This window comes from Komagataeibacter sp. FXV3 (genome assembly GCF_015155755.1).
In the GTDB taxonomy this organism is placed as follows: Bacteria; Pseudomonadota; Alphaproteobacteria; order Acetobacterales; family Acetobacteraceae; genus Komagataeibacter.
The window spans coordinates 1-57,671 of record NZ_VWPI01000007.1; the positions used below are offsets into that span (position 1 = coordinate 1).

Below are 57,671 nucleotides of genomic sequence, written 5' to 3' on the forward strand. Positions count from 1 at the left end.
ATACACTTGCGTATGGGGGTGTTATGTTTCTAAAAGCAGGTGTTTCATGATGAACATAGACTGTTCACGTATGATGAATTCAGAATGCGATATCAGGTGGATGTGGAGTATATTTTGATAAATTCATAATATATAAAGGGAATATTGAAACGATGTGGATACGAATTGACGAGATTCGTCCTGTTTTCAGATATTGATATAAGATGCGGGAATATACTGTTGTTTTTATGACACAGGGGCGGATGTTATCGTAATGACGGCACATACAGACCATATCCGCAGTGACGCTACTGCCAATATCATCTGCGCATGGCATGCCGCCGCCAGTCCGGCCTGAAACAGGACATGTCGGAGAGAAGGTAATCCCCCCATTTTTAGTGGGACGTTGAATGAGAATTCAGGCAACTGTTTTTAGTTTCTGGGCGGGGGCTAACCCGCGGTTCCCCATGTTGGGTCTGTCATGGTTATATGTCCAGAGCCATTGTGTTGCGACCTCCTGTAAGTCCTGAATGCCTTCAAACAGATACTACTCCAGCCATTTCTGCCGGACAGTTCTGTTGTAGCGTTCAATATAGGCGTTCTGCGGCGGATTGCCCGGTTGCGTATCCATAACCTGTTCCAGACAGCCCCCCCCCGACAGGCCAGCGCAATGCTGACTCCATGATGCGACACGGCCTGTGCGGCCAGTTCCCGGCACAGGTCAGGAACCGGGACGCCGCCCTCAGCCTGGCGGATCACACCCATGATCTGGGCGTCAGTAAAGCGATCACTTTTCATCAGAATCTCCTCATCCTTACGCTGAGAAAATTCTCATTCAAAAGTCACTCTTTTTATGGGGGGATTACCTCTCGCAACCACTCGCGATGACTTCCACGGTGCGTCACGTCAGTGCAAGCCATTCTGATTGATAAAGATGATCCTACCCAATGCCCGGTAGTCGTATACCGGATCCTACCATGGTTTTTGGGAAAGCAAGACCGCAGGTGGGACTTCCATCCATACGGTATTTAATTCAGGGCGCTGGCATAACAAAAATAAACAGTAATAAAGTTTCTTAACAAATACTTAGATTGGTCAATGCATATAAAATATAAAAATGATAATCATTTTCATAATATAAATTTCCTTTTGTAGGTGTGGTGTTCAGGTTCACGTCAGGTTTCTCTGTTATCGGTAGAAAGTCATCGTCGTGATGGCAGAAATTTATGTATAACGGGGAACAGGCGCTATATTATGCAGAAGATATTGCAGGGTGGTCTGTATATAGCCTGTATTTTCTTTCTGATGGTATCGCCTGCCTGGGCAGAAAGGGGGACAGAAGGCATATGCATGACAGTTCATCAGGGCATTCGCCTGCATGTGGACGGTATGTATGGTGGTTATCCCCATTCCGTACTGCGCGATGCAGTGCTGCAGGGCGTGGCGTGTCCGTCTGATGAGGCTGAACTGCATGCGTTCACGCTGATTGCGGACCCGTCACCGCATCTGCGTATTACCGTTACGAGGCCCATGGGGCAGGGGCAGCAGGGGGTGATTTCCGCCCGACTGTTCTTTAACGGGCATTTTGTCATTGGGGAACGTATGTCCCTTTCCCCCCTGGCGCGTTCCCAGTCTCCTTTTTCAGTGACATCTGACATCAACCTCATGATGGCGCGGCTGTGGAGCGATCTTGCCGAACGGATCAGCCACGGTGGTCCCGTCATCCCATGATGGCCTGAAGCATGAACCACACCATGCATCCCATCCTGTCAGCCGCCATGGCCTGCGCCGTGGCGTGGGTGGCATCCGCCGGGGCTCAGGCTCAGGCTCAGGCTCCCCAGTCCGGCCCATCCTTCCATGAAGCGGTCGCAATGGCGTGGGCTATTGATCCCGTCCGTACCGAACTGCAGGTCGGCCATCATGCCGCCCGTGCCCGCGCCAGTGCCGCAGGCTCATGGTTTGCCGGTGGCCCGACCCTGTCGGGGGAATACATGGATGATCATATGATAGGCAGTAATGAGGGCTACACAACGTATCAGGGCGGTGTGTCAGTGCCGCTGTGGCTGCCAGGGCAGGGTAGCGCCACGCAACAGGTCGCAAGCGCGGAAGCCGCGTCGATTGATGAACAGCTCAATGTCGAACACATGGCGCTGTCCATCCGGGTGCTTGATGCCGCTGCCGCTGCCCTCATCGCCCGTACCCGGATGGATGTGGCCCATATTCTGTATGATGCGACAGCGCGCATGGCTACCAGCGCCGCGCGTGCGGTGCATGGTGGCGAACTGGCCGCGACCGATGGGCAGATGGCGCAGGCCGCGATGGAGAACGCCCGCAATGAGCTGGCGCTGGCGCAGGAAGAGGCTGAAAATACCGCCACCGCGCTGGAGGTGCTTCTGGGGCGTCCGCTCGTGCCTGATCTGGCGCGTTATGGGGCGGGAGATGTCACACACGCCCGCTTCATCGCGCCGGGTGACATGGAAAATAATGACCCTCGCCTCAGGGTGGCGCACCGCAATGTCGAAGCCGCCGAGGCCAACATGAAGCTGGCGCGCCGTTCTTTCATGCCTAATCCGGAAATTGGTGTGGATGCCATCCATGAAAAGCAGTACGGCAGCCCGTGGGATGATCGCGTGGGACTGAATTTCAGCATTCCCTTGCCTAGCGAGGTCCGTAATACCCCCATCATGTCCGAAGCACGCAACCGGCTGGCTGCGGCCACCAGCCAGGAAACACAGGCGCGGCGCATGGTGCATCTGGAAATGACGCGGGTGCGTGAACGTCTGATCGCGGCCACTACGGCGCGGCAGGCCTCCCGCATCGCCGCCGACAGTATGGAAAAGCGTGCCACGGCACAGGAACACGCATGGCGCGTGGGCGAGGCCAGCCTGGATACGGCACTTGCCGCCCGGCAGGCGGCGGCCGGCAGCCAGATGGCCAGCGCGCGGGCCGATGTGGAATGGCATGTCGCCACCATCCGCATGCTGATCGCAACTGGCATTGTGCCATGAGGCACATTGCCTTTGCGCTGCTGCTTGTGGGGGCCGGTTGTCTTCCGGCCCGGGCGGAGGAAGGAACGCTGCCCCCTGTCGTGAAGCTGGATGCGGCGGCTGTTGCCAATGAAGGCGTGAGCGTCGCCAGAGCCATGCCCGGCACGGTTACGCCCGTACTGCCGACCGTAAGCTGGGTCATGCCTGATACGACGCGGGTCGTGCATATCCACCCGGCGGGTAGCGGCAAGGTGCTGGCAGTTCTTGTCCAGCCGGGCACTTCCGTGCGGCGGGGGCAGGCGCTTGTGCGCTATCAGGATCATTCCCTGCACGTTGCACGCCTGCAGGCGGTCCAGATGCGTGCGGCGCTCACGGCTGCCATTGCGGCCCGGACCGATGCGGCAGGCGCGGTGCGGCGGGCAAGGACGCTGGCAGGCGAGAGCATATCCATGGCCGAACTGCGCCGCAGGCAGGATGTGCTGGCGCAGGCGGACGCCACCATGCGGGCGCGACAGGCGGATGTAGACACGTTGGGCCACCGCTTTGCTGAGGAGTTCAATTCCTCATCGGAACAGGACAGCCAGAGTGCGGAAGATGAAACCTCCACCCTGATTTCCCCGGTCGATGGCATGGTGCAGATGATCAGTACGTCGGTGGCGGGCGACGTGGATCCGAGCATGGACGTGGCCACCGTGGCCGACCTGTCGCGTGTCTGGATCGTATCGGATATCGCGCCCGATCAGGCAGCACGGATCGCACCGGGTGGCCAGCAGGTGACACAGGCAGCCGGCGGCCCGCTGATATCACGCATCGATACGGTGGATGGCATGGCCAGTCCGCTGACCGGACTGGTCCGGGTCATAAGCAGTGTTTCCAACCCCACCGGCGCGCTGGTGCCCGGCATGGTGCTGGACGCAACACTGGCGCAGCGTGACAGCGTGGCGGGCATTGTCGTGCCGTCCGAAGCCATCCAGCGCATTGGCGGGCGTAGCGTCGTGTTCGTGCGGGTGGACCAGACCGATTACCGGCCCGTGGTGGTTGATGTGGCGCTGGATAACGGGCGGCTGGCGGTGCTGGGTTCCGGCCTGAAGGCAGGTGAGGCAGTGGTTGGCCATGGCAGCTTCGCCCTGCGTTCTGTCATTGGTCTGGCCGGAATGGATGCCGACTGATGGTGCAGGCCTACCTTGCCACGCTGATCCGTGCGCGCATGCTGGTGCTGGGCGGGCTTGGCCTGCTGCTGGCAGCGGGCATCATGGCGGTGCCGGGCCTGCCGGTGGAGGCAGTGCCGGATATTTCACCACGGCAGGTCCTCGTCTCGGTCGTGGCCCCCGGCCTTGCGACGGAGGAAGTGGAAAAACTCATCACTTTTCCCGTAGAGGCCAGCATGACTGGCATTCCCGGCATGACCGACCTGCGCTCCGTCTCCCGTGGCGGGGTATCGGTGGTGTATGTGCAGTTTGCCGACGGGACCGACATCAACCTGGACCGCACCCGCGTCAATGAACGGATCCAGCAGGCACGCGCCGCCATATCCGTGCCCGGCATCACGGTCAGCATGGGACCGTTGGCCACCGGCATGGGGGAGATCATGCAGTTCCAGATCCGGGGCGCCGGGCGCTCGCTCATGGATCTCAACCGCATCATGAACTGGACCGTGGTGCCGCAGATGCGCCTTGTGCCCGGCGTGGTGGATGTCAACGTCAATGGCGGGGCGGAAGAAACCTATGAGGTCACGCTGGACCCGGCAAGGCTGATTGGCAGCAATCTTTCGGTAGGCGAGGTTTATCGCGCGGTGGACGCAGGCAACGCCGCATCCGGCGGCGGGTGGATCACTCACCATGCCGAACAGCAGGGTGTGGTCGGGCGCGGGCTGGTGGGAAGCCTTGCGGATTTTGGCAATATCGCCGTGCGCACCAACGCCGATGGTTCGGCGGTGCGGCTGCGCGACCTTGGCCACGTTACCACGGGTGCCCGCACCCGGCTGGGAGCGGTAACGCGTGACGGACAGGGCGAGATCGTGATTGGCGTGGTGATGATGGAAAGCGGGGCCAGTTCCAACGCCACCCTTGCCGCGATAGACCATGCCCTGCCGGGTATCAGGCAGGCGCTACCCAATGGTGTCACGCTGGAACCCTATTACACCCGCGCCACCCTGACCGAACAGACCATCGCCACCGTGCGTGACAACCTCCTGATGGGGGCGGTGCTGGTGGTCGGTGTGCTGGTGGTGGTGATAGGAAGCTGGCAGGCCGCCCTTGTCATTGCCTCGGTCATTCCGGTCGCCCTTGTCTGCGCCATGGCGGGGATGCGGCAGTTCGGCATTTCCGCCAACCTGCTCAGCCTTGGCGCGATCGACTTCGGCATGATCGTGGATGGCACGCTGGTCGTGATCGAACATCTCCTGTCGCGGCAGGAGGAAGAACCGGACGCTGAATTCATCCCGCTGGTCATCTCGTCCGTGCAGCAGGTCATGCGCCCGGTGGGGTTTGCCATACTGGTCATCATCATGGTCTACCTGCCCATCCTGACCTTGCAGGGGATAGAGGGGCACATGTTCCGTCCCATGGCACAGACGGTCATCATGGCGCTGCTGGCGTCGCTTGCATACTGTTTCATCTGCGTGCCGGTTCTGGCGGTGCTGGCGCTGGGGGGCGTGCGGCCTGCGGGGGATACGCGGCTGATCACCACTCTGCGCCGCCCCTATACCCATATGATGACATGGGGGGAGGCCCATCCACGCATCCTGCTCGGCGGCACGCTGGCAGTGCTGGCTGTGTCGGCGGTCCTTGCCACACGGCTGGGTGGCGAGTTTATTCCCCAGCTTGATGAAGGCGCGCTGGCGGTCACCACCACGCGGCTACCCTCCGCCTCGCTCGACACCGTGCTGGCGTCGGTCACGAAGCAGGAACAGATCCTGCGCCGCTTCCCTGAAGTGCGTTTAGTAGTCAGCAATACCGGCACATCCGCCATTCCGACCGACCCGATGGGCGTGAACGAGACCGACAGCTTCATCTTCCTCAATCCGCCCTCCACATGGAAGACCGCCCGCACGCAGGCGGGGCTTGTGGCCGCGATGGATGACACCCTGCGCCGCGAACTGCCTGACGCGCTGTATTCGTGGAGCCAGCCGGTGCAGATGCGCATGGACGACCTGCTGTCCGGCGTGCGCACGCAGATCGCGGTATCGATCTTTGGCAATGACCTGGCCACGCTGGCCGATCTGGGCGACCGGGTGGTGGCGGTGATGTCTGCCGTCAGGGGGGCGGCAGATGTGGCAGCGGCGGGGGATGGCACCGTGCCGCTGATCGTGGCCGATATCGATCGCATGCAGGCTGCCAGCCGCAATGTGGCGGTGCAGGACATTCTGGATACGGTGGAGGCGGTTGGCGGGCATATCTGCACAAGGCCGGTAATCGTTGACAATGCCATCATCGGCACGCAGGTGCGTCTTGACCCTCGCACTGTTACATCTGCCGTCGCGGTCGGCGCGTTGCAGGTCCGGCGCATGGACGGGCAGGGAAATGTCCTGCTGTCACAGGTGGCGCATGTGCATGAAGTTGATGGCCCGCCGCGTATAAGCCGTGACCGGGTTCGCCGGCGCATGGTGGTGCAGGCCAATGTGCGCGGGCGTGATCTCGCGTCATTCGTGGCTGAGGCACAGGCCCGTGTGGCACGGGATGTGAAACTGCCCGCAGGTTATACCATGCAGTGGGATGGGCAGTTTCGTAACCTGCAGTCGGCGGTGCAGCGGCTGGAAATCGTGCTGCCGATTGCCCTTGGCCTGATCTTTGCGCTGCTGGTTGTGGCGTTTGGCGCGGTCAGGCCCGCGCTGCTGGTATTCATTAACCTACCGGTGGCAGCAACCGGCGGCATCGTGGCGCTGACCGTGCGGGGCATGCCGTTCAGCATTTCGGCGGGGATCGGCTTCATCGCGCTGTTTGGCGTGGCGATCCTGAACGGCGTGGTGCTGGTCAGTGAAATCGCGGCCCTGCGGGCACGGGGCATGGCCGTGGCGCAGGCGGCCTTTGCGGCTGCGCAATCCCGCTTCCGTCCCGTCATGGCCACGGCCCTTGTCGCCAGCCTTGGCTTTTTTCCCATGGCATTTTCTGAAAGCGCAGGCGCGGAAGTCGAGCGCCCGCTGGCCAGCGTGGTGATTGGCGGGCTGGTCACGTCCACGCTGCTGACCCTGCTGGTGCTGCCATCGCTTTATGCCCGGATGATGCGAGAAAAGGATCAGGACTGATGCGTATCCTTATTGTGGAAGATGAACAGGACCTGGGAGCGGCGGTGCAGGAACGCGTGCGGCTGGAGGGACATGCCGTGGACTGGTTCACGACGCTGGAGGATGCGCGCGCGGCCATGGCGACGGTGGATTATGATTTCATGCTGCTTGATCTTGGTCTACCGGATGGGAACGGGCGCAACCTGCTGCGTGACATCCGCCGGACACCATCGAATATCGCCATTCTCATCACCACGGCGGAAGACCAGATCAGCGACCGTATCGCAGGCCTGTCCGACGGGGCGGATGATTATATCGTCAAGCCCTATGACCTGAATGAACTCGTGGCCCGTATCGCTGCCGTTGCGCGGCGCTATGCGGTCCCCCGCAGGCGGCCCCATTACCACATTGGCGAGATTACGATTGACCGGGAAAGCCGCTCGGTATCACGCAATGGGCGGTTGCTGGATCTGACCGCACGTGAATGGGCCATTATGGAGTTGCTGTCGCGCAATCCCGGCCGGATCTATTCACGCCCGCAGATTGACACGGCCCTGTATGCGCTGGACCAGGATGTGGATAGCAACACGGTTGAGGTTTTCATAAGCCGCCTGCGCAAGAAGGTGGGTAATAAGGTTATCAGGACTGTCCGTGGTCGTGGTTACTGTCTGACCGATGGTGAAACCGTATGAAGAACTGGAGCCTTGCCACCCGGATTGTCAGTGGTGTCCTGAGCATCGTGACGCTCAGCCTGCTGGCCCTCAGTCTTGCCGTCGCGGGGTTCACTCGCTACGAAATAACTGAACGGCTGGACAACTCCCTGCAGGAAGTTTCCGAACGGCTGCAGGCCACCATCGCGACACAGCCCCATGGATCGCGCGATACTGTTGCGTGGGTACCCGATGTCGGGCCACGCACACTTGCCTATCAGGTGGTCGATCAGTCAGGGCATGTCGTGTTGCGCTCACAGAATGCGCCGGTTCGGTCTTTTGTGTCAGATATCCATACCGGGTTTGCCGATATGCCCCGTTTCCGGGTCTATGTTGCGGCGCCGACTGCCACGGCCTACCGTGTCCTGGTAGGGGAGCCTACGTTGCATCGTCGTGGTGCCACGTGGCGCGCAACGGCGATTGCCATCCTGCCAATACTGGTTTTCCTGCCAGTCATCTGGCTGCTGGTGCGCCTGATCGTGCGACGGGCCCTGCGCCCGCTGGACCGTCTGCATGATGAAATGCAATCCCGTGGCAGCGGCAACCTGCGGCCCATCCCGTCGCTTGATCTGCCGGTCGAGCTTGTATCTATCCAGCATGCCGTCAATACCCTCCTGTCGCGACTGGAAACCGCCCTGTCCACCGAGCGGGCCTTTGCCGCCAGCGCCGCGCATGAACTGCGCAACCCGCTGGCTGCCCTGCTGGCGCAGGCGCAGATGCTGGGCCGCATGGTACCTACGGGTTCGGATGCGGTCCGGCGGGTGGAAATCATCGCGGACCGGACCCGCCGGCTGGGACAGACAGTGGAAAAACTACTGCAGTTTTCCCGCGCATCCTCGGGTGTTGCCTTCCGGCGCAACCGCTTCGATCTGCTGACCGTGCTACGTGTCCTGGCTGACGATCTGGACCATAACCCGCGCGACGGGTGCGGCATCATCCTGAATGCAAACGGGATCAGCCACATATTCGTGCATGGTGACATGGATGCGACCGGCATCATGCTGCGTAACCTGCTTGAAAACGCGTTGCTGCATGGGATGGGCAACATGCCGGTGAATGTGACCGTCCTGCCGGATGGTAGCATTGATATCATCAACGATTGCGCGGCCTTGGCACCTGACATACTGGCGCGGCTGACCAATCCGTTCGTGCGCGGTGGAACAGGCACGCGCGGCAGCGGCCTCGGTCTGGCCATCGCCAGCAATATCGCCAGGCAGATGGACGCGGCCGTGTGCCTGCGTTCCCCCCTTTCGAAATCAGGCAGGGGGTTTGGCGTCCGCATTACTTTTCCCGTCCCTGACGTGAAGCAGTCACCGGGTGAAGCTTGAGACTGCGCGTTCAGCTTCGCGTCATATGGAACTGATACGCATATTGGCATGATACAGGAAACGTCCCCGGACCATATGCGCTATGATGTGCCGACAGTCCTTTTCCACTGGAGTTGTGCGGCACTCATCGTGCTTCAGTTCATAAGCGCGAATATATGGAACCTGTTTCGCCACTCGCTGCATCACCAACTTGTGGTTACCCACCTGACAGCTGGAATGGTGCTGAGCGTTTTGTTGCCCTTGCGCATCGCGTGGCGGATTGGGTGGGGGCGGCGCATATCGGCGTCAGACCGCAGGATGGATGCTGTTGCAGCCCGAAGCGTTGAGTACAGCCTGTACGGACTGACCATGATGGAAATCTGCCTTGGGTATCTGTGGCGATGGGGAAACGGACAGGCCATGAGTTTCCTGTCCGTGCAGATCATGCCTCCGTTTGGGAAATTTTCGACACGGATCGTGGGCCTGCTGCATGAACTACATATGTGGAATGGCTGGCTGATCATGTTGCTTGCTACCGGTCATGCACTGGCAGCGTGTTTTCATTACTTCATCCGTCGCGACAATGTTTTGAAGCGCATGCTCATTACAAGGAACATATTCAATGAACGTAATTGATAAGGGCATGTCTGAATCGGGAGAGGTGCATGCGACAACCCGTCTGGGCTGGCTCCGGGCCTCCGTTCTTGGGGCGAATGATGGCATCCTGTCCACTTCCAGCCTTATTATTGGTGTTGCAAGTGCCCATACCTCCCAGGCTGGAATCCTGCTGGCTGGTATATCCAGTCTGATGGCTGGCGCCATGTCCATGGCTGCGGGAGAATATGTGTCTGTCAGTTCTCAGGCAGATTCAGAAAAGGCAGATCTGATCCGCGAAAAAAAGGAACTGAGTCGTAACTGGGATTGGGAAGTCAATGAACTGGCAAGCATATATCGTCAGCGTGGGCTTGACGATCTTCTGGCGCATCAGGTTGCCATTGCATTGATGAAACATGATGCGCTGGGTGCCCATGCCCGCGACGAACTTGGTATTTCCGAGGTAACGGCAGCGCGTCCGGTACAGGCTGCCCTGGCATCCGCATGTGCATTTGCACTTGGCGCCATACTGCCCGTGCTTACGGCCGTACTATCACCTTTCAGGCTGGTGTCATGGAGTGTCTCTGTCGTTTCTCTGATCTGTCTTGCGATTCTGGGAACTGTCGGAGCACTGGCGGGAGGTACGGCGCCTTGGCGTCCTGCATTGCGAGTGATATTCTGGGGTCTTATGGCTATGGTGATTACCGCAACTATTGGAAATATATTCAATAATTAAAAATATATATTTTTATTCTGTTAAGCGTATGATGGCGGGCCTTCGGGCTGCACATGAGGATAAACGGACAGGTAATGCTCCAACCATTGACTTGATGCAGCACTTGACGGGCATTGGCTGGCCTATTTGCAACGGGATAGGGCGGCTTTATCTGCGCTAATATCCGTCTTGCGGAATGCATCACGACACGTGATGGGGCCAAGATGAGACAATTCTGTTGAAAAGGTCGCTTGCTGTATCGGGCAGATAGGGTCTTGTAAAAAGCTTGATGCTTCTTTTCTCGTTCATGCGGTCTTCGGGAGGGCGCTGACTGCCGCTATTTTAAAGATTAAAGCGGATCAGAAAGCAATGCCTTGGTGCTGAGCAACACCACTTCTGGTTCGGAGGGGGATTTATTGATGGCATATATGAAGTCTTCAGGCGTATGCAGAAAAGAATTTTAGAGGAACATACATTTAAACTCGCTTTCTTCTCAAATTGCGATTGTCGTAATTTGAGAAGAAATCCTGTCCCGCAACCAAGTCTCATTTAATATTATCAGCATGTTAATGCGTCTGGAAGGGTGGCTTTCTGCGTTTGGAACACCCGCGCAGGATGCAAATGGGAGTGAAACTCCAGTGTATCGCACTCCTATCAGGCCGCCGAGGGGGCCGCCCTGTGGGCCGATCTGGCTCAGCGGGCCATGTCTACGCATTTTCCGGTCACGGATGGGTATTGTGTGATTGGTGATTTCGCCTCGTTGCCGGGATGCCCTATGTCGCCGAAGGAGGTGACGCCCGGCCTGAATATGGGATGTCAGCGTGCGGGATTCCGTGCAGTTGGGCGTGTCGTGGTCATCCGATCCCTGCTACAGGCCGGCTTCTCCCATAAAAACCGAGACAATCTTGCGATAGGTCCGCTGCACGAAGCTGGTGGCGGTGGCATGTATGCGGACCATTCCCTTTATGCGCCGCCTGGCCGGTGGCAGCGGCCCGTCGGGCAGGATAATAACCTGATAGACCGCTTCTTCCGGCACGATCCTGTGGCTGCTCTCGTCCCGGTGTGCCTTGATATGTCCGCCATAAAGGGAGGCCTGTTCCAGCGCATCGATTTCAGGGACTGATGCAACCGAAATCGACTGTACATGCCCCGTTATCCGCTTGGCACCAGGGCTGTTGGCCAGAAAACTGGCCTTTGCTCCGGGCTGTATGAAGCTGATGTCCGTTTCATACACATATGCTTCAATGGCAGTGTGGTCGTCTGTTATGATTGATCCGATATACTCATGCTGTTTCAGTGTATCACCGACATGGATTTCCGGTGGAACATCTACCAGCATGCCGGCAAAGGGAGCGGTGAGGGTCAACTGTCTTATCGCGGCTTCAGCCCGTAGGCGCTCGGCTGTTTCCTGCTCGATCTTGTCGCGCGTATCATCAAGCGAGGCTGTATCTTCCACGCCAAACATCCGTTCTGACAGCGTGGCGTCCAGCGTTGCCAGTCGTGCAATTGATACGGCACGGTCATGGTCAAGCTGGGGGGAACGGAGTTCGGCCACGGTCTCGCCTGCCCGTACCATGCTGCCTGTCGGGAGAAGGCGTACCACCTGGCCGGGATCCTGCGTGTAAAGCATGCTCTGCCCTTCTGCCCGCAATACGGCAGGCGCACGAACAGAGTGACTCCATGGCAGTACAAGGAATGCAAGCAGTATGGCAAAAACGGCGCCCGTAACATGCACGCGGCGACTAGCTGGCGCATACAGGGCCTGGCGTGCCCATTGTGCCAGTTCTCTCATGATAGGGCGGGCAACAAAGAACCAGATTTCAATTCCCATCAGAATCACGCCCAGCGCGGGAAAAACCGCATGATAGACAACCAGTGCAATACCGGTGAACAGGAAAAAACGATAAAGCCATGTTGCCATGCTGTAGCCGGTCAGCATGAGCCCCCGGTATGCGGGAAAGACCTCGGGCGGGGGTGTATCCATGCCAAACAGGAATTTTCGGGTGCGCCAGCGTGTCCACGCAAAGGCGCGTTCCTGCAAGTTGGGAATCCCCATAAGGTCGGAGAGAATATAATACCCGTCAAACCGCATCAGCGGGCTAAGATTGACAGACAGGGTAAGGATCCATGTCGAACTGCTTAACGTAAACAGGCTATCACGGAATGGGCCATCGGGCACGATGCTCCAGAGAATGGTGGCCAGGGTGGCCAACATGATTTCTGCCACCATCCCGGCGCAGTCGATAACCAGCCGGTCACGCGCACGGACCAGTCGCCATGCATCGGTTGTATCGGTCCATAAAACGGGGCACAGGACCAGAAAGGCGACCCCCATTGCGGGTACCCGACAGCCAAAATGTCGTGCCGCGATACCATGTCCCAGTTCATGCACCACTTTGCTGCATGTCAGCGCCATAGCAATGCCGATCGCACCTTGCGGGGTGATGAGATGCATGAACCCCGTGGCATAAAGGCTCCATTGCTGCACGACCAGGATCAGCGCCAGCCCTACCGCCAGTACAAGGCCAGTACAGAACTGACGGGTAAAAAGCCAGTTCGTTAACGGCGCGCAGCGTTTGAGGACAGGATCGGGATTGCATAACCGTACCCGCAGGAAAAGGTAATGATGCAGGATCCATGATAACAATGGTGGCTTGCGCGCCTGCCGGGCCAGCAGGGCACTGTCTGCACTGGTCTGGGCAGTGGTCAGCCCGGCCTGCCGCAGAAAGGCGGCAAAGGCCGTGACATCGGCAGGCTGCGCATCAAACGTGGTCTGCTCACGCACGACGCGGGCAATCGTGTCGGGGTCAGCCAGGTCCCAGCGCTGCAGGATTTCCATTTCCATGCTGCCAAGGCGGACGTAACGGTGGCGGGCAGGGTCATAAAGCGTCCATGTCGGCGCGCCGGTCACAACAGGGCCAGGCAACAGTTCCAGGTCATCACGCAGGGCAGGCCAGGGGGCGGGCGCATTCATGCGTCGCCTTCCGGGCCAGCTAAAAGGAAAGCCATTGCCGTACTATGCCCAGTGGTTTGCGCAGGGCCCACAGCACCAGCAGGTGCCGCGGGCCGTAGATGCGCGCGGTACCACGCAGTCCAAGGCGGATGTCGCTGTCCAGATCGGCACGCAGGGTATAGGCCAGCGTGCCCGCGGGGGTAGGTGTGCTTGCGTAGGAGGTAAAGACCAGATGCCCTTCTGCCGGATGATCGGGGTGCACATTGTCAAAAAAACGCACACGCGCATCGGTGGCGAAATGTGCGACCTCGGTTGCTGGCAGGCGGATCTCGATCCGGCGGGACAGGGCAGGGGCCACCATGAGGATACGCTCGCCCGCTTCCACCGGGCGGCCTATCCATTCGGAAGGATCGTTATAAAGCGCTAGCCCGTCTATCGGGGCGGTCAGGGTGGCACGGTGCAGCAGTTCGCTCTGGTAACGCATCTGGGCCGCTTCCTCATCAATGCGGCCCTTGAGTTCACCCGCCTGCGCGCGGGCCTTGGCATCAAGCATGCCTGCCTGAATGGCTTCATCGTACTGGGTGCGGGCCACTTCCAGCGCCTTGCGGGCCACCTGATACTGGCTTTCAAGCTGCGCGCGCTCCAGTTCCACCAGCGGTGTACCAGCCTTCACCGCTGTATTGGGAGCGACATCAAGCTGGTGGACGATACCGGCGAATGGCGCGCGTACGAAAGTGGGAGCAACCGGCACAACTTCAGCCGGGGCCAGAACCCATGAATGGACCGGGTAGAACGCCACCAGCACGGCAGCCGCCAGTACGGCGCCGATGCGTCTGCGCATCCGTGTATCACGTGGCTTGGGAGGTTGAGAGGCGATAAGCTGCCGACTTTCCGCATACTCGCCGCCAATCATGCACAGGGCCTGGATGTCGGGCTGTGTCCATGCATCCGCTCGTGCAACGAGCAGTGTGCCCACGCGGCCATGCCGTCCGAGCAGCGGAATGAGCACGGCGTGGGGAGCCATCCATTGCACCCATTCATCGCGCAGTGCGGCAGGCAGGGTCGCCGTGTCAAGCTCCCTGGCCTCGGCCTGTGGCGTGATGCTCTCGAATACCCGGTTTAGCCAGCGCACATAGGGGGCTGCAGAATCGAACACCGCCGTGCCAGATATGGCGGCAATCCCTGCCTTATCCGTGCGGTAAAGGGCAGCCTGCTGGTAGGGAAGGAGATTATGGCTTTCGTTGACCAGCACGAAATCCAGTTCATCGGACGGGCAGGTCCGCAGGCGTTCGCATAAATGCACAAGGGCTGACAGCCGCAGCAATGCAGCCTGCCGGCCCTGCTGCATGCGCACGGGATCAGGCGAGGGGGAGGTCATGGTCCGTCAGCCGCACGCCCTCATTGACCAAACTGGGCTTCTCCTGTCATGCCCGGTAGCAGGTCAGGGGCCGGACGCGTCAGTTTGCCATAGACCTTGATGGTCTTGCTGACGGGGTCCACCTTGCCTGAAATGCGGCTGACGGTTGCGGGGTAAGTGGCATCCGTCTCCAGTATATGGACCTTGAACGGTGTACCGGGCTGCAGATGGCGCAGTTCCATGGATGAGACGATCATGGACAGTTCAAGCGAGGTATCATCCAGTATTTCCAGCATGGGGGTCCCGGCTGAAAGATACTGGTAATTATGCACCATGGTATTGGAGACACGCCCGTCAAACGGGGCCTCGATCACGCACTGGGCCACAACGGCGGTGGCCATTTCCAGGTCCGCATTGGCCGCGCGTTCATCGGCTGCGGCCGAGCGCAGGTCCGATACACTCCATTGCCCCAGCGCCTTCATCTTGTTCTGTACATCAAGCAGGCCACGGCGCTTGATGTATTCGGCATGGGCATGGGCAAGGGTTGCTTTCTGCTGGCCACAGCGGAACTCGGCCAGGATGTCGCCCTTGTGAAAATGGTCACCGTCGCGCAAAGGAAATTTTTCAAGCTGGCCCGACATGCTGGCGCTGATCTGCGCACTCATGGGGGCGGTTACCTGTACGCTGGGGGTATGGACCGCCGTGCTGTCCGGCTCCGGCATGGGGGGAATATCAGGCTGCTGGACAGGTGCCGTGGCGGTCGATGTGATGTCAGCGTGTGCGAGCGGTTGTGCTGTCTGGGCCAGGAGTGTGCCGGGCACAAGGCCAAGCGACAGTGCGGAGATAAACGAATATATGCGCATATATGCAACCGGCCTTCCGGAATAAAGGCGCCACTACCGCCCGGGGCGATGGAGCTTTATAACATTACTTATTAATAACAATTTACAAAATGGCAGATCAGCCGGGTGTAGCGGCAGGCTGTGCCGTATCCGTCTGCGCGACAGGCGTGGAAGGCGGCGCAGCCTGCGGCACCGGCACCGCGACAGGTGTCGTGCTGTTGCCTGCATCCGGTTTCTTTACATTATCGGGCAGCGTCAGGTCAGGCAGGCGGCCGTTTTCCCACAGGGCAATGGAATGCTCGACCTGCGCCGTCAGATGCTTGAGGTCCTGAATATCGGCATTGGCGGGCACAAGGTCCACGCCGATGGAGGCATACAGGTTGGCCAGCGCCTGATGGGTATGGGCAAGGCTGCGGCTGTATTCAAGCTGGCCGAGCAGGGCCGCCATCTGGTGGCGTACGCGATTGGCCTCGGACTGTGCGCCCGCTGCGGAAGCGGAGACGGCAAGCTGCTCCATCTGCAGGCTTACATCGTTGATCTGTCGCGAGGATTTGAGAAAATCCACTGCCGTGACGTATTTCTGCGCGCTCAGGTTGATCTGGGCCAGAATGGCGACACTCAGCGCAAGGCGGCGCATTTCCGAGAGTTTGACATTGCCCTTGGCCACGGCGATGGCACGCGGCCCCTGGATCATGTTGATCAGGTTGACAGTCGCCCGGACCCCGATCTGCCCCCAGATGTGGTGATAGAGCAGGGCATTCGAATCAAAGTTGCCGTTGCCGATGGCGCCAATGCCAGGCATCATCTTCAGGATTTCCTTGTAGACATCCTGCCGGTCAACTTTCTGCTGGTACACTTCCATGCGCAGTTCAGGGCGCATGACCAGTCCCATGCGCTCGAGTGTGGGGATGTCGAGGTTGCCCAGCGGCTGCACATCCTGCGGGTGGGTGGCAAGGTTGAGCTTTTCATCCTGCGGCACGTTGATGAGTGAGGCGAGCTGGATCTGCGCGCCGACCAGTTCATCCTTGATGCGCCGCATCTCACCCAGGATCTGGATGATGTTCTGCTGGTAATCAAGCAGCGTAAGGGGGGACTGAAGGTGTGCGTTACCCGCATCCTGCGATGCCGCCAGCATGGTTTCCGCATCGTGAATGATGGGGTCAAGGCGGGGCAGCATGACCTGGGCTGCAGCGGCTTCCCAGTAATTGGTGGTCACGGCCTTGACCAGATCATTGATGGCGCGCCTGCGGCGCTCGACGGCAATCAGGGCACGGAAAGCCTGCTGGCGGGCGGAGAAATAGCTGATGCCCGCATCCATGGCGTTCCATGAAAAGCTGATGTCGCCGCTGCCATGGCTTGGCATTTCGGAATAAGAATAATCCAGCGAACGCTGGTTGCTGAATTCGTCAATACTTTCAGCAGCATTGTTATTGCTTCTGTCTGTATAGCCCGCATCGGCCGCAAGGTGCGGCAGCATCTGCATAAGCGCCAGGTCAAGCTGCTTTTCCTGCTGGTTGATCTCAAGCTTGGCGACCTGTGAATCATAGTTGAACTTGAGCGCGCGCGCGATGGCGGTGCCAAGTGTCAGGTCACCATCGAGCGGCAGATAACGCGCCTCGATCGTGGCGTGATCGGCATCCGCACGCTTTATGTGATCAGCCAGCGGCATGGGCTTGGGCCGCATGCCACATCCCGCCAGCAGCATGACTGTCGAAAGCGCAGCGCAGGAGACCAGACGTATTTTGCCACGGGTAAGCTGATGCGTCACAGGATTTACCATGAATTTCCGGGTTGTGTTCAGGTCGGCAAGAAAAATTTTAACACAAGCTGGCGTGAACGGGCTTGTGGTTACCTGATTATAGGGAGCTGTATAGATCTATACAGAGACATATAGAGCTATATATAAGTATGGTTTGGGAATATCCGCCTATTTTGCAGTTACGCCGCGCCCGATACCGAGCACGGCATGGTAGTTATGGTGCGGACACATTTCTGTCAACTTCATTCGTTGTAACACGAGAAAAAAAAATGTAGATGGAATGTGGTAATTGGAAATGCAGTCGTAGCGCCCTGCCGAGTGGCAATGATTCATATCATGGAAACCATAATCTGGTATTCCTAAACAAATTGTTGATAAAAGTGGATTTTTCATGCGTCTGATTCTTGAGCAGAGATATCTCTTTGATGGCAGCGTGGCGCATGTCTCCCATCACCACGGGGCGGACAGGTACCACCACGAGAATCAGGGCGAAAACGCTCATGATGCCCCTGTTGTGGATGAATCCGTTGGTTCCCTGCCGGATTTACCTGCAACCACTGGTACAGGTCGGTCGGTGCATGAGCGTGATGGTAGTAAAAAAGATAATTTTACCGATATCGTTTTTGTCGATTCCCGGGTAAGCGACTGGCGCGAACTTACGGCCACACTGGGCGATAACGTGGGCGTGGTTGTGGTGGACAATACGCGTAATGGCATGTCCGTCGTCTCGCGCGTGCTGTCGCACCAGCAGAACCTCAGCAGTGTCAGCTTCCTTACCTACGGGCAGGCAGGCCAGATCGAGCTAGGCAGCACGACTATCAATGCCGCCACCCTCATGGCGGACATTACGCAGGTTGCCCAGTGGGGCGATGCGCTGGGCACGAAGGGGCAGATCCTGTTCTGGGGCTGCGACGTGGGGCAGGGCGCGGCCGGGCAGGCGCTGGTCGAAGACCTGCATACCCTGACGGGCGCGGGGGTCGCCGCCTCGACCGATGCCACGGGCCTGGGAGCGTTGGGGGGTGACTGGACACTGGAGCGCACGGCCGGACTGGACGGCAATGCGGTGGATACGCCGTTCTCCGCCACGGCCGAGGCCGGTTATGACAGCGTGCTTGACAGCCCGACGGCCACGGTCACCATTGCAAATGCGGGCGACACCAGCAATTTGCTGGGCAATGCGTTTTCCCAGACCATCACCTTTGCCAACAATGCACAGAATGGCGTGGGCTACGCGCCCTTTGTCGAGATATTCGCCCCGACCAACACAGCGCAGCAGGATACACCGCTTACCTCTGTAACGTATCTGGGACAAAGCCTGTCCACCAAGGCTGTTACGCTGGTTGATGTTGATGGCAAGATCGGGGCCTACAACCCATACAGCAGTGGCACGGATGGCAAGCCGCAGTTCGTGACGGCGCCTGCGGGCTTCAAGGCGGGCGATACCATGTATGTGGTTTCCCTGCCGTTTGGCAGTTACACACCAAACCAGCCGACCCTCACGCTTACGGCGAATTTTGCCAATCACACGGTCGAGTCCGTCGATGCGCCCACAGGCGCGGGCGCGCCCATTACCATCGCTGCGGCCGGTGGCTACCAGTATGGCGCCGATGCGCTCAACAACCCTGGCACTGACCCGACCATTCAGGGTGCTGCCGTAACCAACACCATTGACCAGAATATCGTGCAGGTGACCGCCGGTATCATCACTTCGCCGCGTGGCGAGGATGAAGTGCCCACCGGCCCGGATTATCCCGCCACCTACCAGGTGACCGTCACCCCTGCCGAAGTGACGCAGGCCAACGCCATCAAGGACATGACGCTCAATGTCACCCTGCCTGACAGCGTCAATTACAACAACAGCCCCATTACCCTGACCGGGGCCGATGGCTCGACCATCAGCGGCACGGCCACCTATGTGCCGCCCGCTGACGGCTCAAAGGAAGGCGGGTCGGTCAAGGTTACGCTAGATAGCGTGGCCTACAGTGAAAGTGCGCCCTACAAGATTGATATTCCGGTCTATGTTGGCCAGACGGATGCGGCCGGAAATTCTATCCTCAATTCTTCTGGCGGCACGACATCGCTCACCACCATTTCGGGTGCCACCATATCCTATACCGGCAACTGGACTCCGCCCGTTTCGGACGGGCAGACAGCCACGCCCGTCGCGCTGGACGAAACGGTGGACACATCGCCCACCACGTTCCAGGCCAAGGCCTTCGCGGTGCAGGAGACGGATACGATCACGAATGCGGATGGCAGTGCTGCCAGCCTGCCTGCAGGGCAGGTCATGCCCGGCGATACCATTACGCATGACATCCATATCGAGAATTCGGATTACTATTCCAGCACCGGCATGGTGGTCACCACCACGCTGAGCGATGGCCAGGCCCTGCAGCCGGGCACGAACCCCACCTTTACCTATACCGATGCCACCGGCACGTCCCATACCGTGCAACTGGGCAGTGACTACTGGTCGGCCACGCCGGGTGATAACGGGCAGACCGTGGTGAAAATGAATATCGCCCAGTACCTGGCTGACAATAACCTGCCCGCCATGGGTGCGGGCAAGCAGGGCACGATCAGTTATGCCAGCACGGTGAGCGATAATTATAGCGCCACGAATACCCCGGTGACCGAAGGCGATACGATCGGCAGCCAGGTCAGTGTCAGCGCGCTGGCAACAGGCCCCGATGGCACGATCTCGCAGGTGCAGGACGATTCAGGCAGTACGCTTTCCGTGCCCGAGGGTTCGACGGGGCTGAAGATCGTGGCCATCAATGGTGTTGCCGTAGAGGGCACGGATACGCCTGTCATCCACGCGGGTGACAAGGTGACCTACGAGGCAACCTACACCCTCCAGACCGGCACCTATACTGACCTGAACCTTTCATCCTACCTGCCCTTGCCGCTCTATGACACGAGCAACCCCACGGGTAACGGTGATTCCGCTTTCACGGCTGCCCCCAGCACGGACCTAACCCAACAGGCGGCCGGCACCTACAGCGTGGTGAGCGTGCCAAACGGTGTCGATCCGAAGCAGGTCACGGTCTCGACGCAGTCCGCGACCAACAGCATCAGCTTCGATATGGGCAACAGCGACACGCTTGCCACCAGTGATGCTGGCAAGCAGGTGGCCATGCTGTTTACCCTCAAGGCGACATCAAGCCCCTTTGCCGATGGCCTGAGCCTGACCAGTCAGGAGCAGTCCACCCTGACCAATGGGCAGAATGCCCAGACGGCCCAGTCTACCCTGCAGTCAATTACGGTTGCCGAGCCTGCGGCCGAGATCAAGACCGGCGTGGTATCGGTCATGAATGGCACCAGCGCCGATAAATCCGTCACCTATGCGCCCCAGACAACGGGTGAGGGAACGGATACCGATCCCACCACCACCTTCAACGCGGCGGGGTCGGATGGCGGCGCCTATACATCGGTGCCCGCCAATGGCGTGAGCGGCCTTGGCGCGGTCAATGACCTCAATGCCACGGGGGCCGAGGGGGGCGACACCGTGCGCATCGCCTCCACGGTAGAAAATACCGGCTCGGCCGGTATGTACGACCTGACGGTATCGGGCACCCTGCCTGCCGGGTTCTCTACAGCGGATGTCAGGAATTTCCAGATCACGCGCCCCGATGGCACGATAGTCTATTCCTCGGCGGCGGATGCCTCGACCGCTGCCAGCAGCTATTTCACCACGGGCGGGCTGAGCATACCGGCCACATCGGCAACCGCTGCGGTTCTGGCCCAGGGGCAGGACCTGACCATTACCTATGACCTGGCCCTGCCAACCGGCCAGAACCTTGGCGATACGCTGGTGGCCAACGCAACGGTAGTGAACTTTGGCAACAGCCCCAGCGCGGTCGGGCAGGGCGACGGGTTCGTGACCAATGGCGTGCCGCTTGGCGGGCAGGCCTCGGACCTGACCGATCCGGCAAGCGTCACCCTGCAGACGCCCACCATCAGCAAGACCATTAGCGCATCCAACCTGCCTGCAAATGACGGCGTGGATGCAGCAACCTCCAGCGGCACCATTGTCAGTGGGGAGACGCGGACCACCACCATTACCGTAAATGTGCCCGAAGGCACGCTCACCAATGGCAACGGCGATGTGACGGTGGTGGAAACCCTGCCTGCGGGCATGGACTATGCCGGGGGTTTTGTCGCCACCCTGACCGGCGCGAGCGCCTCGAGCGTCGATGCCAGCGGCAACCTGCCCGCGCCCACGCCGGTCAGGAACGCCGATGGCACCACTACCCTGACCTTTGACCTTGGCAAGACGGTTACCAATTCCAGTTCCACGCCCGGTACCATAACGCTGGCCTATAACGGTTATTATGGCGAGAACAATGCACCTGCCGATGCCGCCACGATCACGTCATCGGCGGTGCTGAACTACAGCGTGCATGATGACACGGCCACCGTGGCAGAGCAGGCCGGCCCCGCCGACGTGACCGTAACCGAGCGCAAGCCCTCCCTCACCGAAACCATCACCGACGATACGAAAGGCCAGGCGCTGTACAGTGGCCAGCAGGTGACCTATACCCTGAAGCTGAGCAATAACGGTCATGTCACGGCCTATGACATCGATCATGCCATTACGCTGCCTTCGGACCTGACGGGCGTTACCATTACGGGCGGGGGGCAGACCATCACTGTGGCCGCGGGCCAGACATCCGTTGCCCTGTCCACGCTTGCCTCTCTTGCCCCCACCGATGCACCGGTCACCTATACCATTACCGGCACGGTTGCCTCCGACCTGCCGGCGGGCACGAAGCTTGCGGTAACGGACGACTACACTTGGCATTCGGCGCCCAAGAGCAACGAATTCATGCCGCCATCGGGTAGCCCGTCCGGATCGGGGGATGCGCCGGTGACACCGCAGGACGTGCCTGAAGCGTTCAATCACACGGTCGGCGATGCGCCGGCGGTTGGCAATTTCACGTCCGTGCTTGACATCGTGGGTGAGAATAACGGCACCACCAGCGGCATTTCCCCCACTACTCCTGTTACTGCGGCTGATACCGTACCCGGAGACCGGGTGACCCTGCAGGGCGAGGTCTCGATCCCCGAGGGGCAGAATCAGGATGTGACGCTGACCCTCAAGGTGCCGGACAACGTGCAGCTTGACCCCACATCGCTGCGCCTGCTGCTGGCCAGCCCGAACGGCGAAATCACCTCATCCGGCATTGGCAGTGCCACGCAGTTTACGGAAGGGACGACACCAGCCCTGACCGTGCAGGGTGGTGGCAATACCTTCACGCTTACGGATGCGGCAGAGGCTGCGCTTAACGGTACCGGTGCGTCCATAACCGGCGTGACAACGGATTCTTCCGGGCAGACCGTGCTCACCATCAATCTTGGCACGGTCACCAACAATGACCAGTCATCCGTTCCCAACTACGCCATCATTCAGGTGGCGGGCACGGTGCTCAATACCACGGCCAATCAGGATGGTAAGACCCTTCCCTTTAGCGAGAGCCTGACGGCCAGCACGTCGCCAACACCCGCATCACCCATCTCCACCCCTGCATCCACCGTAAGCGAAACGGTCAGGGAGCCTGACGTTAAGCTGGACAAGGCGGTGACCGCGATCGATTACACCAATGATACCGTCACCTTTACCGATACCCTGACCAATAACGGCGATGCCGCGGCCTATGATGTCGCCCTCAATGATCCGCTTGTGGCAGGGCAGGAATCCGTTGATGGCGCAGTTGCGGCCTCGGGCGCGGGCACGGTGGACACCACGATCAATGCCAGTGGTAACGTGGCGGTAGCCGATGCAAACGGCGTGACCACCAACGGCCTGACGCTGGCCGCTCATGCCAGCGAGACCGTGACCTATACGGTCAAGCTGTCCGACCTGACAAAGGGGCTGGCGCAGACCACGACCAGTGTGACGTGGGAATCGCTGGCCGGGGCAACGCCCGCCACTTCGGGCGGAACGGCGCAGAGCCGCGATGGCTCGGCCGGGCAGGAAGGTACGGCTGGTACCAACAGCGCCGATACCTATGAGCGCTCGGTCACGATGGGGCTTGGCACCCTGTCGGGCCAGATCTGGCAGGCGCTGGGCAATACGCCCGGCATCTATGACAGCGCCATCGATACCCCACTGGGCGGCGTGGGTGTTACGGTTGCCGCGCGCGGGTCGGACGGCACCTATGCCACCGGCCTTGTGCAGACCGGCATCCAGACCGATGCCAATGGCAACTACGCGGCGCTGGTGCCCATCTATGGCACGCCCACGTCCTCCATTGCGGAAATTACCGTGCCGACCAAGGGGGGAGCGGATGGGCTGCCTGCAAGCGAGACGGAGGTCTACAACCACGATGGCGCGGCAACATCTGCCATAACCGCCGTCAGTCCCGATGCGGATTCAGCCAATGGCATGGGCGCAACCCATGCCGACCTGGCCTATGAACTGCCGGACACCGCGCCCACCATAACAGGCTGGCAGGACATCACGCCCCACGTCACCACCGCTGGCGCCGCCACGGCAATCGGCGATGGCGCGGTAACGGTGGATGACCACGAACTTGATACGCTGACCACGAAGGAAAGCGGTACCTACACCTATGCCGGTACCATGCTGACGGTGCAGCGCTACGTTGATGGCAAGGCAGCCGCCTCGGCAACCGACAGCTTTGGTGCGCTGGCAGGCAGCGGCGTGACCATGGTGGGCGGGCAGGTGAGCGTGAACGGCACCGCAATCGGCACTTATACCGACAAGGGGGGCGTGCTGCAGTTCACGTTCAATGCATCCGCCACCAAGGCCGGCATTGCAACACTGGCGCAGGACCTGACCTATACCTACACGCCCACGGCTACCGACCCGGCAACACAGCTTGATGTCACGCTGGGGGCCACGTTCTCCGATGGCAATACCAGCCTTGCGGGTCAGCAGGTCACCACTGGCGCACAGGGCACGGGGGGCGTGCAGACCAGTGCGCCCATGTTCACGCATGTGAGTGTTGGCGGCACCACCTTTGCCACCACCTTTGCCGAGCCCAATGATACCCCGGCTGCGGCATCGGCTACCGCACTCGGCTCCTATGTCTCGGTAGAAGATGCCTCGGGCACGGGCACGGAATCGATCCAGAAAGTGACGGTACAGATCGGCTCTGCCACAGCGCAGGACGTGCTGGCCGCCACTACGGCGGGCGGCATTACGGCGAGCATGGACAGCGCAACCGGTACCCTGACACTGACCGCAGGCACCGCCACCACGCTCAAGAACTGGCAGAGTACGCTCGCCAGCCTGAAATATTACGACAGTTCCGATACGCCCATCGAGGGCACGCGCAATGTGAGCATATCCGTCTATGAAAACGGGGCGAACACGCCCATCGTCACCAATGGCACGATTGCGGTCACCGCAGCCAATGACTCCCCGGTCCTTGATCCCTCGGCCCCGGTTTCCCTTAATGATGCGCAGGAGGACTCCCTCCCGCCGCAGGGCGCGGTGGGCACAGCGGTTTCGCAGCTGGCAGGTTATGCAGGGGCAACAGGTGGCGCGGGCAACGTGACCGACCCTGATGGCGCGGGTCTTACCGGCCAGAGTGTCGCAGGCGCTACTTCGCTGCCCGGCATTGCCATTACCAGCGCCGACACCACCCACGGCATATGGTGGTACACCACCGATAACGGCAAGACATGGACCGAATTCGCCGGTAGCGGCGCAGGCAGTGCGGTCGGCGGTGGCAATGCCCTGCACCTGATCGATAACGGGCAGACGCGGGTCTATTTCCAGTCCACCGACCCGAACTGGAACGGCAAGGTCAATGATGCCCTGACCTTCCGCGCATGGGATCAGTTTGATGGCGCGGCCAATGGCAGCATCTCCGCGCTGCCGACTACGGCAGGGCTGGGTACGGGCGTTAATACGCCTGGTTCCGCATATTCATCAGCCGCGGATAGCGTTGCGCTGATGGATGACAACGTGAATGACGCGCCGAATGTTGTGGCCGACAACAGCGACCCGACTGCAACCCCGGTCATGGGGAACCAGGCCGCCTCGTGGAAAGTGACGGAAGATACGCCAAAGGCAGAGAGCGTGCAGGAGCTGTTTGGCAGCTACTTCTCCGACCGGACCGACCAGCAGCAGAGTACCGCCAACCCCGATGGTTCCACCGCCAACACCATGGCGGGCGTGGCTGTGGTGGGCTACACGCCCTCGGCTGCGGGCACATGGTCGTATTCGACCGATGGGGGCGGGACATGGACGCCGCTTCCGGCGTCCGTTTCCACCACGAATGCGCTTGTGCTGTCGAAGGATGCCCAGCTGCAGTTTACGCCTGCGGCCAACTATAACGGCCAGCCTGTCAGTGGCGATGACCTCAAGGTCGTGCTGATCGACAGTTCGGACGCCGCATCGGGCAGCCCGGCCCTTGTGGGGGCGAACGGGCAGGCCCTGACCACGGCGGATGACACGCCGCTGACCGGTGCCGCGCTGGATTCCGGCACGATGGCGGTTGCGGGCGCCGATGTTTCGACCCGTGGCGGGCAGACCGCGCTCAGTGTGGGTACGGTTGACCTGTCCACGGCGGTCACACCGGTCAATGACCCGCCCACCATGGCGGCAGGCCCCTATGTGCTGCCTGATGTCACCTCGAACGGTGCTGATGGCGCCAATACGGGCGCCACGATTGCAGGCCTGTATCCGGACAGTACGGTGCAGGACGGGACCGACGCGCGGCAGGGCGCGGCTGACCCCACCGGGTCCACCGCCGACCATCTGGCTGGCGTGGCCATTACCGGCAATACGGCCAATCCCGCGACCGAGGGCACGTGGCAGTATTCCACCGATGGCGGCAGGACGTGGACGGACGTGCCCGCCAATGTTTCAGGCAGCGATGCCGTGGTGCTTGGCGATCAGGCCAGGGTGCGCTTTGACCCCATGCCGAACTTTACCGGCACGCCGGGCGGGCTGACCACGCAGGTTGTCGAGACTTCGGCCGACGTGCCGCTGACCGGCACCAGCAACGGCGTTGCCACCAGTGTTACGGGGCAGGCGCTTGCTGGCACTGCCACGGCGCTGACGGGCGTGGACATAACCCAGATGCAGCATGACCACCCCAACGGGTCGGTCAGCACCAACAGCCAGCCGCTTGATGTCACGGTCAACCCGGACGTGCATACGGCGGTAACCATTCCGCCCGGGCAGGAAGACCAGCCTGGCCCGAAGGAAACGGTCTCGCAACTGTTTACCACCACCGACCCGAATGGTGTTGGCGGCGTTGCCATTACCGGCAATGCCACGCCTGCCAGCGAGGGGACATGGATGTATTCCGTACCCGGTGGCACGGCGCAGGCGCTGCCGACCGGTCTTTCGGCCACGAACGCGGTGGTGCTGCCGGGTGATGCGCAGGTGTGGTTCCAGCCCGCGCCGAACTTCAATGGTGACCCGTCGAACATCTCGTTTACGGCAACGGTGGTGGACAATACCGCCGCTCCCGCCTTTACCGGGGCGGATGGCAGGGCTGTGGCGGGTAATGCCATAACCGGCGTGGCAACAGGGGTTGATGTCAGCAACACCGGCGGTGGCACCGCACTTGATGGGGTGCCGGTGCAGGTGAGCACCAGCGTCACGCCGGTCAATGACGCGCCGGACGTTGTGGCCGACAACAGCGATCCGAATGCCCCCCCGGTCATGGGGAACCAGCCCGCCTCGTGGAAAGTGACGGAAGATACGCCAAAGGCAGAGAGCGTGCAGGAGCTGTTTGGCAGCTACTTCTCCGACCGGACCGACCAGCAGCAGAGTACCGCCAACCCCGATGGTTCCACCGCCAACACCATGGCGGGCGTGGCGGTGGTGGGCTACACGCCCTCGGCTGCGGGCACATGGTCGTATTCGACCGATGGTGGCGGGACATGGACGCCGCTTCCGGCGTCCGTTTCCACCACGAATGCGCTTGTGCTGTCGAAGGATGCCCAGCTGCAGTTTACGCCTGCGGCCAACTATAACGGCCAGCCTGTCAGTGGCGATGACCTCAGGGTCGTGCTGATCGACAGTTCGGACGCCGCATCGGGCAGCCCGGCCCTTGTGGGGGCGAACGGGCAGGCCCTGACCACGGCGGATGACACGCCGCTGACCGGTGCCGCGCTGGATTCCGGCACGATGGCGGTTGCGGGCGCCGATGTTTCGACCCGTGGCGGGCAGACCGCGCTCAGTGTGGGTACGGTTGACCTGTCCACGGCGGTCACACCGGTCAATGACCCGCCCACCATGGCGGCAGGCCCCTATGTGCTGCCTGATGTCACCTCGAACGGTGCTGATGGCGCCAATACAGGCGCCACGATTGCAGGCCTGTATCCGGACAGTACGGTGCAGGACGGGACCGACGCGCGGCAGGGCGCGGCTGACCCCACCGGGTCCACCGCCGACCATCTGGCTGGCGTGGCCATTACCGGCAATACGGCCAATCCCGCGACCGAGGGCACGTGGCAGTATTCCACCGATGGCGGCAAGACGTGGACGGACGTGCCCGCCAATGTTTCGGGCAGCGATGCCGTGGTGCTTGGCGATCAGGCCAGGGTGCGCTTTGACCCCGTGCCGAACTTTACCGGCACGCCGGGCGGGCTGACCACGCAGGTTGTCGAGACTTCGGCCGACGTGCCGCTGACCGGCACCAGCAACGGCGTTGCCACCAGTGTTACGGGGCAGGCGCTTGCTGGCACTGCCACGGCGCTGACGGGCGTGGACATAACCCAGATGCAGCATGACCACCCCAACGGGTCGGTCAGCACCAACAGCCAGCCGCTTGATGTCACGGTCAACCCGGACGTGCATACGGCGGTAACCATTCCGCCCGGGCAGGAAGACCAGCCTGGCCCGAAGGAAACGGTCTCGCAACTGTTTACCACCACCGACCCGAATGGTGTTGGCGGCGTTGCCATTACCGGCAATGCCACGCCTGCCAGCGAGGGGACATGGATGTATTCCGTACCCGGTGGCACGGCGCAGGCGCTGCCGACCGGTCTTTCGGCCACGAACGCGGTGGTGCTGCCGGGTGATGCGCAGGTGTGGTTCCAGCCCGCGCCGAACTTCAATGGTGACCCGTCGAACATCTCGTTTACGGCAACGGTGGTGGACAATACCGCCGCTCCCGCCTTTACCGGGGCGGATGGCAGGGCTGTGGCGGGTAATGCCATAACCGGCGTGGCAACAGGGGTTGATGTCAGCAACACCGGCGGTGGCACCGCACTTGATGGGGTGCCGGTGCAGGTGGGCACCAGCGTCACGCCGGTCAATGACGCGCCGGTTGCCACCGGCAGCGCCACGCTGCCCTCGGCTGATGCCAATAACCAGCAGGTCAGGGGCGATAGGATTTCCAGCCTGTTCGGACCGACTTTCTCCGATCAGGCCGACCAGCAGCGTAGTGCCTCCAATCCCGATGGCTCGGTGCCCGACCACCTGCAGGGCATTGCCATTGTGGGCAATACGGCCAACCCGGCAACGCAGGGTACATGGCAGTATTCAACCAATGGGGGCAGGACATGGCATAATGTCAGCATCTCGGTTTCCGCCACGGCAGCCCTTGTGTTGCCTGCCAACGCGGAACTGCATTTTGCGCCCGTAACAGGCTTTACCGGCACGCCGGGCGGCCTGTCTGCCGCATTGGTCGAGACCAACAGCACGTTGGCCACGGGCACGGCGGCACAGGTGGCAGATGTTTCGGCATTGATGGCCGATGAGACCAGCCATGTTTCGCAGACTACGGTGGCACTGAACACAAATGTGACGCAGCAGGAGGGCAATCCCGCCCTTTCGGGCTCGACCCTCAACAATGACCTCAGTTCCTCTGACCTGCTCAAGACATCAGTGGAGGACGGGTTTGAGAACGAGTTCCAGCGTGGCTTTGGCGTTGCGCACCAGACATGGATACGTGGCACGTCGCTCTACCGGTTTGTGACAACCAACCAGCAATATGATGTCGATGTGCCTGCCGGTGCCTTCAACAGTTCGGATGGAACGGACCTCAACCTGACCATTACGGCACGCCAGGCCGGCGGTGCGCCATTGCCTGACTGGGTCTCGTTCGATGCGGATCGCCGCTGCTTTTCCATGATCGCGCCAGATGATGCCACGGGTTCCATCGACCTGACCCTTATCGGTCGCGATGAATATGGCCATGAGGCGGAAGTTGATGTGCATGTGGTGATCGGAAACGAACATCCAGCATGGGAGATGGCCGATGATCCGTCCATTCCGCAGGCGGTGGACCGCGCGATGCATGTCGTGGAGCAGGACATGAACTGGCTTGCCTTCAACCCCGATTTCCATCGCGGTGGCCATCACGTTGCCGAGCCAGCCCCCGGTAAAAAGGGACTGCGTGCACAGATGCGTCAGATCGGCCAGAGAGCAGCGCATGCACGCAGCCGTGATCTGGTCAATCACTGATTGCCAGGTTGCGCGCATGGTTGGCAACGGAGCGCCAGATACGAACGGGTTTTGTTGGAAAGAAGGATATCGATACTGTTGCACTGAATAGTCCCTAGATTTCTGGACGCCCGAACTCCTAAAAATGAGGACAGGAGGCGTTGATGGGGAAGCCCAATTTCAGTGATGGGTTCAAGCGTGATGCGGTGGCGCAGATTACCGAATGGGGATATGCGCTAGCGGAAGTTTCGCAGCGGCTCCCGGGTAGCACACATTGCCTGTATGCGTGGACGCGGCAACTTGCGAAGGTGGTGCGGCGATACCCGCAAGTTATCGTATTGAGCAGGAGGGTGGCCGAACCGCCGGTTTTGTGCAGCCAACGCATTCAACCAGATGCGTGCATCAGCGTCTTCGAGCCGTCGCGACACAAAGCGTCAAGGCTTTGGGGGACCCATGTAGGTCAAGTGGCAGACGCGCTGCTGTGAATAATCCCGTTCGGTCATCGCCCAGGTCACGGCCTCCTGCCGCAGGCCACGTGTCACGAGCTTTTTTTACCGGCAGCCCCTTCAATGCCGGGATGTCTCCATGATGCTTTTCGCCTGAAGTTACCATGTCCGTTTGATGCTTTCGCAGGGATTTGGTGATCTTGGCCAGCGTAAATCGTGCTTTTTTTATGGTCCGTCTCCAGTGGACAGATCAAACTTTAAATCGAGGGCATTTCAGGAAGTTAAGGTCAAGCACGTCAAGGGGGGACTGCGCGAGACGGATTTTAATAGACGGTTATCTGCCCCCATGGGCTGTTACTCAGACTATACCACCATATCTACACCGTTCCCTGGAACCAGGGAAAAATCACACATTACACGTATCTAGACGATAATGATAAATAAACTTGTTTATTTTTCTAATATATTAAATTATAATTGTAATTAATTCGATATACTTAAGTTATTTTCTGGTTTCTCGCAATAAATATACGTCGGTTAAAGACAGATTTCCTTATCCTGCGATATGTGGATCCAAAGTATATTTTGGACATAACTTTTCAGTAAAATCAATATATTGCATAAAATATGAAATTTATATGAACACATATTATATTGCTGTAATTCGTGATATATTATTCTTAGTAATATGAATGTTGGAAAACTTTCTGGTATCGCGCAAACGTAGGACGTCATCTTGATTAGAATGACTTATCTTCATGGCTGAATGGGTAAAGCGTCAGTCCCGATGGTTTTCGCTATCATCCAAAATCCGGCAGCGGACAGGTTCTGAGGATTCCGATGATCTGTTACAAACTGTCCTTCTGCGTCTGCTTGAACGGGGGGTGACACATATCCAGCATGCCGAATCCTATATTCTGAAATCTGCCCACAACGCTGCTCGTGACGAAAACCGGCGAACACGCTGTCTGCCCTGTAGCCCGTTGCCGGATGAAGGATGGGACAATATTGAGTGCCCAAATCCCTCTCCTGATGAGGTATTCCTGTCGCGTGAGCAGCTTGTGATATTACAGGACGCGATACAGGATCTTGATCCGTCTACGCGCGAGATTTTTCTGCTTCATCGGATCCAGGAACTATCCTATAGCGAGATTTCGCAAAAATTGGGGTATAGCGTCAGTAAAGTGGAAAAGCATATCAGTAAGGCGCTTGCGTTCCTGACAAGTCGCCTGTTGGACTAACTTCAATGATATCAGTTTTGCATGAAACTGCAGCGCGCTGGGTCGCGCGGCTGCAGGCGGATGATTGTTCCGTTCAGGACCGGACTGCCTGTCAGGCGTGGCTGGACGAGCATCCTTCTCACAAACAGGCTTTTTATCTGGTGCAGGCCGTATGGAAGCATAGTAGCGTTGTACCTGCATCTCCTGTCATGGCGTCTCCCATAGCGCATCGTCGCATGACACGACGTGGGTTGGTTGCCGGTCTTGCAGCAGGTATCGGTGTACTGGCGCTAGCGCCACGGAAGACCGAAGCATCGGTTGTCAGCACGTCGATCGGTCAAAAAATCAACCTGTCTGTCCGAAAAGGCGTTGACCTGCTGATAGATAGTGACAGTTCGGTTGGGCTGGCGCCGCGCAATACCTGTATTGACCTTTATTATGGCCAGATCGAAATAAAAATGGCGCAGCAGGCAGCCGCCTTTGCGACAGAGATGGGCACGTGTCATCTGCTATCTCAGGAAGGGCATTTCAATGTCCGTCACATGGAGGACAGCCGCACGATTACCGTTCTGGATGGGGTCGCCACGTTACATACTGGTCCTCAACATCCGGCTTATCGTCTTGCCGCAGGACAGCGTGCCACAATTACGCCGGGCGATGCTGTCGTGATTGATACGCCCCGGCTTGATGATATCATGGCGTGGCGTACGGGACGGCTTTCATTTCGGGATACGCCGCTCTCCACTGTCGTGGCTGAAATGAACCGCTATTCCACTCAAAAAATTATCCTTAACGGTAATAGTACGGGAGACCTGCGCGTAAGCGGATATTACCATTTTGGGAATAATGAAAATTTTTCCCGTGTTCTTGAGAAAATACTACCGGTTCACGCCGTGATTGGTCCGTCCATAACTATTATGAAGGTTTCATGACATCATCACTGCATGGATGAGGGGGCATCCGTTTCATTCGTCTTATGGGTAGGTCGCACAATTGGAACCACATCTGCTGGGGATCCCTACCTTATGTCTCGCTTCATGCCATGTTTCCGTCATTCCTTATTTGCCGCTACCGGTAGTATCGGACTTACCGCCCTGTCCTCCAGCGTCTTTGCAACTCCTTTGCTATCCGTACACCTGCCTGCACAAAGGCTGGCACTTTCGCTAACGGAGTTATCGCGCCAGAGCCAGCGCGACATCCTGTTTTCTGTAGCTGATATTGGCGATCGAATGGCACTCCCAGTTGACGGTTCCATGACATTTGACGATGCCCTGGGGCGCCTGACACAGGGTTCAAACCTGCAGATCATACGTCAGCCCGATGGAACGGTTCTGATTACGCCTCAGGCAACGGTGCGGGACAACAAACATGCTGCCCGACATACGCCTGTCAGTTCGCCTGGCGCTGCGCCGCAGGAAAACTTGATCGTGCTGGGAACAGGACAGTCACGACAGGTCCAGACACTTTCCAGCGCTGAACTTCACAAGACAGCGCCGGGTACATCGCCACTGGCAACCCTTTCGGAGCTACCGGGGGTTAACTTCCAATCGTCCGATCCATTGGGTGCTTATGAATGGGCACAGCAGATAACGGTACGTGGTTTTTTTACTGACCAGCTTGGCTACACCATGGATGGTGTCCCGTTGGGCAACATGGATTACCGCAATAACAACGGATTGGCGATTGGACGGGCCCTGGAAAATGAAAATAACGGTCCCGTTACGCTAGCGCAGGGTACCGGGGGATTAGGCACGGCCTCCACCAGCAACCTTGGTGGGACAATCCAGTTTACTTCAGTCAATCCCACTGATCGGTTCGGGATAGATGTGAGCGGTTCGATTGGCAGCGCCACCACGTCGCGCGGATTTATCAAGGTCAATAGCGGCCTGCTGCCGGGAGGCGGCAAGTTCTACGTCAGCTATGATTATCAGTTCGCGGACAAGTGGAAGGGATGGGGACAGCAGCGCCAGCAGCAGCTGAATTTCAAATATGTTCAACCTCTGGGCGAACATGTCAAAGCCACGACTTTTCTGGATTTTGATGACCGGAGGGAAGATGATTATCTCGACGTATCGCTGAATCTTATTAACCGTCTCGGTTATAATCAGGACGATATAAGCAATAATTACAAACTGGCGGAACAGATTGCCCGCGCATCACAGAACGGGCAGACGCTTCCTGCCCCGTATCGCACGGCAGACGATACCTATTATCGAGGCGGCGCGGTCCGACAGGATGTGTTGGGATATGAGAAATTTCAGTACGATATTATTCCCCACCTGTCTGGTTCCACCACTATTTATGGTCATTATGACCGGGGACCGGGAACGTGGGCTGATCCTTATGATCCGACGCCTTCGGCTCTGGGTGGATCACCCCTGTCTGTATCGACGACCGAATATGACATGCACCGTGAGGGCGTGATCTCTAATCTTATGTATCGTATTGCCCATCATAAGATCGAAACCGGTTTCTGGTTTGAAAATAATCTTTTCGAGCAGGCAGCCAAGCTCTATCCATTGCAGGCCGGTGTGGCACCTACCAGTTTTGAGAAGTTCTATTCCAATCCATTCGACGTGCAGTGGCAATATGCGTTTCGCACCCATGTATATCAGTTTCATCTGGAAGATACATGGGCCATTACCCCGCACCTGCGCCTGAATGCAGGGTTCAAGTCCCTTGTTTCAAACAGTTCTGTCGAGACAATCCAGAGTTACAATCCCATCAATGCATCCATCTCGGCTGCAGATGGCTTCCTGCCGCAGGCGGGACTACTTTATACCATTGATCGACATAATGAGGTTTTTGGGGATTTTGCGCAAAATATGGCCGCCTACAAGGCATCCGCCGCAACGGGGCCGTTCTCCACTACGCAGGCAGGGTTTGCATATATCCACAACAATCTTCGTCCCGAAAAGACCACCACCGGAGAAATAGGGTACCGTTTCCATAATGCAAACCTGCAGGCATCGCTTACGGGGTATTATGTTGATTTTACCAATCGCCTGCTGACATCCTCGGTCAGTATTGACCTGGTGGGAAACCAGAACATTCTGGAAAACGTGGGTAGCGTGACATCACGTGGCGTGGAAGCCGCGATCAACTGGAAGTTCTACCGCAACTGGTCGTTCTACGGGACATGGTCTTATAACGACGCGCATTATAATGACAATGTTGGCGTTCCCGGTAGCAGCACGATCCTTCCCATTGCAGGAAAGCAGGTGGTCGCCACACCACGAAATATCGGCAACTTCAAGATTTCTTACGATGATGGCAGCATATGGGGACAGTTTGGCGGACAATATATGAGCCGACGGTTTTATACATATCTTAATAATTCACCCATTCCTGGCCGAATCATTTTTAACCTTTCTGGCGGTTACCGTTTCCATGGACGAGGCTGGAAAAATGGTCTTGAAATGCAGCTAAACCTCGTCAACCTGTTCGACAAGCAGTATATATCAAGTATCGGTACAAACGGATTTGAAAACTCAGACCCGGATGGCAGCTTCCAGACATTGCAGGTAGGGGCACCACGACAGGTATTTTTTACCGTCCGGAAGCATTTTTTCTGATTTTGTTTTCTGTGCATACTGAAATGACAAGGCCTAGAATATGACACTACTTTCTCGTCGTAAAATTCTGTCGGGTGGCGCCGGGATCGTGGCGGCTTCGTGGGTTGACAGCACGATGGCACGACCCGCCGCGGCTGCCGTGCCGGAATCGTTTTCTTTTCTGTTCATCACGGATACACACCTCCAGCCTGAACTGGATGCACAGAAAGGATGCCGGATGTGCTTTCGCGCAGCGGCAAGGGAAAAGGCTGATTTCGTGCTGCAGGGCGGCGATCATGTTTTTGACGCCATGGATGTATCTCTTGAGCGGGCAAACAGAATTCTTGATCTGTATGAAATGACCGAGCAGGAGATTGGCAAGAAAATATATCACACGGTCGGGAATCATGACTGCTTTGGCGTATATGCCAGTAGTGGTGCATCCGTGAATGATCCCGAATTTGGCAAGAACTACTTCCGTCGCGCTTTTGGAGAAACCTATTATGCCTTTGTGCATAAGGGAGTTCATTTCATCGTTCTGGATTCAGTCAATATAACGCCAGACCGGGATTATGAAGGACGGATTGATGCGCAGCAGGTCGCATGGCTGAAAAATTACCTTTCCGTATTGCCTGCGGGCACACCATTGATTATTTCCACGCATATTCCGCTGGTTACCGCATTTTATACATATGCGGACGAAAGTCCGTCGGCATTCAAGCATCAGGCGATGAGTACGGTAAATACCCGTGAGATTATTGACCTGCTACATCCTCATAATGTCCTGGCTGTATTTCAGGGACATACACACGTTCTTGAACGGGTCATTTCCCATGATATTCCCTTTATTACAGGAGGGGCCGTAAGTGGAAACTGGTGGCAGGGCACCCATCTTGGTACGCCAGAAGGCTACATGGTCGTGCATGTTGACAGCACGGGCGTGCGGACCGATTATAAAACTTACGGCTTCAAAAGTACAGATCCAAAGAATACATAATATTTTTTCATCCCGACGAAAGTCGGCTACGGATGTTTTTCGGGTGAATGACATCGGTGTGGCCATGAAAATATATGAAACGCCGCGGCAAAATCACCAGCGTGTATTGGGGTCTGACTATATCGTGCCTTGCCGCGGTATCGTAACATTGGTCTGGTTCAGGGCCGGAGGCCCCTTGTGAGCTGGCAATGGAGGGCATGGCGTGTGATGTTCCGGTCGCGTCGGCCAGGTTTTTATGGCCTGATCCTGTGGGCTTTTGTCGCGGGTATAATGACCCCGCCCGGTTTGGGGCACGGTGCGCAACCGACCGTTCTCTCGCGTCCAGAGGCCCGTGCCCGGGCACGGGCGTTGACCACGCTGGGGCGTGACCTGTTCCATGATCCGCGCCTGTCTGCTTCGGGTCAGATGGCCTGCGCGACATGCCACGTGGAGAAGGACGCTTTTGCACAGGATAACGACCTCTCGGTGCAGAAAGGCGGCCACCGCGCGGTGCCGTCGCTTAAATACCTGCAGGCCGTGCCCCAGTTTACTGAGCATTTCTATGATTCCGAGGACGAGGCCGAGGAAAGCATGGATAACGGTCCCACAGGTGGACTGACATGGGATGGACGGGTGGATACCGCGCAGGCGCAGGCCGGGATTCCGCTGCTTGCCCCGTACGAGATGGCCAATGTCAGTCGCGCGGAAGTCGTGCGTCATGCCCTTGCCGCCGGTTACGGGCCGCGCCTGCGATCCCTTATGCTGGCAGGGGACGAAAATAATGCACGGTTTGGCCTGATTGCGGAAGCCCTTGCCACCTACCAGCAGGATGCCCGGCTGTTCTATCCTTACAGCAGTAAATACGATGCCGTTCTGGCAGGCAGGGCGCAGCTTTCCCCACAGGAAGAGCGCGGACTACACCTGTTTGAACGGAAGGACAAGGGTAACTGTGCCTCCTGCCATGTCAGCGCGCAGGGGCATGATGGCACGCCACCGCAGTTTACCGATTATGGGCTGATTGCACTCGGCGTGCCGCGCAACAGCCAGATCATGCTTAATCATAACCCCGATTACTACGATATGGGCCTGTGTGGCCCGGATCGCACGGATATGCAGGGTCACCCGGAATATTGCGGGCTGTTCCGCACGCCTTCACTGCGCAATGTAGCAACGCGGCATGTCTTTTTCCACAACGGCGTGATCCATTCACTCAGGCAGGCGGTCGCGTTTTACGCGCTGCGTGATATGCGCCCTGACATATGGTATCCAACCGGTTTGGACGGCAAGGTGCGGATATATGACGACCTGCCCGTACAATACCATGGCAACATTAACATGGACCCACCCTTCGGCCCGCGTCCCGATAACCGGCCCGCGCTGGATGATGACGAAATTGATGCCATTGTCGCCTTCCTCCGTACCCTGACCGATGGTTATTTCGCCTCCGCAGGGGCAGCCCGCGCTCCGTAAAGCCTGGAAGGGCCAGGCTATTTCGTGCGGCCGGACAGGTCCAGCGCTCCCGTCAGGTCGCCAAGCTTCTGGCCTGTTGCGGCCTGTATGGCCTTATCCCGGGTCACCACGCCGTCCAGCGGGCGCAGATGAAAACGTTCGGTCAGGAATTTCAGGATGGATGTCGTATCCTGCACACTGTGGTCCACATAGGCCCGCTTTGCGTAGGGGGAGATGATAATGGCGGGAATGCGGGAGCCGGGTCCCCATCTGTCGCCTTTGGGTGGAGCGACATGATCCCAGAGTCCACCATTTTCATCATAGGTTACGACAACCAGCATGTGCGGCCACTGGGGGCTTTTTTCCAGATGGGCGACTAGATCGGCAATGTGATGGTCGCCCGACTGGATATCAGCATATCCGGAATGTTCATTCAGATTGCCTTGTGGCTTATAGAAGGAAACTTGCGGCAGGGTGCCGCGGTCGATCGCATCAATGAAGCCAGCGCCCCCGAGACCACCATCACGCAGGTGCTTGCGCCGCGCCTTCCTGCCTGGTGCATAACGGACATAGTAATTATACGGCTGGTGATGGTACTGGAAGTCCGGGGCTGGATAATGGTTGCCATGTTCCAGAACATCATTCCACGCGCCAGCATACCACGCCCATGTTATGCCGCGCCGGCTTAGTCTGTCGCCGATTGTTGGCGCTGACTGCGCGGGCATGGTGGTGGGTTGCATCGGATCGGCATAGGCTGCGTTCTGCCCGACCGCGGCGGAATTATAGCTGGGCTGGTATGGCGGTTGCATCGTGTTGACGGCGTAGAAATCCGGCGTGAGATTTCCGTCACGCACGAATTTGGGTATGCCATCCATCGCAGAACGCGGCGATGCAGGACTGATGAGCAGTGCCGTGCCCGATGCATCAACGGCTGAAATGACGGGCTGTGCTGGGCTGGTATCTGCGTGAGGGTAATAGGGTGCGCAGGCACAGGCCAACCACTGGTGGTTAAGGAATGAGCCGCCAAACGTCCCCATGAAGAAATGATCGGCCAATGTGTATCGGCGCGCGATCTCCCACATCTCCATATGTGAACCATCCCAGTAGCTCATGGGAAGCGCGCCGGAATCCGCCCATGCGACAAACATGTCGTTCCGTCCCGCGTCAATCTGCATCTGGTTCTGGTAGAAGCGATGCCACAGGTCCTGTGTCAGGGTGCTGAGTGGTCTGTTGAAACCCTGCGGATCATCTATGCGAAAAGGCTTGTTGGGCAGGTGGGCGCTTATAGCCTGCGTAATCGGGTTGGGCACGCCGCGGGCCGTGAGGCCGCCCCATACAGGCGGTAGTTCACGCAATATGCTGCCGTCACGGTCGTGCTGCAGCCACTGGCTGCGGGGTTCATTCGCAAAAGTGTCAGCGCCAGGGAAACCATTGTACAGATTATCAAAAGAACGGTTTTCTGCAAAGATAACTACAACCGTTTTAATCTGTTTCAGTTTTGCAGGTGCAGAAGCCCGGCTTCCGACCGACAGGGCCATTATTCCCGCCAGTGCAAGCATGGAAGCGGTTATGTTGGTTTGGTAGGCCATGTTTTCTCGGTCTCTGACGCGTCAGCGTAAAAATTTATAGGTCATACGGCATAGAAAGTACGGTATATGGAATAAGCAGGGATAGAATGGAATGCGAGGAAAACGGATTTCATAAAAATTTCACGTTATCTATTCTTAATAATATATCTGAATGACAATTTTTTTTGTATCGTAATATTCGGAAATTTAGACGTTTTAAATCTTTCCAAGAGTTGGGGATTTTGGCGTATTTATATTATAACATCGACTATTTTGTAATTTTCTTTTATTTGTAATGGTTTTTTTAGATTTTTAGTAAAAATGCGGATGGGGCGGTATGGTTTAAGCTATAGTTTATGAAGGCAGGTAAAGGATTTTCTCCCCAGGCAAGAACATATTGTTGGCGGAGTGGCTGTAAATACCCGCCGGTTTATTGTGTCGGTGTTCCCTGACGTGATCTGCGAGTTTGCTTTGGCAATTGCAGCAATGGCTACGCCGCTGGTGCGAAAGCGGAGTGATCGAACCGATCTCCTGATACCAGGCAACGGATCACAACAATGAATATATGATAAGTGACAGCACGATTGTTCGTGCGCACCAGCATAGCATGGGGCCTATAAGAAGCAGCGCGGATCAAACCGCCGGACGAACCCGTAGTGGACTGATCACCAAAAATCTACGCGATTGTCGATACTGCGGGAAAGGTTGCTATCATGTTTCTGACGGTCGGTCAGTGTACAGATATCATCGACGCAGAGTTTTTGTTAGCATTACGGTTGCATTTTATGGTGCGAATGAGCAGGGATAGCGCTGGCTGGGGTCCGATCGACATTCAGGATCTTCTTTTTTTGGAACGGATGTTTCACTGGGCACCGTGTCAGAGCAGGGAGTGTGGGATGGGAATCAAGCGGTACGAGTTGAGTAAAGCACAATGGCAACAGATTGCGCCTGTGCTCCCGGGCAAAGTTGGGGATGCAGGCCGCAGTGGGACGGATAACCGCCTGTTCGTGAACGGCTGCCTCTGGATTCTACGCTCTGGCGCGCATTGGAAGGACCTGCCTGAGCGGTATGGCAAATGGAAGACGGTGCATCGTCGTTTCAGCAGATGGTGTCATGCCGGGGTATGGGACAGGATTTTCGAGATACTGATGGCTGATCGGGACAATGAGTATCTGATGTTCGATTCAACGATCGTTCGTGCCCATCAGCAGGCTGCAAACGGAAAAGGGGGGGCAAGGACCAGGCGCTGGGGCGTTCCAGAGGTGGTCTGACGATCAGGATCCATATGCCGGCCGATACGCTGGGCCGCCCGCTGCGCTTCATTATTACGGCCGGGCAGGTCGGCGATGTCACCCATCCGCAGGCTCTGCTCGCGGGGCAGGAAGGGCTGCTGTTATTGCCGACAAGGCCTATGACAGCAATGCATTACGCGTCCTTGTTGCCCAGATGGGCGCAGAAGCTGTCATACCTTGCAATCGCACCCGCAGGATTGTCATGCCGCACGATACCAGAGCCTACAGGCTGCGCAATCGTATCAAGCGCTGCTTCAACCGCCTAAAGCATTTCAGACGCTTCGCTACCCGATATGACCGACGTGCCATCCATTTCCTTGGCTGTGTTCACCTCGCCTCAGCCATGATCTGGGTGGCCTGAATGTCGATTGGACCTGATATTACCAGGCCGTGCCGTCTCGTCCCGAAAAAAGATCATTGTCGGTTTTCGCCGTCAGCCCATCTGCAGTCTGGTAGTCGCTTCCGAACGTCGTTGAAATACGATACGGTCTCGTCTATGTAACCCGTAACGGCTGCGTCGTGTCGCCGGGTTCAGGAAATGGCTGAGGGTGGTCGGTATCCATGCAAACCAGACATACTGGTAGTGAAGGCGTGAACCATGTGCAGACTGCCTCCTTCCTCGCCACCATTTTTCATCCTGTAACGCAGGGGGAAGGCAGCGTACCGCCGGACCCGCAGGCCATGGCCACCACGAAAAAACCGGGTGCTTCCCCCGGTCTGATCCTGCTCTGCCTGCTGCTTCTGCTTTCCGCGTGCCATAAAAAGACGGCGGTGGAGGAAGTCCGCCCCGTCCGCTCCGTCATTGTGGACCCGACGCCTGACACGAACGCCGAAGTGGTGACAGGACAGGTCGCCGCCCATCAGTCCATCAACCTCGCCTTCCGCCTGCCCGGCAAGGTGGTGGAACGTACGGTATCAGCCGGTAGCGTGGTGCATGCGGGGGACATGCTGGCGCGGCTGGACGACACGGTGCCGCAGCAGACGCTGCGCACGGCGCTGGCGGAAAACGCCACGGCGAAAGCAGCGCTGGAACAGGCCGCGCCCCTGAAGCAGCGTGCCGCGGCCCTGCTGCCGGTGCAGGCCATTTCACGCAATGATTATGATGATGCGGTACGTCGCTATAAAACCGCGCTCGATCAGGTGCAGGCGACACAGGCGCAGGTACGCGTGGCGCAGGAACAGCTTGGCTATACCCGCCTGATGGCGCCCGAGGACGGCATCGTGACCGACCGGCTGGTGGAAGCGGGCGAGGTGGTGGCCGCAGGCCAGCCCGTGCTGCGCATGGCAGCGGGTGGCGGGCTGGATGCGCAGTTCGATATGCCCGAGGCCCTGGCACAGTCCCGTCTGGCCGTGGGCATGGCGATGAAGGTGTGTCTGGACGCAGCGCCTGCTACCTGCACACCCGCCGCGATCTATGAAATTGCGCCCGATACCGATCCGCTGACCCGCACCTATCATACCAAGGCGCTGCTGCGCGCCACGCGCGACATGATGCCGCTGGGTGCTGTGGTGACGGGGCATCTGTCCATGTCATCAGCGCCAACCGTCCATCTGCCGCCTGCCGCCCTGAGTGTGCAGGATGGCAAACCCGCAGTCTGGATCGTGGCCCCCGACACGCTGCGTGTCTCCCTGCGCCCCGTCACCATCGCCCGTTATGCCACCGATGACGTGGTGATCGCATCCGGCCTGAATGCCGGGGACCGGGTGGTGACGGCAGGCGTGCAGGCGCTGTATCCGCAAGAAAAGGTCAGCCTGCTGGATGAAGCCGATGTCCGCCCCTGAGCCACGTCCGCCGGGGGGCATAAACCTGTCGGACTGGTCTATCCGCCATCGTGCGCTGGTCCTGTTCTTCATGATCCTGATCGGTGTGGCGGGCATCCAGTCCTATTTCAGACTGGGCCGGAACGAGGATCCGCCCTTTACCGTCAAGACCATGGTGGTGGAAGCGTTCCTGCCCGGTGCCTCGGTGGAGGAAACCACCCACCAGTTGACCGAACGCATCGAGAAGAAACTGCAGGAAACGCCCGACCTCGATTACGTCAAAAGCTATACGCTGGCGGGCAAGACCACGATTTTCGTCAACCTGCTCTCGGGCGCGCCCAAGGCAGAAGTGCCGGATATCTGGTACCAGGTGCGCAAGAAGGTGGGCGATATCAAGGCCCAGTTGCCGCAGGGCACGGTCGGCCCGTTCTTTGATGACGAGTTCGGCGATACCTACGGTATCATCTACGGTTTTACCGCCGATGGCTTTTCCCACCGCGACCTGCGCGATTACGTCGAAACGGTGCGCGACGAACTGCTGCATGTGCCTGACGTGGCCAAGATCGACACGCTGGGCGCGCAGGACGAGAAGATCTATGTCGATTTCTCCACCCACCACCTGGCCCGGCTGGGCATAAACGGGGCCACGATCGCGGCTGCCCTGTTGGCGCAAAACGCCACTGTGCCGTCCGGCGTGATCGATACCGGACGCGAGCAGATACAGGTCCAGCCCACCGGGCAGTTCGGGTCGGTGCAGGACATTGCCAATGTCACGGTCTATGCCGGCAACCGCAAGGTCCGGCTGGGCGACATCGCCACCATTACGCGCACCTATTCCGACCCGCCGCAGACCATGTTCCGCGTGGGTGGGCAGGACGCGGTCGGGCTGGCACTCAGCATGCGCAGCGGCGGCAACGTGCTGGAACTGGAAAAGAACATCACGGCAAAAATGGCCGAACTGCACGCCCGCATGCCCATCGGGATCGAGGCGCATCTGGTCGCCAACCAGCCCAAGGTGGTGCATGACGCGGTCGGTGATTTTACCGAAGCCCTGTTCGAGGCCATCGCCATCGTGCTGGGCATAAGCTTCCTCAGCCTTGGCGGCCGCGCGGGCACGGTGGTGGCGTTCTGCATTCCCTTCGTGCTGGCGGTGGTGTTCGTGTGCATGAAGCTGTTCGGCATCGATCTGCAGCGCGTCTCTCTCGGTGCGCTGATCATAGCACTCGGCCTGCTGGTCGATGATGCCATGATTACGGTGGAAAGCATGGTCAGCAAGCTGGAGGAAGGCTGGACCCTGACGCGGGCCGCGACCTATGCCTATGTCTCCACCGCGTTCCCCATGCTGACCGGAACCCTTGTGACCGTGGCGGGGTTTATCCCGGTCGGTTTCGCGAAAAGTGTGGCGGGAGAGTATACGTTCTCGCTGTTCGCCGTGGTGGGCATGGCGCTGATTGCGTCGTGGTTCGTGGCCGTTCTGGTTGCCCCGCTGGTGGGGGTGACCATCCTGAAGCAGAGCCCGGCGGCAACGCCCCATGCCCCGCCAGAAGGGCGGCTGCTGCGCGTGTTCAGCCGGGCGCTGCTGTTCACCATGCGCCGCCCGCGTGCCACCGTGCTGGCCAGCCTTGCCGCACTGGTCGTGGCCATTGCGCTCTCGCCTCTGGTGCCGCGGCAGTTCTTCCCTGCATCGGACCGGCCGGAACTGCTGGTTGACCTGTCGCTGCGGCAGGGCGCGTCGATCAAGGCGACGGCGGATGTCTCACGTCGGCTGGATGCCATCCTGCGTAATGATCCCGATATCGATCACTGGAGTTCCTATGTCGGGCGTGGGGCGGTGCGCTTCTACCTGTCGCTCAATGAACAGTTGCCCAATGACTTCTTCACCCAGACCGTCATCGTGGCCAAAAGTGCCGTGGCGCGTGACCGCCTGCGCAAACGGCTGGATGTCGCACTGAGCCGCGACCTGCCCGACGTGGTGCATGGACTGTTCCCGCTGGAACTGGGGCCGCCGGTGGGCTGGCCGGTGCAGTACCGCGTGACCGGCCGCGACCCTGACCGGGTGTGGCATTACGCGCATGACGTGGCGAAGATCATGGCCGACAGCAACCAGTTGCACATGGTCAATTTCGACTGGGGTGATCCCGCGCGCAAGCTGAAAATCGATGTGCGGCAGGACGAGGCGCATCGTCTGGGTCTGTCGTCAGGCGCCATTGCGCTGGCCATCAATTCGGCCGTGACCGGCGTTACCGCAACGCAGGTGCGTGACAGCATCTATCTGGTGGATGTGGTGCTACGCGCCAACCATGCCCAGCGCCTGTCGATCGAGGACCTGCGCAACCTCGACATCCGCCTGCCCAATGACCAGACGGTGCCATTGTCTACCGTGGCAAGTGTTTCATACGTCGAGGACTATCCCCTGATCTGGCGGCGCGACCGCCTGCCGACGCTGACCATACAGGCGCAGCTACGCGACGGGGTGCAGGCGGATACCGCTGTTGGCACGCTGGCCCCGAAAATCGCGGCGTTCAATGCCAGCCTGCCATCGGGCTACCATGTCGCGGTGGGTGGCACGGTGGAGGAAAGTGCGAAATCGCAGAAATCCGTCGTGGCTGTCGTCCCCCTCATGATCCTGGTCATGCTGGGCGTGCTGATGATCCAGTTGCAGGATTTCAAGCGGCTGGCGCTGGTCATCAGCGTGGCCCCCTTTGGCCTGATCGGCGTGGTCGGCGCGCTGTTCCTGACCCAGCACCCGATGGGGTTCATCGCCATGCTGGGGCTGGTGGCGCTGATTGGCATGATTATCCGCAACTCGGTCATCCTTGTGCACCAGATCCAGATCGAGAAGGATCTGGGGCAGTCGGAATGGGATGCGGTGATGAATGCGGCCAAGATCCGTTTCCGGCCCATCATGCTGACCGCTGTCGCCGCCATCCTGGGCATGCTGCCGATTGCGTCCAGCGTGTTCTGGGGGCCGATGGCCGATGTCATCATGGGCGGACTGGCCGTGGCGACGGTGCTGACGCTGATCTTCCTGCCTTCGCTGTATGTGCTGTGGTTCAGGGTGAAGGAAACGCCACCACCGCAGGTTGAGGGAGCCACACGATGAAACGCATCCCGATCCTCCTGCTGCCCGCGCTGCTGGCGGGCTGCGCATGGCTGGCGCCGACCTATCACCGGCCACAGATGCCCATGCCCGATAAATGGGGCACGCAGCAAGCCGCCACGGTGCCCGATGGCGGCGCATGGTGGCGCAGCTATAATGACCCGGTTCTGGACGCGCTGGTGGACGAAGCACTGAAGAACAATGATGACCTTGCCCTGGCCGGGTCAAAGCTGCAGCAGGCGCGGGCGCAGTATAAATATGCCTTCGCCAACCAGTTGCCCTCCATCTCGGTGGCAGGCGCGGATGCCATGGGCCGTCTGCACCTGAAGGATGACCTGCCGGTTACGCACAAGATGAGCAATCTTGGCTTCGTGGGCGGCATGCTGAATTACGAAGCCGATTTCTGGGGCAAGAACGCCAGCCTGAGCAAGGCTGCCAAGGCAGGGGTCAAGGCGGCGGGTTACGGGCACGAGGCTGCCCGGCTGTCCATCGCGGCCGCCACCGCGAAGCTATATTTCAGCCTGCGCGCGCTGGACCGGCAACGCGAGATCCTGCAACAGACCATCGAGACCCAGACGGTCCTTCTGGCGCTGGTGCAGCGCCAGCATGAGGTGGGTGCGGTCGATGCGCTGGTGGTGCAGAACGTGACCGAGCAGCGTGACGCCGCACAGGCAGCCCTGCCGGATGTGGAGGACCAGCGCGGCAAGGCGGAAAGTGCGCTGGCCGTCATGCTGGGTCGCGCGCCCCAGCAGATCATCGAACAGGCGATGGAGCGGGGCAAAAACATTGACCAACTGACCATCCCCATCCCGACACCGCCGGAAATCCCGTCCACCCTGCTTGAACGCAGGCCCGACATTGCCATGCATGAACAGACGCTGATCGCCAGCAACTTCAATATCGGCTTTGCGCGCGCGGCCTATTTTCCCACCATCTCGCTGGCCAGCCTGGCGGGGGTGAACAACATTGATATCGACAATCTGTATCGCGCCACCACGCGGTCATGGACGCTGGCGGCTTCCATGGCGGCCCCGGTGATGGATTTTGGTCGCACGGCCAGCGGCGTCAAACTGGCACGGGCCGAGAAGAACGAGCAGGTCATTTTGTACAAGCAGAGCATCCGCACGGCCTTCAAGGAGGTGCATGACGCCCTGCTGGAACAGAACAATGCTCACGCGCGCGAACAGGATGACGGGGACAAGGAAACAGCGGCCGAAAAAACCGTGGAACTGACGCAGTTGCGACTGGAACATGGCTATGCCAGCAGGCTGGACGTGCTGTCCGCGCAGGTGCTGGCCCAGCAGGCGGAACAGGCGCATACGACGGCACTGCTGTCCAGCCTTGATGCATCGGTTGACATGTACCGGGCGATCGGGGGCGGATTTGACACCAAGGCCCCACAGGACAGGAAACGGAAATAACCGCAGACAGGAAAGCGGTCTGTTTGCAAACGGGAATGGATCAGGCCGCCTTACACCTCGTAAAATCTTACTTTGCAGTAGATTACAGGCGCTTCCGCCGCCCTGTGCCACGCGCGGGCGTGGCGACAGGTATCGCCAGTATGCCCGTCATGAAGGCACGCCAGGCATGATCGAGATAGTCGTCCCGCTCCTTTGCCGTTCTCAGCACCCTGCGCCCGAACAGCATCTGCTGATGCGGACCACCCAGGCAGAGCGTGGCCAGCATCTGGCCGGTTTCTTCAGGCTCGCATCCCTCTTTCAGCAGGCCCGCGCGGGAGGCGGCAGTCAAAAGCTTGCAGGTCAGTTTTTCCAGCGGGTCAAAGATATGGGCACCGGCATGGTCCACCAGATCGGGAAAACGCCAGCCTTCCGCTATGAAAGTGCGACTAAGCGAGAGCGTCTCAGGGCTGAGGATCAGGTCAAGCAGCATCCGCATGGTCTTGTACAGCGCCTGCAGCGGATCGTTTGAGACCATTTCATCCGAAGGGGAGGCCGCCAGCAGGAAACTGTTCCCCAGTTCGGCAATGACCGTCTTGAACAGGTTTTCCTTGGAGGGGTGCCGTCGGTAGATGGTCTGCTTGCCCACCTTGGCCACCGCCGCGATCTGTTCGACCGATGTGGCGGCGTAGCCCTGTTCGCCAAACAGGCGGGTGGCGGTTTTCAGGATCAGGGCATCCAGTTCTTCCGACATGCGGCTGTCGGGCCGACCCGAAAATTTCCTCTTTGTGTCCTGATCCGCCATTCAACCTCCTGTTCGCAGTTCCTTCGGATTATAGGGGACAAAACCGTCTCGCAAGGGCTTTAAACGGGGACGGCATCCCACCAGGCGTATAGGAAAGCATCTGGTCAACGGTCGACCTGGTCAATGCGCTCGAACAGGAAAAGACCGCCAGCCGCGCCGGGCAGATTGCCGACAGGCTGCTCCGCCTGGATCTCGTGATCCTTGATGAACTCGGTTATCTCCCCTTCAGCGCGTCTGGCGGCGCCCTGCTGTTCCATCTGCGCAGCCGCCTCTACGAGCGCACCAGTGTCATCATCACAACCAATCTGAGCTTCAGTGAATGGCGAGACGTTTTTGGTGACCCGAAGATGACGACGGCGCTTCTCGATCGGCTGACCCATCAGTGTCATATCCTTGAGACAGGAAATGACAACTACAGGTTCCGCGCCAGCACCGCCGCTATCGATCACGTCTTTTCATCCCGGCTTTCCCACCACATTTGCGTTGGAAAGAATGTGGTCGCGTAGATACTGCATACGGGCAATCGAGACATTGGCACGAATCGTCGGGTCGGCAAGCATATGCGTTCCGGGCAGCAACATCAGATCATAGGGACGACCTGCCCTGATCAGTGACCGGGTCAGCTTCAACGTATTTACAAAATATACGTTATCATCCGTTACACCATGAATGATCAGCAGGGGACGTGAAAGGTATTTTGAATAGGTCAGGACATTACTGACCCGGTACCCCTCGCCATCTAGCTGCGGCAGGCCCAGATAACGTTCTGTATAGGTCGTATCATAATCAGAAAAATCTACCGGTGGGGCACCGGCTACGCCTGTTCGGAACAGTTCAGGATGCCGCATGACCGCCATGGCCGTAAAATAACCGCCAAACGACCACCCATAAATGCCAACATGGCGCATATCCATTTCAGGAAACTGTTTTCCCATGGCCTGCATCCCTGTAATCTGATCTTCAAGCGGCGTATCAATCAGATTGTTGTGGATGGCACGTTCCCAGTCGTGGTCTCGATCGGGGGTTCCCCGACCGTCCAGACTGACGACAATGAAACCCTGATTGGCCAGACACTGCTTTTCCGCATAGAGGGCAGGTGCATCAAGCACTTCCTTGTATCCCGGTCCCCCATAAACTGACAGGATAACAGGCAGATGCTGTCCGGCATGAAAATTGACGGGACGAACAATCATCGCATCGTATGATCGCGGTCCGACCGTCAGGAACTTTATGTTAAAGGGCGGCGCTTTTCGTGCAACATCAGGTAGTGTGGCACGCGTATTGCCGTCACGATCGCGCAATAGGACACGAACACTTCCATCCGCGGCACTAAAGCGGTCGATAAACCGGTCATGCTGACCGGGTGAAAAATAAGGCTGGTGCAGTCCCTCGGCAGTGGCGATTTCCGTTATGGCTCCGGTATTCATATCCTCCCGGTAAACTGCTGTATTCACCCGGTCAGGCGTTGCGGTAAAGGTTATGGTATGGTGCGCCGCGTCAACATCATCCAGTGACAGAAACGGCAAGGTGGCTGGCGTCAGTTCGTGACCGGGCGTACCATCCGCATTGTGCATTTCCAGCCGCCACGTACCGCTCCGTTCGGATGCCCATAAAAAATGCTTTCCATCCTTCAGCCAGTAAGGCAGGGCAAGCCCTGTACTGTGTGCCGTGGCAGCAATATTGATCCAGGCCGCGTCATGTTCGGCCAGAAGTTCGGTTGTTTTTCCGTTATGGGGATCAACGTCCAGCACGCGTTCTTCATTCTGTGCACGGTTCATCACCACGACAGACAACCGACCGGTTTCCTTCGACCAGACGACACGTACAACATAAGGGTAAAGGGTATTATCCCATCGGATCCATCGGGTATGGCCGCCATCACGCTTTATGATACCCAACCGGACGCGGGCATTGGGCGTGCCGGCCCGTGGATAGCGAAAGGCGACGGGTGGGGTCGCCGGATTTTCAGGATCAGCGATATAATGCTTTTCCACACCCGAAAGGTCGGCTTCCTCATATACCACAGACCGACTGTCTGGTGACCACCACAGACCATCGGGGCGGTCCAGTTCCTCGGCTGCCGCGAATTCGGTCAGGCCATGTGTCAGGTCTGCCGTGCCGCCATGGGTGACCTGATGCGCTTTGCCGTTGCTGGTCGAAATGACATACATGTCGTTGTTGCGTACGGCGGAAATATGCCGCCCATCCGGCGATAGCCGGGGCGCGCCCCAGTCCTGTTGCGGCAGGGGCGTGACACTGTAATTGACCAGATCAATCCTGAGCAGGCGTCCGGCCTGGGTCGCGATGGCGGTCCTGCCACTCTCTGCCACCTCAAAAGCTGTCACCCCCGTCATGGTCAGGCGCGCACGTTCCCGCCTGGCCTTTTCTTCCACGGACAGATGTTCGTTTCCTGTTGCGACATGGGTCAGGGCTGTCTGCTGTCCGGTGGCAAAATCATAGCGCCATAACTGCAGGGCCGTATCTTCCGGTCCACTACGCAAAAACAGGGCAGCGTGCCCATCGGGCGTAATTTGCGCATTACGGGGCAGGCCCAGCGTATATCCATGCGTTATGGCATCATCCCTGAAGCACTGAAGGGATGCCGCCTGTACAGTGTGATACCCTGTTGTCCCGGCCAGCAGCATGCCCACCATCATGGGACGTATCAGGCCCCTCATGGCGTGACGGGCCGTGGCTTGAGAATATCCGCCAGCATGTCAGGCGTATTGGGAATGCGCTCCAGCCGGGGGTAACGCAGTCCCCCATGATAGGGGATGGAAACGTTTCTGTATCGATCCCCAGACTGGATCAGCAATTCAATTGGTGCCGCACCGGGTGACGCGGCGGCCGTAATGGCATCTGATAACAGGTCCGCATCAAAGGTCATGTTGTTAACCGCCACGATTTTTTCGTCCATCGTAACAGCTGCCTGCCATGCGGGACTGTTCCATTCAACGTTCAGCAATTTGCCTTTCTGATCCACCATGAAGCCAAGCGAGAAGCTGTAATCATGCATTTTCAGCATTTTCTCTTTCGCGGACTGATAGGCGGTTGGCTCCGTGCCATAAACCAGACGGTACCCCCCACGGACCAGTCCGGCCAGTGGCGCATGGGGGTTACGACGTCCACCCGGTCATGCAGGAAACCGGCCCAGTCATAGGGCTGAACGGTATTCAGGGCAGCAATAACGTTCTCACGACGATAGGTATGGGTCACCATGCTGCCATTACTGATACCAAAGAACTGGCGGGCGACATCATCAAGCGAATGGTGTCCGTGCGAGAGTTCCCGGATCAATGTATCTGCCTCCAGCCACAATAGTTCCCCTTCGGAATAATAATCTTCACTGCGTTGCCAGCTCCGCCATGACAGGGGAGTGCGGCGGGCAATGACCGGGTCATTGGTGGTATCAACCAGCGGGCGCCACAGACGACCGGCCCGCCCGTCATACGTGGCGGCCACAAGGGCGAGTGCGTCAAGTACCTGTGGCTGTGTCATGAGGTTACTGCGGGCGGCAAGAACATAGCCCCAGTACTGGGTCTGCCCTTCATAAATCCACAGTAGCGAACCGCGATGAGGTGTGTTGAAGTCGGCAGCCCACAGATCTTCCGGACGGCGGAATTTGCCATTCCAGGAATGCGTGAATTCGTGTGGCAGGAGATCGCGCGCAGGAAAGGTATCTTTCCATTTTGTAAAATATCCGCGTGGTCCGCTGTTTTCACTGGATTGATGATGTTCAAGACCGATACGGCCCAGTTCTTCCGTCAGCGCCAGAAGAAAATCGTAATGTTCATAATGATGGGATCCAAACACCGCGTTTGCCTGCAGTACAAGGTTGCGATGTGCATTGATCTGTTCGGGTGCCGCAGCAAGCAGATTGGGACTGTCCGCGACGACATCAAGCGATACAGGGGGGCCATTGGGTGGGGTAAGATCAAATTGCCTGAAGTAACGTCCCGCAAAAACGGGTGAATCAACAAGACGATCGAACGATACGTTCTGGAATGTAATACTGTCCCCCGTATTGCCCCCGTCGCGGGGGCGCAATGCCGAACCATACTGCCACCCATGTGGTAAGACCAATGTGGGTGAAACCGTTATGTCACGCGTAAAATATCCAGCAGGATAAAGGCAGACCGCATTCCATTGTACATTGAGCATATCAGGCGTCATGACCACCCGCCCCACATCGGAGGATACAGGCGTCAACGTCTGGAAATCCACGAGGATCATCTTTGTCCCCGCAGTAATGGGGATGTGGAACGTGCTGACATCCACCGTATCGCGAATCCAGGGAATATTACGGTTATCCGCATGCACCGACAGTCCGGCAAGCTGCGTTACCGGACCGGTGGGGGAGTGATCTCCCGGTATCCATATGGGATACCGGATCATCATGTCACCGCCATGGGCCGATAGTTCCGGCGAGACCGGAATTATTTCATGGACTGTATATATATGTCTGGCCAGATCGGTCCCATCGACCTTCAGCATGATTGTGCCAGGCCTCGGCCTGTCCTGGGCCTGTGGCATGGGAGACGGCAATGGCAGGGGATCGGGTCCCGTTTCCTTTATGTCCTGACAAAAGGACCCTGTTGAAAATGCAAGGGAAGAACCTAATAGAAGTAAAAAAAGGACAGGCCTCAAGACTATATACTCCAATACAGATTCAACCGGTTTTCGGAACATCGCCCACAGGCACGCAGATATGTTATTCACATATGATTTGTTTATATGTCATTATAAATCACGATATTTTTATATGATCCAGTCAGTATCCCCGTCATATGTCGTATTGTTGCTCCCTTGCAACAAGGGGAGGAAAACAATCCTATTTATTGCGAATCTGTAATTTTATGTGGATTTCTGATGCATTTATGAATCAGTGTGAAGGCAGTGAGAGCTCTATTACGGAAGAGTCTGATATGAGATCATTGTCTGATAAGAGCCTGGCCTTACATCGTGATTGGATCCTGTTCCGAATTCCTGTTCTCATTAGGGAGGATCGGATACTTGTAGATCGGTTATTCTCATCTTCCGTGGCACTGTTTATGTTGGGATGGAGTAGCACACTACTTGCCCAGACGACAGAAAATCAAAACAATCCCACGACAAGCAGTCATTCTGCAAAAAAGAATACAAATTCAGTTAATAAAATAAAGAACACATCGGATGACACGGCAGCATCCAATGCAAGAACGGAAGAAATCATGGTCAAGGCGCAGCGGCGCCTGCTCCGTGAAAAGAATTCGCCCAGCGCCGTAACTGAACTGGGAGCGGATCATATCCGTCAGGCTGGCCTGATGGGCAGTATTGCAACCATCCTGCGCGATGCACCGTCCGTAAATGTATATCAGTCAGGTATCGGCAATAACGAACCGGTCATGTCAGTCCGTGGCGCACGTGGGCTGGAAGTTGCGCAGACACTGGATGGCGTGCCGATGCAGGACCTGCTGAATGGTGGTTCCGGTGCCTATATGAACAGCCTTATTGGCGGCAAGTTCAATATGGATCAGATCAGCGGTGTTTCGATCTATCCCGGTGTCGCCTATCCCAGTGAGACAACATTCGGTACGATCGGCGGCACGATTGCCTACCATACATTGCGACCAAGCAATGACAGACACCTTGATGTCACGGGTTCCGTTGGCTCATTCGGAACATGGAATGAAGGTTTCGAAGCCAGTTCCGGTCGGTTGAATGGGTGGATGGGGCGGGGGATCGATGCGCCAAAGATTATGTTGAAATATTCCAACATGCAGACCCAGAACTACATTGAATATACGCCTGCGCGTTACAATAATATGGAGTTCGCGTTCGATAAGCCTTATGATGATGGGCAGTCCCTGTTTCAGGCGACAATACTTTACAATACAGGGAACGGGCGATTTGAGGCACAGCCGGTTCCGACTGCCTGGATGAATAAATACGGGAAATATAGTAATTATAATCCCGATACGACATTCGGGCAGCAGAATAACGATTATTTTACAATGATCCTCAAGGATGACACATACGTAAATGATTATCTGAATGTTGGTGTCACGGGATTTTATGAATTTTCGGATTCCACGACCCTTGATTATCAGAATCCTGATTCCTTTTCCTTAAACGGTGCCCCGACGCCTTATTCGATTGGCGGGTCGAACATATTTACACAGACACCCGCCGGGTTTGGTGAGCAGGGCTATTATGGCTATGGTAACCCCTTCTACATGCCGGGGGTCTATACCTATGGCGGGAGTTCAGCAAACTGTCCTGCAGGCGTCAGTTCCGCATGGAGTGCTGCAGGCCAGACAAGTCCGTGTGGTTATAATGCCCAGCTAAGTTATACCCGTACCGACACTTACGGCATTCGTCCCCGCCTTACGATTACGCCCCCACGTTTCTGGGGAATAGAAAACACCATCAAGGTGGGTGCGCTGATTGCCAAGGAGACCAGCAATCTTACCCCGACATGGGCGGGGGGTACCCCCAATGTCGCGGAAACGAATGCCAATCTTATTAGCGGTGGAGGGAAGGGAGGTGGCCAGCGCGTCATGTACCAGGGTTATTTTCAGGACAAGATTGATATGTTCAAGAATACCCTGCACGTGACGCCGGGTTTTGTAATTGAAGGTACACAGTCCGGTCTGACGAGTACGGCAATGTATGGTGGGCAGGTTTCTGCAGCTGCCGCCGCGACCACGTACTGCAAGACATATGGATGCAATACCGGCTTCTATTCCGCAAAGAAATGGGATCGTGAATGGCTGCCTTTCATCAACGTCAGTTATGATCTGGACAAGGTTGTGCCGGCGCTGAAGGGCCTGTCGTTTTACGGAAGCTGGGGTAATTCGGCGCTATATGCTCCGGTATCCGATTTCACACCGAATGTTCTGGGACAGGTGCCCAATGCTTCGATTGTGCATATGGAAGAAGGTGGCATAAAATATAATGTTTCCAACCTGTCGATTTCCGTCGATTACTTCCATCAGAAAATCGATCGTGATTTTGGCATGTTTGAGTTCCAGTCCGGCAGCCTGGCCGGTTACAGCGAATATACCAATGCCGGCCAGCGCACCATGAAGGGGGAGGAGGCATCCGTTATCTGGCAGGTCACGCCACAGATCCAGCTGTTTGGCAATTTCTCGCATCTTAGCGCCTATTACGATGCAACGGCCCTTGAAAGCATGACGGTGCAGCAAGACCAGTTTGGCATTGCAACCAAGGGATCACCAGTTACCGGAATTCCTTCCTGGCTTTCCACCATTGGTATTGATTATCGTAAACGCAGCCTGTTCCGCCCGTCGGATGATTTCAATGTGCGCTTCCAGGGGCAATACACGGGCCACCAGAATACAACCTATGACCTGACCGGTTTCCAGAATATTGGTAATATACCAGGGGTAGGTGGCTTTAATGGTGGAACCAACTATAATTATTACACCACGACAGCTGGGGCAACGACCTATGATCCACATGGTGGTATTGCACCATATATGATTTTCTCCCTGGATCTGAATTACAATCTGCCTCTGAAAGGGGCCGGACCACTGAAATCACTGAATTTCGATGTGAACGTCTATAACCTGTTCAATACATTTTACATGCAGTACAAATACAAGCAGATTGCACCGGGAACCTGCTCTACCATCAGTTCCGGTCCGCTGGCGGGACAGCCAGCCAGTAATTATGGCTGCGGCACATCTTTCAGTAATGGCATCGCGGGACAGCCGGCATCAGTAACATTTACGATCCGTGCACGGTTTGGATAGGGATGGATAATGGCTATCAAAAATGTCGGACTGTGGAAAAGGGAATTGTAATGCCTTCTGAATATAATAAAAAATCAAAAAGATCCTTATTATTTAGTTCTCTATCGGTTATGGCCCTGATAACGGGGCCGCTTGCCTGCTTCAGTCCTGCCCATGCGGCAGGTCATTTTTCCCTTGATCGGACACCGGGAGCATTACCAAAAACGGTTCTGCCGACGGCCTACCGTATTCATGTCGATACGGACATGAAAAAACTTGTGCTGAATGGTCACGAGGATATCGACCTGACCGTGACGTATCCTGTCAGTCAGATTGTCCTGAATCAGGCCGGTCTGAAAATAGAGGCTGCCAGTGTCGATGGCATGCCTCTGCAGATTGCCCAGGATGAAAAAGCGCAGACCCTTACCCTGTCCCTGCCTGCGCCCGCGCAGGTTTCCGCTGGCACGCATATGCTGTCAATCCGTTATAGCGGTCCCATTCCGCAAACACCCAATGGCATCTATTACGATGATTACCGGAATCGGGCAGGCAAGAAAAAGCGGATGCTGGTCACCCAGTTTGAAGTTGCTGATGCACGCCGCATGTTTCCCTGTTGGGACGAACCCGCGTTCAGGGCGACATATCAACTCAATATCCGCGTGCCGCGCCGCTATACGGCGGTCAGCAATATGCCCGTTGAGCGCATAACGAAAGCAAAGGGCGACAGTCAGTACGTCAGTTTTGCCACGACACCGCGCATGTCCACTTATCTGCTGGCGGTTGTGGCGGGTGATATGGCTGCGGTGCATGGCAAGGGCGGGACGACGCCGATCAATGTCTATGCGCCCGCTGGCGATGAGAAGAAAGGCGAATATGCCCTTCATGCCGCGACTGAAATTCTGCCGTATTATAATGAATATTTTGGCATTCCCTATCCATTGCCCAAGCTGGACTTGATTGCCATTCCGGGCAATTATGAAGCGGGCGCTATGGAAAACTGGGGCGCCATGACATTCATTGACGACATGGTGCTGTTCGACCCCAGGCGCAGTTCCCCCGAAACCAAGGAACTGGTGTACCTGGTGGTCGCGCATGAAATGGCGCACCAGTGGTCGGGCGATCTTGTGACAATGGCGTGGTGGAATGACATCTGGCTGAATGAGGGCTTCGCTTCGTGGATGGAGGAAAAGGCCACCAACCATTTCAATCCGACATGGGAAATCTGGCCCCGCCAGCATTCCGAGCGCGAGCAGGCCATGGCGCAGGATGCACAGTCCACGACCCATCCCATCCAGCAGACCATTCATGATGTCAGCGAAGCCAGCAGTGCCTTTGACCGTATCAGTTACCAGAAGGGTGAGCAGGTCATCCGCATGATCGAAAACTGGCTGGGAGAAGATTATTTTCGTGACGGCATGCGTATTTACATGAAGGCCCATGCTTACAGTAATGCCACAAGTGATGATCTGTGGGATGCGCTTTCACAGGCATCAGGACAGGATATTGCCCCGGTTGCACGTAGTTTTGTGGAACAGCCAGGCATTCCTCAGGTCAATGTAATGCGTCGCTGCGTAGGGGGCGCAACCGTTCTTACCCTTACCCAGAGTCGTTTCAGCATCCATGATCCCCATGCTGCGCCGTTGAAATGGAAAATCCCGGTTATCGCCGGAACGGCACAGGGTGATGTCCATAAACTCCTGCTGGGTGCATCGCCGGTTACGTTGCGTAGTCCGGGATGTGAGCAGGCCATCAAGATCAATCTGGGAGAAAACGGGTACTACCGTACCCGTTATGACAGCGCGTCCCTCGCATTACTGCAAAAGGATTTTGCATCCTTTTCTCCGGCCGATCGAGTTAACCTGCTGGGGGATGAATTTGCCCTGTTTCAGTCCGGTCAGGCACCTCTGAAAGACTATCTGTCTCTGATCTCCCATCTGCCTGACATGCACGAGACGGATATAGCCGTCTGGCAGGATACAATTGCGCATCTACGGGCGTTGGACAGAATGGTGCGGGGTACGGCCGTCAGTGTCCCCTTCCATAATCTGGCCCGTACCATCCTGCAGGCCCAGATGGAACGGCTGGGGTGGGATGTGCGAAAAGATGAACCGTTTACCGATACACTCCTGCGTCCCGAGGTTATTGGTGCACTGGGACAATTCGGGGATCAGGCGGTCATAACCGAAGCGCAGCAGCGCTTTAGCCGTTATCTGAAAAAGCCAGCCTCCCTGCCGACCAGTCTGGTGGCGCCGGTTGCCACCATCGTCGGGCGGGAAGCAACGGATAAAACCTACGGACAGATCGAAAACATCATCCGCAAATCACCTGATACGGAACAGAAGCTACGCTTTTTCCGTGCTCTGGCCGTATCGCCCGATCCTGCGTTGATGCGGCGCACTGTGGGACTGACATATAGTGGCGCTATTCCCAACGGGCGCATCGTATGGTGTCTGGCCGTACTTGCCCGGGAAAGTGGCCTGTCGGATCAGGTATGGGATCTGGTGGTGCAAGATCAGCAGACCATCCGCAAGCGGCTTGCACCATGGTCTCAGGAAAAGCTGCT

General features: G+C 57.9%; 26 protein-coding genes and 5 pseudogenes (1 of these 31 running past the window's edge). 22 read left to right on the top strand and 9 right to left on the bottom strand.

The genetic code is table 11. From position 1 onward, the window contains the following. Positions 1-397 precede the first annotated feature (397 nt). Positions 398-601: pseudogene (locus F1542_RS00760) on the bottom strand (integrase core domain-containing protein); the annotation flags it as partial. A gap of 728 nt (positions 602-1,329) precedes the next feature. On the opposite strand from F1542_RS00760, the gene F1542_RS00765 reads away from it, so the two are divergent. Genes F1542_RS00765 through F1542_RS00800 form a run of 8 tightly spaced genes read left to right on the top strand, consistent with a single transcriptional unit; the run spans position 1,330 to position 10,535 of the window. Next, positions 1,330-1,710 carry a hypothetical protein gene (locus tag F1542_RS00765; RefSeq protein ID WP_193731329.1) on the top strand — a complete coding sequence of 127 codons (381 nt, stop codon included), beginning with the start codon at positions 1,330-1,332 and terminating at the stop codon, positions 1,708-1,710. An 11-nt stretch (positions 1,711-1,721) separates the two neighbouring features. After that, positions 1,722-2,987, top strand: a complete 1,266-nt coding sequence (locus tag F1542_RS00770; RefSeq protein ID WP_193731330.1) for a TolC family protein — start codon at positions 1,722-1,724, stop codon at positions 2,985-2,987. Further along, positions 2,984-4,135 (top strand): efflux RND transporter periplasmic adaptor subunit, encoded by a 1,152-nt coding sequence (locus F1542_RS00775; RefSeq protein ID WP_193731331.1) that lies wholly within the window; start codon positions 2,984-2,986, stop codon positions 4,133-4,135. Before F1542_RS00770 ends, F1542_RS00775 begins: the two co-directional genes overlap by 4 nt. Then, the gene (locus F1542_RS00780; RefSeq protein ID WP_193731332.1) at positions 4,135-7,209 is read left to right on the top strand and encodes an efflux RND transporter permease subunit; all 3,075 of its coding nucleotides are present in this window, start codon (positions 4,135-4,137) and stop codon (positions 7,207-7,209) included. The genes F1542_RS00775 and F1542_RS00780 overlap by 1 nt, the downstream gene beginning before the upstream one ends. Next, on the top strand, positions 7,209-7,880 hold the full coding sequence (locus tag F1542_RS00785; protein ID WP_193731333.1) for a response regulator transcription factor: 672 nt from the start codon (positions 7,209-7,211) through the stop codon (positions 7,878-7,880). The genes F1542_RS00780 and F1542_RS00785 overlap by 1 nt, the downstream gene beginning before the upstream one ends. Then, positions 7,877-9,226: a HAMP domain-containing sensor histidine kinase gene (locus tag F1542_RS00790; RefSeq protein WP_193731334.1), complete on the top strand. Its 1,350-nt coding sequence runs from the start codon at positions 7,877-7,879 to the stop codon at positions 9,224-9,226. Before F1542_RS00785 ends, F1542_RS00790 begins: the two co-directional genes overlap by 4 nt. Positions 9,227-9,274: 48 nt before the next feature. After that, complete coding sequence (locus tag F1542_RS00795) at positions 9,275-9,841, top strand: cytochrome b (protein ID WP_193731335.1); 567 nt, start codon at positions 9,275-9,277, stop codon at positions 9,839-9,841. After that, positions 9,828-10,535: a VIT family protein gene (locus F1542_RS00800; RefSeq protein WP_227672337.1), complete on the top strand. Its 708-nt coding sequence runs from the start codon at positions 9,828-9,830 to the stop codon at positions 10,533-10,535. Before F1542_RS00795 ends, F1542_RS00800 begins: the two co-directional genes overlap by 14 nt. 847 nt (positions 10,536-11,382) lie before the next feature. Here the strand turns inward: F1542_RS00800 and F1542_RS00805 are convergent. The 4 genes from F1542_RS00805 to F1542_RS00820 all read right to left on the bottom strand — a co-directional run bounded on the left by F1542_RS00805 (position 11,383) and on the right by F1542_RS00820 (position 17,446). After that, positions 11,383-13,488, bottom strand: coding sequence for an HlyD family efflux transporter periplasmic adaptor subunit (locus F1542_RS00805; RefSeq protein ID WP_193731336.1), 2,106 nt, complete (start codon positions 13,486-13,488; stop codon positions 11,383-11,385). 19 nt (positions 13,489-13,507) lie between these two features. Next, positions 13,508-14,845 carry an efflux RND transporter periplasmic adaptor subunit gene (locus F1542_RS00810; protein ID WP_193731337.1) on the bottom strand — a complete coding sequence of 446 codons (1,338 nt, stop codon included), beginning with the start codon at positions 14,843-14,845 and terminating at the stop codon, positions 13,508-13,510. A gap of 20 nt (positions 14,846-14,865) precedes the next feature. Continuing rightward, positions 14,866-15,687 carry an efflux RND transporter periplasmic adaptor subunit gene (locus tag F1542_RS00815; protein ID WP_193731338.1) on the bottom strand — a complete coding sequence of 274 codons (822 nt, stop codon included), beginning with the start codon at positions 15,685-15,687 and terminating at the stop codon, positions 14,866-14,868. Positions 15,688-15,784: 97 nt separating this feature from the next. Continuing rightward, on the bottom strand, positions 15,785-17,446 hold the full coding sequence (locus F1542_RS00820) for a TolC family protein (protein WP_227672338.1): 1,662 nt from the start codon (positions 17,444-17,446) through the stop codon (positions 15,785-15,787). A gap of 370 nt (positions 17,447-17,816) precedes the next feature. On the opposite strand from F1542_RS00820, the gene F1542_RS00825 reads away from it, so the two are divergent. The 7 genes and pseudogenes from F1542_RS00825 to F1542_RS00855 all read left to right on the top strand — a co-directional run bounded on the left by F1542_RS00825 (position 17,817) and on the right by F1542_RS00855 (position 37,470). Continuing rightward, on the top strand, positions 17,817-29,825 hold the full coding sequence (locus tag F1542_RS00825) for a DUF4347 domain-containing protein (protein ID WP_193731339.1): 12,009 nt from the start codon (positions 17,817-17,819) through the stop codon (positions 29,823-29,825). Between the two features lie 143 nt (positions 29,826-29,968). Continuing rightward, positions 29,969-30,112 (top strand): annotated as a pseudogene (locus F1542_RS17000) (transposase); the annotation flags it as partial. A gap of 896 nt (positions 30,113-31,008) precedes the next feature. Continuing rightward, a complete protein-coding gene (locus F1542_RS00835) occupies positions 31,009-31,491 on the top strand; it encodes an RNA polymerase sigma factor (protein WP_193731341.1) in 483 nt (160 codons plus the stop codon). Between the two features lie 17 nt (positions 31,492-31,508). Further along, positions 31,509-32,402, top strand: coding sequence for a DUF4880 domain-containing protein (locus tag F1542_RS00840; protein WP_193731342.1), 894 nt, complete (start codon positions 31,509-31,511; stop codon positions 32,400-32,402). Positions 32,403-32,495: 93 nt separating this feature from the next. Beyond that, positions 32,496-35,045 (top strand): TonB-dependent receptor, encoded by a 2,550-nt coding sequence (locus F1542_RS00845; protein WP_193731343.1) that lies wholly within the window; start codon positions 32,496-32,498, stop codon positions 35,043-35,045. 40 nt (positions 35,046-35,085) lie between these two features. After that, entirely contained in the window at positions 35,086-36,021 is a 936-nt protein-coding gene (locus tag F1542_RS00850) for a metallophosphoesterase (RefSeq protein ID WP_193731344.1), read from the top strand. Between the two features lie 177 nt (positions 36,022-36,198). Further along, positions 36,199-37,470 (top strand): cytochrome c peroxidase, encoded by a 1,272-nt coding sequence (locus tag F1542_RS00855; RefSeq protein ID WP_346011736.1) that lies wholly within the window; start codon positions 36,199-36,201, stop codon positions 37,468-37,470. Positions 37,471-37,487: 17 nt separating this feature from the next. On the opposite strand, the gene F1542_RS00860 is transcribed toward F1542_RS00855, so the two are convergent. After that, complete coding sequence (locus F1542_RS00860) at positions 37,488-38,987, bottom strand: acid phosphatase (protein ID WP_408886213.1); 1,500 nt, start codon at positions 38,985-38,987, stop codon at positions 37,488-37,490. Positions 38,988-39,919: 932 nt separating this feature from the next. Between F1542_RS00860 and F1542_RS00865 the strand changes: the two are divergent. The 4 genes and pseudogenes from F1542_RS00865 to F1542_RS00880 all read left to right on the top strand — a co-directional run bounded on the left by F1542_RS00865 (position 39,920) and on the right by F1542_RS00880 (position 46,591). Further along, positions 39,920-40,670: pseudogene (locus tag F1542_RS00865) on the top strand (IS5 family transposase). A gap of 200 nt (positions 40,671-40,870) precedes the next feature. Further along, positions 40,871-42,091, top strand: coding sequence for an efflux RND transporter periplasmic adaptor subunit (locus F1542_RS00870; protein ID WP_193731345.1), 1,221 nt, complete (start codon positions 40,871-40,873; stop codon positions 42,089-42,091). After that, positions 42,069-45,173, top strand: coding sequence for an efflux RND transporter permease subunit (locus tag F1542_RS00875; RefSeq protein WP_193731346.1), 3,105 nt, complete (start codon positions 42,069-42,071; stop codon positions 45,171-45,173). Before F1542_RS00870 ends, F1542_RS00875 begins: the two co-directional genes overlap by 23 nt. Beyond that, a complete protein-coding gene (locus F1542_RS00880) occupies positions 45,170-46,591 on the top strand; it encodes an efflux transporter outer membrane subunit (RefSeq protein WP_193731347.1) in 1,422 nt (473 codons plus the stop codon). The genes F1542_RS00875 and F1542_RS00880 overlap by 4 nt, the downstream gene beginning before the upstream one ends. Before the next feature lie 82 nt (positions 46,592-46,673). On the opposite strand, the gene F1542_RS00885 is transcribed toward F1542_RS00880, so the two are convergent. Further along, positions 46,674-47,372, bottom strand: coding sequence for a TetR/AcrR family transcriptional regulator (locus F1542_RS00885; RefSeq protein WP_193731348.1), 699 nt, complete (start codon positions 47,370-47,372; stop codon positions 46,674-46,676). A gap of 101 nt (positions 47,373-47,473) precedes the next feature. On the opposite strand from F1542_RS00885, the pseudogene F1542_RS00890 reads away from it, so the two are divergent. Then, positions 47,474-47,878: pseudogene (locus tag F1542_RS00890) on the top strand (ATP-binding protein); the annotation flags it as partial. Here the strand turns inward: F1542_RS00890 and F1542_RS00895 are convergent. Both F1542_RS00895 and F1542_RS00900 read right to left on the bottom strand, forming a co-directional pair. After that, entirely contained in the window at positions 47,828-50,050 is a 2,223-nt protein-coding gene (locus F1542_RS00895) for a DPP IV N-terminal domain-containing protein (RefSeq protein WP_227672339.1), read from the bottom strand. The pseudogene F1542_RS00890 and the gene F1542_RS00895 overlap by 51 nt on opposite strands. Next, a pseudogene (locus tag F1542_RS00900) lies at positions 50,047-51,905 on the bottom strand (M61 family metallopeptidase). The gene F1542_RS00895 and the pseudogene F1542_RS00900 overlap by 4 nt, the downstream one beginning before the upstream one ends. A 392-nt stretch (positions 51,906-52,297) precedes the next feature. Between F1542_RS00900 and F1542_RS00905 the strand changes: the two are divergent. Continuing rightward, positions 52,298-55,129 (top strand): TonB-dependent receptor, encoded by a 2,832-nt coding sequence (locus F1542_RS00905; protein WP_227672342.1) that lies wholly within the window; start codon positions 52,298-52,300, stop codon positions 55,127-55,129. Positions 55,130-55,239: 110 nt separating this feature from the next. Further along, positions 55,240-57,671, top strand: the 5' portion of a protein-coding gene (locus F1542_RS00910; RefSeq protein WP_193731349.1) for a M1 family metallopeptidase. Its footprint extends 184 nt past the window's final position; only the first 2,432 of its 2,616 coding nucleotides appear in the window; its start codon is at positions 55,240-55,242; its stop codon lies beyond the right edge, outside the window.

Excerpts from the sequence above, each read along its gene's own strand:
- F1542_RS00765 (WP_193731329.1), top strand. The coding sequence starts at position 1,330 with ATGACAGTTCATCAGGGCATTCGCCTGCATGTGGACGGTATGTATGGT.
- F1542_RS00770 (WP_193731330.1), top strand. The coding sequence starts at position 1,722 with ATGAACCACACCATGCATCCCATCCTGTCAGCCGCCATGGCCTGCGCC.
- F1542_RS00775 (WP_193731331.1), top strand. The coding sequence starts at position 2,984 with ATGAGGCACATTGCCTTTGCGCTGCTGCTTGTGGGGGCCGGTTGTCTT.
- F1542_RS00780 (WP_193731332.1), top strand. The coding sequence starts at position 4,135 with ATGGTGCAGGCCTACCTTGCCACGCTGATCCGTGCGCGCATGCTGGTG.
- F1542_RS00785 (WP_193731333.1), top strand. The coding sequence starts at position 7,209 with ATGCGTATCCTTATTGTGGAAGATGAACAGGACCTGGGAGCGGCGGTG.
- F1542_RS00790 (WP_193731334.1), top strand. The coding sequence starts at position 7,877 with ATGAAGAACTGGAGCCTTGCCACCCGGATTGTCAGTGGTGTCCTGAGC.
- F1542_RS00795 (WP_193731335.1), top strand. The coding sequence starts at position 9,275 with ATGATACAGGAAACGTCCCCGGACCATATGCGCTATGATGTGCCGACA.
- F1542_RS00800 (WP_227672337.1), top strand. The coding sequence starts at position 9,828 with ATGAACGTAATTGATAAGGGCATGTCTGAATCGGGAGAGGTGCATGCG.
- F1542_RS00805 (WP_193731336.1), bottom strand. The coding sequence starts at position 13,488 with ATGAATGCGCCCGCCCCCTGGCCTGCCCTGCGTGATGACCTGGAACTG.
- F1542_RS00810 (WP_193731337.1), bottom strand. The coding sequence starts at position 14,845 with ATGACCTCCCCCTCGCCTGATCCCGTGCGCATGCAGCAGGGCCGGCAG.
- F1542_RS00815 (WP_193731338.1), bottom strand. The coding sequence starts at position 15,687 with ATGCGCATATATTCGTTTATCTCCGCACTGTCGCTTGGCCTTGTGCCC.
- F1542_RS00820 (WP_227672338.1), bottom strand. The coding sequence starts at position 17,446 with ATGGTAAATCCTGTGACGCATCAGCTTACCCGTGGCAAAATACGTCTG.
- F1542_RS00825 (WP_193731339.1), top strand. The coding sequence starts at position 17,817 with ATGCGTCTGATTCTTGAGCAGAGATATCTCTTTGATGGCAGCGTGGCG.
- F1542_RS00835 (WP_193731341.1), top strand. The coding sequence starts at position 31,009 with ATGGCTGAATGGGTAAAGCGTCAGTCCCGATGGTTTTCGCTATCATCC.
- F1542_RS00845 (WP_193731343.1), top strand. The coding sequence starts at position 32,496 with ATGTCTCGCTTCATGCCATGTTTCCGTCATTCCTTATTTGCCGCTACC.
- F1542_RS00850 (WP_193731344.1), top strand. The coding sequence starts at position 35,086 with ATGACACTACTTTCTCGTCGTAAAATTCTGTCGGGTGGCGCCGGGATC.
- F1542_RS00860 (WP_408886213.1), bottom strand. The coding sequence starts at position 38,987 with ATGGCCCTGTCGGTCGGAAGCCGGGCTTCTGCACCTGCAAAACTGAAA.
- F1542_RS00870 (WP_193731345.1), top strand. The coding sequence starts at position 40,871 with ATGCAAACCAGACATACTGGTAGTGAAGGCGTGAACCATGTGCAGACT.
- F1542_RS00875 (WP_193731346.1), top strand. The coding sequence starts at position 42,069 with ATGAAGCCGATGTCCGCCCCTGAGCCACGTCCGCCGGGGGGCATAAAC.
- F1542_RS00880 (WP_193731347.1), top strand. The coding sequence starts at position 45,170 with ATGAAACGCATCCCGATCCTCCTGCTGCCCGCGCTGCTGGCGGGCTGC.
- F1542_RS00885 (WP_193731348.1), bottom strand. The coding sequence starts at position 47,372 with ATGGCGGATCAGGACACAAAGAGGAAATTTTCGGGTCGGCCCGACAGC.
- F1542_RS00895 (WP_227672339.1), bottom strand. The coding sequence starts at position 50,050 with ATGAGGGGCCTGATACGTCCCATGATGGTGGGCATGCTGCTGGCCGGG.
- F1542_RS00905 (WP_227672342.1), top strand. The coding sequence starts at position 52,298 with ATGAGATCATTGTCTGATAAGAGCCTGGCCTTACATCGTGATTGGATC.